At 68.5% G+C, this 56,790-nt stretch carries 52 protein-coding genes and 1 tRNA gene (2 of these 53 running past the window's edge); 31 read left to right on the plus strand and 22 right to left on the minus strand.

Annotation, left to right across the window (positions count from 1 at the left end; genetic code table 11):
* Together A5688_RS02530 and A5688_RS02535 are read left to right on the plus strand one after the other, a co-directional pair.
* Nucleotides 1-1,620 carry the 3' portion of a vWA domain-containing protein gene (locus tag A5688_RS02530; protein ID WP_067912286.1) on the plus strand. The gene continues 363 nt to the left of window position 1, outside the view, so only the last 1,620 of its 1,983 coding nucleotides appear in the window; its start codon lies off the left edge, out of view; its stop codon occupies nucleotides 1,618-1,620.
* 68 nt (nucleotides 1,621-1,688) lie between these two features.
* Nucleotides 1,689-2,537 carry an aldo/keto reductase gene (locus A5688_RS02535; RefSeq protein ID WP_067912289.1) on the plus strand — a complete coding sequence of 283 codons (849 nt, stop codon included), beginning with the start codon at nucleotides 1,689-1,691 and terminating at the stop codon, nucleotides 2,535-2,537.
* Nucleotides 2,538-2,547: 10 nt separating this feature from the next.
* On the opposite strand, the gene A5688_RS02540 is transcribed toward A5688_RS02535, so the two are convergent.
* From A5688_RS02540 to A5688_RS02570, 7 genes are all read right to left on the minus strand, one after another.
* A complete protein-coding gene (locus A5688_RS02540; protein ID WP_067838248.1) occupies nucleotides 2,548-3,150 on the minus strand; it encodes a DUF1707 SHOCT-like domain-containing protein in 603 nt (200 codons plus the stop codon).
* Nucleotides 3,151-3,282: 132 nt separating this feature from the next.
* A complete protein-coding gene (locus A5688_RS02545) occupies nucleotides 3,283-4,062 on the minus strand; it encodes an enoyl-CoA hydratase family protein (RefSeq protein WP_067838071.1) in 780 nt (259 codons plus the stop codon).
* Nucleotides 4,062-5,228 (minus strand): acyl-CoA dehydrogenase family protein, encoded by a 1,167-nt coding sequence (locus tag A5688_RS02550; protein WP_067838069.1) that lies wholly within the window; start codon nucleotides 5,226-5,228, stop codon nucleotides 4,062-4,064. Before A5688_RS02550 ends, A5688_RS02545 begins: the two co-directional genes overlap by 1 nt.
* Nucleotides 5,225-7,204, minus strand: coding sequence for an acetyl/propionyl/methylcrotonyl-CoA carboxylase subunit alpha (locus A5688_RS02555; RefSeq protein WP_067912292.1), 1,980 nt, complete (start codon nucleotides 7,202-7,204; stop codon nucleotides 5,225-5,227). The genes A5688_RS02550 and A5688_RS02555 overlap by 4 nt, the downstream gene beginning before the upstream one ends.
* A gap of 5 nt (nucleotides 7,205-7,209) precedes the next feature.
* Nucleotides 7,210-8,805: an acyl-CoA carboxylase subunit beta gene (locus tag A5688_RS02560; RefSeq protein WP_067838244.1), complete on the minus strand. Its 1,596-nt coding sequence runs from the start codon at nucleotides 8,803-8,805 to the stop codon at nucleotides 7,210-7,212.
* A 49-nt stretch (nucleotides 8,806-8,854) separates the two neighbouring features.
* On the minus strand, nucleotides 8,855-10,003 hold the full coding sequence (locus A5688_RS02565; protein WP_067912295.1) for an acyl-CoA dehydrogenase family protein: 1,149 nt from the start codon (nucleotides 10,001-10,003) through the stop codon (nucleotides 8,855-8,857).
* On the minus strand, nucleotides 10,000-11,721 hold the full coding sequence (locus tag A5688_RS02570; protein WP_067912297.1) for an acyclic terpene utilization AtuA family protein: 1,722 nt from the start codon (nucleotides 11,719-11,721) through the stop codon (nucleotides 10,000-10,002). The genes A5688_RS02565 and A5688_RS02570 overlap by 4 nt, the downstream gene beginning before the upstream one ends.
* 264 nt (nucleotides 11,722-11,985) lie before the next feature.
* Between A5688_RS02570 and rpmF the strand changes: the two genes are divergently transcribed.
* The 5 genes from rpmF to A5688_RS02595 all read left to right on the plus strand — a co-directional run bounded on the left by rpmF (nucleotide 11,986) and on the right by A5688_RS02595 (nucleotide 16,671).
* Nucleotides 11,986-12,159 (plus strand): 50S ribosomal protein L32, encoded by a 174-nt coding sequence (rpmF, locus tag A5688_RS02575; protein ID WP_003872812.1) that lies wholly within the window; start codon nucleotides 11,986-11,988, stop codon nucleotides 12,157-12,159.
* Nucleotides 12,160-12,263: 104 nt separating this feature from the next.
* A complete protein-coding gene (gene mprA / locus A5688_RS02580; protein ID WP_067912300.1) occupies nucleotides 12,264-12,950 on the plus strand; it encodes a two-component system response regulator MprA in 687 nt (228 codons plus the stop codon).
* A gap of 49 nt (nucleotides 12,951-12,999) precedes the next feature.
* Complete coding sequence (locus tag A5688_RS02585; protein ID WP_120312447.1) at nucleotides 13,000-14,535, plus strand: HAMP domain-containing sensor histidine kinase; 1,536 nt, start codon at nucleotides 13,000-13,002, stop codon at nucleotides 14,533-14,535.
* 73 nt (nucleotides 14,536-14,608) lie between these two features.
* The gene (locus A5688_RS02590; RefSeq protein WP_067912308.1) at nucleotides 14,609-16,114 is read left to right on the plus strand and encodes a S1C family serine protease; all 1,506 of its coding nucleotides are present in this window, start codon (nucleotides 14,609-14,611) and stop codon (nucleotides 16,112-16,114) included.
* Nucleotides 16,115-16,173: 59 nt separating this feature from the next.
* On the plus strand, nucleotides 16,174-16,671 hold the full coding sequence (locus A5688_RS02595) for a MogA/MoaB family molybdenum cofactor biosynthesis protein (protein ID WP_044487196.1): 498 nt from the start codon (nucleotides 16,174-16,176) through the stop codon (nucleotides 16,669-16,671).
* A gap of 58 nt (nucleotides 16,672-16,729) precedes the next feature.
* Here the strand turns inward: A5688_RS02595 and mscL are convergent, their stop codons facing one another.
* The 4 genes from mscL to A5688_RS02615 form a co-directional block, all read right to left on the minus strand.
* The gene (gene mscL / locus A5688_RS02600; protein WP_067834266.1) at nucleotides 16,730-17,188 is read right to left on the minus strand and encodes a large-conductance mechanosensitive channel protein MscL; all 459 of its coding nucleotides are present in this window, start codon (nucleotides 17,186-17,188) and stop codon (nucleotides 16,730-16,732) included.
* A gap of 68 nt (nucleotides 17,189-17,256) precedes the next feature.
* Nucleotides 17,257-17,925 carry an SAF domain-containing protein gene (locus A5688_RS02605; RefSeq protein WP_067834264.1) on the minus strand — a complete coding sequence of 223 codons (669 nt, stop codon included), beginning with the start codon at nucleotides 17,923-17,925 and terminating at the stop codon, nucleotides 17,257-17,259.
* Between the two features lie 64 nt (nucleotides 17,926-17,989).
* Nucleotides 17,990-18,334 (minus strand): FmdB family zinc ribbon protein, encoded by a 345-nt coding sequence (locus tag A5688_RS02610; RefSeq protein ID WP_067834262.1) that lies wholly within the window; start codon nucleotides 18,332-18,334, stop codon nucleotides 17,990-17,992.
* 87 nt (nucleotides 18,335-18,421) lie between these two features.
* Nucleotides 18,422-19,021, minus strand: coding sequence for a 5-formyltetrahydrofolate cyclo-ligase (locus A5688_RS02615; RefSeq protein WP_067912311.1), 600 nt, complete (start codon nucleotides 19,019-19,021; stop codon nucleotides 18,422-18,424).
* Nucleotides 19,022-19,096: 75 nt separating this feature from the next.
* Between A5688_RS02615 and A5688_RS02620 the strand changes: the two genes are divergently transcribed.
* From A5688_RS02620 to A5688_RS02640, 5 genes are all read left to right on the plus strand, one after another.
* Nucleotides 19,097-20,008, plus strand: coding sequence for a UTP--glucose-1-phosphate uridylyltransferase (locus tag A5688_RS02620; RefSeq protein ID WP_067834257.1), 912 nt, complete (start codon nucleotides 19,097-19,099; stop codon nucleotides 20,006-20,008).
* A gap of 134 nt (nucleotides 20,009-20,142) precedes the next feature.
* Entirely contained in the window at nucleotides 20,143-21,432 is a 1,290-nt protein-coding gene (glp, locus tag A5688_RS02625; RefSeq protein WP_067834255.1) for a molybdotransferase-like divisome protein Glp, read from the plus strand.
* 18 nt (nucleotides 21,433-21,450) lie between these two features.
* The gene (locus A5688_RS02630) at nucleotides 21,451-22,104 is read left to right on the plus strand and encodes a GNAT family N-acetyltransferase (protein WP_207546583.1); all 654 of its coding nucleotides are present in this window, start codon (nucleotides 21,451-21,453) and stop codon (nucleotides 22,102-22,104) included.
* A gap of 209 nt (nucleotides 22,105-22,313) precedes the next feature.
* Nucleotides 22,314-23,387: a divisome protein SepX/GlpR gene (sepX, locus tag A5688_RS02635; RefSeq protein ID WP_067912314.1), complete on the plus strand. Its 1,074-nt coding sequence runs from the start codon at nucleotides 22,314-22,316 to the stop codon at nucleotides 23,385-23,387.
* Nucleotides 23,388-23,437: 50 nt separating this feature from the next.
* Nucleotides 23,438-23,510, plus strand: a tRNA-Ala gene (locus tag A5688_RS02640).
* A gap of 23 nt (nucleotides 23,511-23,533) precedes the next feature.
* On the opposite strand, the gene A5688_RS02645 is transcribed toward A5688_RS02640, so the two are convergent.
* Nucleotides 23,534-24,337, minus strand: coding sequence for an alpha/beta hydrolase (locus A5688_RS02645; RefSeq protein ID WP_067912317.1), 804 nt, complete (start codon nucleotides 24,335-24,337; stop codon nucleotides 23,534-23,536).
* 146 nt (nucleotides 24,338-24,483) lie between these two features.
* On the opposite strand from A5688_RS02645, the gene A5688_RS02650 reads away from it, so the two are divergent.
* On the plus strand, nucleotides 24,484-25,095 hold the full coding sequence (locus A5688_RS02650) for a cation transporter (RefSeq protein WP_067912406.1): 612 nt from the start codon (nucleotides 24,484-24,486) through the stop codon (nucleotides 25,093-25,095).
* A gap of 16 nt (nucleotides 25,096-25,111) precedes the next feature.
* Here the strand turns inward: A5688_RS02650 and A5688_RS02655 are convergent, their stop codons facing one another.
* The 3 genes from A5688_RS02655 to A5688_RS02665 are packed head-to-tail and all read right to left on the minus strand — an operon-like array spanning nucleotide 25,112 to nucleotide 28,452.
* Nucleotides 25,112-26,149, minus strand: a complete 1,038-nt coding sequence (locus A5688_RS02655) for a cation diffusion facilitator family transporter (RefSeq protein WP_067834246.1) — start codon at nucleotides 26,147-26,149, stop codon at nucleotides 25,112-25,114.
* On the minus strand, nucleotides 26,146-26,541 hold the full coding sequence (locus tag A5688_RS02660) for an ArsR/SmtB family transcription factor (RefSeq protein WP_067912320.1): 396 nt from the start codon (nucleotides 26,539-26,541) through the stop codon (nucleotides 26,146-26,148). The genes A5688_RS02655 and A5688_RS02660 overlap by 4 nt, the downstream gene beginning before the upstream one ends.
* Nucleotides 26,542-26,583: 42 nt before the next feature.
* Entirely contained in the window at nucleotides 26,584-28,452 is a 1,869-nt protein-coding gene (locus A5688_RS02665) for a heavy metal translocating P-type ATPase (protein WP_242660332.1), read from the minus strand.
* Between the two features lie 171 nt (nucleotides 28,453-28,623).
* On the opposite strand from A5688_RS02665, the gene A5688_RS02670 reads away from it, so the two are divergent.
* The gene (locus A5688_RS02670; protein ID WP_067834241.1) at nucleotides 28,624-28,977 is read left to right on the plus strand and encodes an ArsR/SmtB family transcription factor; all 354 of its coding nucleotides are present in this window, start codon (nucleotides 28,624-28,626) and stop codon (nucleotides 28,975-28,977) included.
* Nucleotides 28,978-28,988: 11 nt separating this feature from the next.
* On the opposite strand, the gene A5688_RS02675 is transcribed toward A5688_RS02670, so the two are convergent.
* A complete protein-coding gene (locus A5688_RS02675) occupies nucleotides 28,989-29,597 on the minus strand; it encodes a TetR/AcrR family transcriptional regulator (protein ID WP_067912412.1) in 609 nt (202 codons plus the stop codon).
* A 92-nt stretch (nucleotides 29,598-29,689) separates the two neighbouring features.
* Between A5688_RS02675 and A5688_RS02680 the strand changes: the two genes are divergently transcribed.
* From A5688_RS02680 to A5688_RS02700, 5 genes are all read left to right on the plus strand, one after another.
* A complete protein-coding gene (locus A5688_RS02680) occupies nucleotides 29,690-30,859 on the plus strand; it encodes an aromatic ring-hydroxylating oxygenase subunit alpha (protein ID WP_067834239.1) in 1,170 nt (389 codons plus the stop codon).
* An 80-nt stretch (nucleotides 30,860-30,939) separates the two neighbouring features.
* Nucleotides 30,940-32,073 (plus strand): M20/M25/M40 family metallo-hydrolase, encoded by a 1,134-nt coding sequence (locus A5688_RS02685; RefSeq protein WP_067912324.1) that lies wholly within the window; start codon nucleotides 30,940-30,942, stop codon nucleotides 32,071-32,073.
* A gap of 198 nt (nucleotides 32,074-32,271) precedes the next feature.
* Entirely contained in the window at nucleotides 32,272-33,288 is a 1,017-nt protein-coding gene (locus A5688_RS02690; protein ID WP_067912327.1) for a GHMP kinase, read from the plus strand.
* Nucleotides 33,276-33,893 carry a D-sedoheptulose-7-phosphate isomerase gene (locus A5688_RS02695; protein WP_067834233.1) on the plus strand — a complete coding sequence of 206 codons (618 nt, stop codon included), beginning with the start codon at nucleotides 33,276-33,278 and terminating at the stop codon, nucleotides 33,891-33,893. Before A5688_RS02690 ends, A5688_RS02695 begins: the two co-directional genes overlap by 13 nt.
* Nucleotides 33,894-33,901: 8 nt before the next feature.
* Nucleotides 33,902-34,453, plus strand: a complete 552-nt coding sequence (locus A5688_RS02700) for a D-glycero-alpha-D-manno-heptose-1,7-bisphosphate 7-phosphatase (protein ID WP_067912329.1) — start codon at nucleotides 33,902-33,904, stop codon at nucleotides 34,451-34,453.
* Here A5688_RS02700 and A5688_RS02705 read toward each other — a convergent pair.
* On the minus strand, nucleotides 34,450-35,196 hold the full coding sequence (locus tag A5688_RS02705; protein ID WP_242660329.1) for a WecB/TagA/CpsF family glycosyltransferase: 747 nt from the start codon (nucleotides 35,194-35,196) through the stop codon (nucleotides 34,450-34,452). The genes A5688_RS02700 and A5688_RS02705 overlap by 4 nt on opposite strands.
* A gap of 339 nt (nucleotides 35,197-35,535) precedes the next feature.
* Between A5688_RS02705 and A5688_RS02710 the strand changes: the two genes are divergently transcribed.
* From A5688_RS02710 to A5688_RS02720, 3 genes are all read left to right on the plus strand, one after another.
* Nucleotides 35,536-36,480, plus strand: a complete 945-nt coding sequence (locus A5688_RS02710) for a GNAT family N-acetyltransferase (RefSeq protein ID WP_431602674.1) — start codon at nucleotides 35,536-35,538, stop codon at nucleotides 36,478-36,480.
* 214 nt (nucleotides 36,481-36,694) lie between these two features.
* Nucleotides 36,695-37,384: a DUF5642 family protein gene (locus A5688_RS02715; protein WP_067912416.1), complete on the plus strand. Its 690-nt coding sequence runs from the start codon at nucleotides 36,695-36,697 to the stop codon at nucleotides 37,382-37,384.
* A 27-nt stretch (nucleotides 37,385-37,411) separates the two neighbouring features.
* Nucleotides 37,412-38,062 (plus strand): DUF5642 family protein, encoded by a 651-nt coding sequence (locus tag A5688_RS02720; protein ID WP_067912335.1) that lies wholly within the window; start codon nucleotides 37,412-37,414, stop codon nucleotides 38,060-38,062.
* Between the two features lie 59 nt (nucleotides 38,063-38,121).
* On the opposite strand, the gene A5688_RS02725 is transcribed toward A5688_RS02720, so the two are convergent.
* Nucleotides 38,122-38,718 (minus strand): alpha-ketoglutarate-dependent dioxygenase AlkB family protein, encoded by a 597-nt coding sequence (locus A5688_RS02725; protein ID WP_207546584.1) that lies wholly within the window; start codon nucleotides 38,716-38,718, stop codon nucleotides 38,122-38,124.
* 94 nt (nucleotides 38,719-38,812) lie between these two features.
* Between A5688_RS02725 and arcA the strand changes: the two genes are divergently transcribed.
* A complete protein-coding gene (gene arcA / locus A5688_RS02730) occupies nucleotides 38,813-40,027 on the plus strand; it encodes an arginine deiminase (protein ID WP_067912337.1) in 1,215 nt (404 codons plus the stop codon).
* Between the two features lie 74 nt (nucleotides 40,028-40,101).
* On the opposite strand, the gene A5688_RS02735 is transcribed toward arcA, so the two are convergent.
* Nucleotides 40,102-41,697, minus strand: a complete 1,596-nt coding sequence (locus A5688_RS02735; protein WP_067834221.1) for a dolichyl-phosphate-mannose--protein mannosyltransferase — start codon at nucleotides 41,695-41,697, stop codon at nucleotides 40,102-40,104.
* 24 nt (nucleotides 41,698-41,721) lie between these two features.
* Between A5688_RS02735 and rsmI the strand changes: the two genes are divergently transcribed.
* Complete coding sequence (rsmI, locus tag A5688_RS02740) at nucleotides 41,722-42,558, plus strand: 16S rRNA (cytidine(1402)-2'-O)-methyltransferase (protein WP_067834218.1); 837 nt, start codon at nucleotides 41,722-41,724, stop codon at nucleotides 42,556-42,558.
* A 14-nt stretch (nucleotides 42,559-42,572) separates the two neighbouring features.
* On the opposite strand, the gene A5688_RS02745 is transcribed toward rsmI, so the two are convergent.
* From A5688_RS02745 to A5688_RS02755, 3 genes are read right to left on the minus strand one after another with little or no spacing between them, the layout of a single operon-like run.
* Nucleotides 42,573-43,823: an aminodeoxychorismate synthase component I gene (locus A5688_RS02745; RefSeq protein ID WP_068268041.1), complete on the minus strand. Its 1,251-nt coding sequence runs from the start codon at nucleotides 43,821-43,823 to the stop codon at nucleotides 42,573-42,575.
* 52 nt (nucleotides 43,824-43,875) lie between these two features.
* A complete protein-coding gene (locus tag A5688_RS02750) occupies nucleotides 43,876-44,787 on the minus strand; it encodes an RNA polymerase sigma-70 factor (RefSeq protein WP_067834214.1) in 912 nt (303 codons plus the stop codon).
* On the minus strand, nucleotides 44,784-45,980 hold the full coding sequence (locus tag A5688_RS02755) for an NAD(P)/FAD-dependent oxidoreductase (protein ID WP_067912343.1): 1,197 nt from the start codon (nucleotides 45,978-45,980) through the stop codon (nucleotides 44,784-44,786). The genes A5688_RS02750 and A5688_RS02755 overlap by 4 nt, the downstream gene beginning before the upstream one ends.
* Before the next feature lie 391 nt (nucleotides 45,981-46,371).
* On the opposite strand from A5688_RS02755, the gene A5688_RS02760 reads away from it, so the two are divergent.
* From A5688_RS02760 to A5688_RS02790, 7 genes are all read left to right on the plus strand, one after another.
* Nucleotides 46,372-48,045, plus strand: coding sequence for a hypothetical protein (locus tag A5688_RS02760; protein ID WP_067912419.1), 1,674 nt, complete (start codon nucleotides 46,372-46,374; stop codon nucleotides 48,043-48,045).
* A 161-nt stretch (nucleotides 48,046-48,206) separates the two neighbouring features.
* The gene (locus A5688_RS02765) at nucleotides 48,207-50,072 is read left to right on the plus strand and encodes a putative bifunctional diguanylate cyclase/phosphodiesterase (protein ID WP_067912346.1); all 1,866 of its coding nucleotides are present in this window, start codon (nucleotides 48,207-48,209) and stop codon (nucleotides 50,070-50,072) included.
* A gap of 10 nt (nucleotides 50,073-50,082) precedes the next feature.
* The gene (locus A5688_RS02770) at nucleotides 50,083-51,780 is read left to right on the plus strand and encodes a hypothetical protein (protein WP_067912348.1); all 1,698 of its coding nucleotides are present in this window, start codon (nucleotides 50,083-50,085) and stop codon (nucleotides 51,778-51,780) included.
* 171 nt (nucleotides 51,781-51,951) lie between these two features.
* The gene (locus A5688_RS02775) at nucleotides 51,952-53,424 is read left to right on the plus strand and encodes a polysaccharide biosynthesis tyrosine autokinase (RefSeq protein WP_067912351.1); all 1,473 of its coding nucleotides are present in this window, start codon (nucleotides 51,952-51,954) and stop codon (nucleotides 53,422-53,424) included.
* Nucleotides 53,421-54,896, plus strand: coding sequence for an O-antigen ligase family protein (locus A5688_RS02780; RefSeq protein WP_067834207.1), 1,476 nt, complete (start codon nucleotides 53,421-53,423; stop codon nucleotides 54,894-54,896). The genes A5688_RS02775 and A5688_RS02780 overlap by 4 nt, the downstream gene beginning before the upstream one ends.
* Entirely contained in the window at nucleotides 54,893-55,906 is a 1,014-nt protein-coding gene (locus tag A5688_RS02785) for a glycosyltransferase family 4 protein (RefSeq protein ID WP_067912354.1), read from the plus strand. The genes A5688_RS02780 and A5688_RS02785 overlap by 4 nt, the downstream gene beginning before the upstream one ends.
* Nucleotides 55,907-55,922: 16 nt before the next feature.
* A protein-coding gene (locus A5688_RS02790) for an aldo/keto reductase (protein WP_067912422.1) crosses the window boundary here: on the plus strand, nucleotides 55,923-56,790 show its 5' portion. Its footprint extends 59 nt past the window's final position; the window shows 868 of its 927 coding nt (coding positions 1-868); the start codon lies at nucleotides 55,923-55,925; its stop codon lies beyond the right edge, outside the window.

The following is a 56,790-nucleotide window of genomic DNA, read 5'->3' on the forward strand; positions in this document are numbered from 1 at the left end:
TCGTCGCCGGCCAAGGCCGTCCAAGAGCTCTCCGACTACAACTGGCGCAGCGGCGAGGCCCGCGAAAAGTACGACCAGATCAAGGATCTGCTCGGCCGCGAAATGCTCGATCAACGCTTCGCGGGCATGAAGCAGGCACTGGAAGGTGCCACCGACGAGGATCGTCAGCGGGTCAACGACATGGTCAACGACCTCAACGATCTGCTGGACAAGCACGCCCGCGGCGAGGACACCCAGCAAGACTTCGAAAACTTCATGGACAAACACGGCGAGTTCTTTCCGGAGAACCCGCGCAATGTCGAAGAGTTGCTGGACTCGCTGGCCAAACGCGCCGCGGCCGCGCAGCGTTTCCGCAACAGCCTGAGCCCCGATCAGCGCGCCGAGCTGGATGCCTTGGCGCAGCAGGCATTTGGCTCCCCGTCGCTGATGCAGGCGCTGAACCGGCTCGACGCACACCTGCAAGCGGCGCGGCCCGGGGAGGACTGGAGCGGGTCCGAACGGTTCTCCGGTGACAACCCCTTCGGCATGGGGGAGGGCACCCAGGCGCTGTCCGACATCGCCGAGCTGGAGCAACTGGCCGAGCAACTCTCGCAGAGCTACCCGGGCGCCACCATGGACGACGTCGACCTCGACGCGCTGGCGCGCCAGCTCGGCGATCAGGCGGCCGTCGACGCCCGCACGCTTGCCGAATTGGAACGTGCACTGGTCAATCAGGGCTTCCTGGACCGCGGCTCGGACGGCCAGTGGCGGCTGTCGCCGAAGGCCATGCGCCGGCTCGGCGAGACGGCGCTGCGCGATGTCGTACAACAACTTTCCGGGCGCCGCGGCGAGCGCGACCATCGGCGCGCGGGAGCGGCCGGCGAGCTCACCGGGGCCACTCGGCCCTGGCAATTCGGCGACACCGAGCCGTGGAACATCTCCCGCACGCTGACCAATGCCGTTCTGCGGCAATCGGGGACCGCCACCCTGGACGGCCCGAACCGGCGGTTGAAGATCACCGTCGACGACGTCGAGGTCTCCGAGACAGAGACACGCACACAGGCCGCGGTGGCACTGCTGGTCGACACCTCGTTCTCCATGGTGATGGAGAATCGCTGGCTGCCCATGAAGCAGACGGCGCTGGCGCTCAACCACCTGGTGTGCACGCGTTTTCGTTCGGATGCCTTGCAGATCATCGCTTTTGGCCGCTACGCCCGGACGGTGACCGCCGCCGAGCTCACCGGCCTGGAAGGGGTCTACGAGCAGGGCACCAACCTGCATCACGCGTTGGCGTTGGCCGGTCGTCACCTGCGCCGCCATCCCAACGCCCAGCCCGTGGTGCTGGTGGTGACCGACGGCGAGCCGACCGCGCACCTGGAGGACTTCGACGGCGACGGCACGACCGTGTTCTTCGACTACCCGCCGCACCCGCGGACCATCGCCCACACCGTGCGCGGTTTCGACGAGATGGCCCGCCTGGGCGCCCAGGTCACCATCTTCCGGCTGGGCAGCGACCCGGGTCTGGCCCGGTTCATCGACCAGGTCGCCCGGCGCGTCGAGGGACGGGTCGTGGTGCCCGATCTCGACGGCTTGGGAGCGGCCGTGGTCGGCGACTACCTCCGGTCCCGACGCCGCCGTTAACCCCGCTTTCGCCGAAGCGGGGTAGGTGCTCACTCGACCGGGTACACGGACCGAGAAGGAGGAGAGGCATGAGCAAGGTTCCAACGATCGAACTCAAGGACGGTGTCGGCATTCCACAGCTGGGTTTCGGTGTGTTCCAGATCAAGCCGGACGAGACGGCGGCCGCGGTGAAGACCGCGCTCGAGATCGGCTACCGGCACATCGACACCGCCGAGATGTATGGCAACGAAAAGCAAGTCGGACAAGGCATTCGCGATGCGGGTCTGGACCGCGGCGACGTCTTCGTCACCAGCAAGCTCAACAACGGATTTCATAAGCCCGACGATGCGCGCCGCGCCTTCGACCAGACGCTGAAGGCGCTGGACTCCGACTACGTCGACCTGTTTCTCATCCACTGGCCGCTGCCCACGCTCTATGACGGCGACTTCGTCTCCACGTGGAAGGTGTTCGAGGAATTCGCCCGCGACGGACGCGCCCGCAGCATCGGCGTCTCGAATTTCCAAGTCGCACATCTGAATCGGCTCGCCGACGAAACCGAAACCGTGCCGTCGGTCAACCAGGTCGAACTACATCCCTACTTCGGTAACACCGAGGTCCGGGCGTACGGACGCGACCATGGCATCGCCATCGAGGCGTGGGCACCCATCGCGCAGGGCAAGGTGCTCGACGATCCGGTGATCAACCGCGTCGCCGACGCCCGCGGCAAATCGGCCGCGCAGGTGGTGCTGCGCTGGCACATTCAGCGCGGCGACATCGTCTTCCCCAAATCGGTGACACCCGAACGGGTCAAAGAAAACTTCGAGCTGTTCGACTTCGAATTGGACGACGCCGACATGGAGGCGATCACCGCGCTGGACAAGGGTGAGTCCGGACGCAACGGCCCCAACCCCGACACGTTCGATTACGTGCCCGACTAGAGGGCTGCTGCTACCCGCGCGGCCGGCGGGCTTTGCGGATGATCCCGACGCCGCCCCACAGCGAGAAGCCGCGGATGTGTACCGTCGGCGCCCCGGGGGTGCCCTGGCCGAGTACGGCGCGGTCGAAGTTTCCCATCACGCCGCGGCCGTGCACCTCGACGTTGACCTCGGGCGGCAGCAAAATGTTCTGCACACCCATGATCGACATCGCATGGATGTCGACCTCGGTCGAGGTGAAGTCGGCGTAGCGCAGATCGACCACCCCGCTGCCCCACAGGGTGAAGGTGGTGAGCTTCTTCGGGACGTTCCATCGGCCGCGGCGCTCGAACCCGCTCATCAACGCCAGCAGTAGCGTCGACGGCGCCGGATTGGGCTTGTCGCCGCGGCGCGGACTGATCGGCGTTCCCGGCAGGTCGGCCCGCAGCCGATCCAGTTCCTCGTACGTCGTCGCCGCATAAGCCTTGGTCAGGCGGTCTTCGTAGTCGTTCAGCTGCAGGCGGCCTTGCTCGGCCGCGTAGGCGAGCAGCTGCGCAATCTGGATACGGTCAGTGTCCGCCGCGCGCGACGGTTCGCCGCGCGTGTCCTCCGCATCCCGTTGCGTTGAGTTGCTCATCATCACGAGCCTACGACGTCCAGGTTTTGCTGCAAGAGTATTGGCGAAACTGCAACCTTGCGACGGCCCGGTTCGCGCCGGCGGCCGTGCGGCCGGACCCACTGTTTGACATCTGGCTAACTTCTTGGCTGGCTAACTCGTCCAGTTGGGCGCGCGCTTCTCCAGGAACGCCAGCATGCCTTCGCGGGCTTCGTCGGACACGAAGAGGCGGGCCGATTCCTCGGCGAGCCGTTCGGCGTCGCGGTCGAATCCCGCCAGCACGGCGGCCGTCGTCAGTGCCTTGGACGCCGCGAGGCCCTGAGGCGAACCCCGGCCGATGTCGGCGATAAGTTTGTCGACCGCGGCGTCGACGTCCTCGGCGGCCTCGGTGATCAATCCGATCTCGGCCGCCTGGGCGGCGTCGAACTTCTCACCGGTCAGGTAGTAGCGCGCCGCGGCCCGCGCCGAGAGTTTGGGCAGCAGCGTCAGCGAGATGATCGCCGGGGCGACGCCGATGCGGGCCTCGGTCAGCGCGAAGGTGCTGCGCGGGCCGGCGACCGCGATATCGCAGGCACCCACCAAACCGAACCCGCCCGCGCGGACGTGCCCGTCGATGGCGGCGATCACCGGCAGCGGCGAGGAGACGATGGCCCGCATCAGGGCGGCCATCTCCCGGGCCCGCGCGACGGCCATATCGAAGGCATCACCCCCGCCGGACTCGCTGAGATCCGCACCGGCACAGAAGGTGCCGCCGGTGTGGCCCAGCACCACGGCCCGCACCGCCGGATCCGCCGCGGCGTCGCGAAGCCCCTGGTGCAACTGGTTGACCAGGGTGGTGGACAGCGCGTTGCGGTTGTGCGGCGAATTCAGCGTCAGCCGCGCATACGGGCCGCCCGTGTCTGCGGGTCCGGCATATTCGACGAGCGCGTCCATCAGTAGCTTCGGGGCAGGCCCAGTGAGGTCTGCGCGACGAAGTTCAGCACCATCTCGCGGCTGACCGGAGCGATGCGGCCCAGCCGCGCGGAGGTCAGCATGGCGGCCACGCCGTACTCCTTGGTCAGCCCGTTACCGCCCATGGACTGCACGGCCTGGTCCACCGACCGCGTGGCCGCCTCGGCCGCAGCGTATTTCGCCATGTTCGCGGCCTCGGCCGCGCCCATGTCGTTGCCGGAGTCATACAGGGTGGCGGCCTTCTGCAGCATCAGCTTGGCCAGCTCGACCTCGATGTGGCACTGCGCCAACGGATGTGACAGACCCTGGTGCGCGCCGATCGGCGTGCCCCACACCTGGCGGGTCTTGACGTACTCGGCGGCCCGGTTGAGGGCGAACCGCCCCATCCCGACCGAGCTCGCCGCTCCCATGATGCGTTCGGGGTTGAGCCCGGCGAAAAGCTGTGCGATGGCAGCGTCCTCGGCGCCGACGAGCGCGTCGGCGGGCAGCCGGACGTCGTCGAGGAAGACCTGGAACTGGCGTTCGGGGCTGATCAGTTCCATTTCGATCGGCGTGTACGTGAAGCCCGGCGCGTCGGTGGGCACTACGAACAGCGCCGGGCGCAGCTTGCCGGTCTTGGCCTCCTCGGTGCGGGCCACCACCAGCACCGCCTGCGCCTGGTCGATGCCGGAGATGTAGACCTTCTGGCCCTTGAGAATCCAGTCGCTGCCGTCGCGGCGGGCGGTCGTGGTGATCTTGTGCGAGTTGGAGCCGGCGTCCGGCTCGGTGATGGCGAACGCCATCGTCAGGGTTCCGTCGGCGATGCCGGGGATCCAGCGCTTCTTCTGTTCCTCGGTGCCGAACTTGCTGATGATGGTGCCGTTGATGGCGGGTGAGACAACCATCAGCAGCAGCGCGCTGCCCGCGGCCGCCATTTCCTCCATCACCAGCGACAGCTCGTACATTCCGGCGCCGCCGCCGCCGTACTCCTCGGGCAGGTTCACCCCAAGGAAGCCGAGTTTGCCCGCCTCCGACCATAATTCGTCGGTGTGCTCGTGCGCGCGGGCCTTGCGCAGGTAGTACTCGCTGCCGTAGTTGGCGGCCCACGCCGCCACCGACTTCCGTAGGGCCTGACGTTCTTCGCTCTCGATGAAGCTGGTGTCGGTCATGCTGGATCTCCTTCTGATTGCGGCGCTTCCACTCTTGCCAGCACAGCGCCAACTTCGACTTGCTGACCGGTCTTGACGTTGAGCTCGGCGAGTACCCCGTCGACCGGCGCGGCGATGGTGTGTTCCATCTTCATGGCTTCCAGCCAGATCAGGGGCTGTCCGGCGGTGACGGTGTCGCCGATGGCGGCGCCGAGCCGGATGACGCTGCCGGGCATCGGCGCCACCAGTGAACCCTTTTCGACGGTCGAACCGGGTTCGGGGAAGCGCGGCAGCGCGATCAGGTGTACGGGTCCGCGTGCGGAATCCACGTAGACGTCGGAATCGTAGCGCCGGACCGAGAAGCCGTGGTCGACGCCGTCCGCGCGCAGCACGACGTCAGTCGCCGTGGCCGATACCAGTTGCACGGACTGGTCGTCGGGCAAGGCCAAACCGGTTCGGGTGAAACGGTATTGAACCCGCTGCTCGTCACCCTCGTCGTCGCGATAGGCCTTGGCCTGGTGGCCAGACGCCAGGTTCCGCCAGCCGCTGGGAACGGCGCCCAGCACCGGGGCGACGGCGCGGTTGTGCGCGGCGTCGGCGAGTGCGGCCGCGATGGCGGACAGGCGTACCACCGCGGTGTCGCCCAGTGGCGCCGCCAGCCTCGCCAGGTCGTGGGTGTCGAAAAACGCTGTATCGGTGGCACCGTCCAGAAACGCCGGATGGCGCAGCACGTTCACGAGCAGATCGCGGTTGGTGCGCACGCCGTGCACGCGGGCGCGCGCCAGCGCGTCAGCGAGAACCATCGCCGCCTGCCGGCGCGTCGGGGCGTAGCTGATGACCTTGGCCAGCATCGGGTCGTAGTGGATGGAGACGGTGAACCCGTCGACGATGCCCGAATCCAGCCGGATCCCGGTCCGCTGCCCCAGCGAGCCGAACTGGGTCCGCACCGACGGAACGTCGAACGCGTGCACCAGGCCCGCCTGCGGCTGCCAGTTCTTGGCGGGGTCTTCGGCATAGAGCCGGGCCTCGATCGAATGCCCTTGAGCAGCAAGAGGTTCGGCATCGAGGCGCTCGCCGTCGGCGACGGCGAGCTGTAGCTCGACGAGGTCGAGCCCCGTGGTCTCCTCGGTCACCGGGTGCTCGACCTGCAGCCGGGTGTTCATCTCCAGGAAGTAGAACTCGCCGTCGTCGTCGGCCAGGAACTCCACCGTCCCGGCTCCGGTGTAACCGATGGCTTCGGCGGCCAGCCGGGCCGCGTCGAACAGCTTGGCGCGCATGCCCGGCGTGCGCTCGACCAACGGCGACGGCGCCTCCTCGATGATCTTCTGGTGGCGGCGCTGAATCGAGCATTCGCGTTCCCCGACCGCCCATACGGTGCCATGGGTGTCGGCCATGACCTGCACCTCGATGTGGTGTCCGGTGGGCAGGTAACGCTCGCAGAACACGGTCGGGTCGCCGAAGGCCGACTGCGCCTCCCGGCTGGCCGCGGCGACTTCGTCGGCGAGAGCGGACAATTCGCGCACCACCCGCATCCCGCGGCCACCGCCGCCCGCGGAGGCCTTGACCAGCACCGGCAGCTGCGCCTCGGTGACGGTGTCGGGGTCGAGTTCGTCGAGCACCGGGACACCGGCGGCGGCCATCAGCTTCTTGGACTCGATCTTGGAGCCCATCGCGCGCACCGCGTCCACCGGCGGCCCGACCCATGTCAGGCCGGCGTCTCCGACGGCGGCCGCGAAGTCAGCATTCTCCGAGAGGAACCCGTACCCGGGGTGTATCGCGTCGGCGCCGGCGGCGCGGGCGGCGGCGATGATGGCTCCGGCGTTGAGGTAGTCGTTGGTCTTGTCCAGCCGCACCCGGGCGTCGGCCTCGTCGACGTGCGGCGCGCCGGCGTCCGGCTCGGTGTAGACGGCGACCGTGCTCAGGCCGAGCCGACGGCAGGTGGCGAACACCCGCCGGGCGATCTCGCCCCGATTGGCGACCAGAACTCGAGTAAGCATGGGGCTCACATCCGGAAGACGCCGAAGTTCGACGTCCCCTTGATCGGGCCATTGGCGATGGCGGACAGACACATTCCCAACACGGTGCGGGTATCTCGCGGGTCGATCACCCCGTCGTCGTAGAGCATCCCGGACAACACCAGCGGCAGCGACTCGGCTTCGATCTGGCCCTCGACCGCGGCCCGCATCGCCGCGTCGGCCTCCTCGTCGACCTGCTGCCCGCGGGCCTCGGCGGCCGCGCGGGCCACGATCGACAGCACGCCCGAAAGCTGGGCGCCGCCCATCACCGCGGACTTGGAGGTGGGCCACGCGAAGAGGAACCGCGGATCGTAGGCGCGACCGCACATGCCGTAGTGGCCGGCGCCGTAGGAGGCGCCGATCAGCAGCGAGATGTGCGGGACCGTCGAATTGGACACGGCGTTGATCATCATCGAGCCGTGCTTGATCATCCCGCCCTCTTCGTAGTCCTTGCCCACCATGTAGCCGGTGGTGTTGTGCAGGAACAACAGTGGCGTGTTGGAGCGGTTGGCCAGCTGGATGAACTGGGTGGCTTTCTGAGACTCCTCGCTGAACAGCACTCCGCGCGCGTTGGCCAGGATGCCGATCGGATAGCCATGCAATTGGGCCCAGCCCGTCACCAGCGAGGACCCGTACAGCGGCTTGAATTCGTCGAATTCGGAACCGTCGACGATGCGGGCGATCACTTCGCGCGGATCGAACGGGATGCGCAGGTCCGCAGGCACGATGCCGATGAGCTCCTCGGTGTCGAAGAGCGGCTCGGTGACCGGTCTGGGTTTCGGCCCTTGCTTGATCCAGTTCAACCGGGCGACGACACGGCGACCGATCCGGATCGCGTCGAGTTCGTCGACGGCGAAGTAGTCGGCCAAACCCGATACCCGGGCGTGCATTTCGGCGCCACCGAGTGATTCGTCGTCGGATTCCTCGCCGGTGGCCATCTTCACCAGCGGGGGACCGGCGAGGAAGACCTTGGACCGTTCCTTGATCATCACCACGTGGTCCGACATGCCAGGGACGTAGGCGCCACCCGCGGTGGAGTTGCCGAATACCAAAGCGATGGTGGGGATCCCGGCCGCCGAGAGCCGGGTCAGGTCGCGGAACATCCGCCCGCCGGGGATGAAGATCTCCTTCTGGGTGGGCAGGTCGGCGCCGCCGGATTCCACCAGCGAGATCACCGGGAGCCGGTTCTCGAAGGCGATCTGATTGGCCCGCAGGATCTTCTTCAGGGTCCACGGGTTGCTGGTGCCGCCTTTGACCGTCGGGTCGTTGGCGACGATCATGCATTCGACGCCTTCGACCACGCCGATGCCGGTGACCGTGCTGGCGCCGACCTTGAAGGCGCTGCCCCAGGCCGCCAACGGGCTGAGCTCCAGGAACGGCGAATCCTGGTCGACGAGCAATTCGATGCGTTCGCGCGCCGTCAGCTTGCCGCGGTCATGATGGCGCTCAACGTATTTGGGGCCGCCGCCGGCCAGCGCATTGGCCAGCTCGGTGTCGATCTCCTCAAGTTTCGCGATGGCCGCCGACGCCGCGTCGGTGAAGACCGCGGCCTCACTGTCGAGTGTGGACTGCAAAGCGGTCATGACCACCGCCGACGACGCAGAGCGAAGCGATGAAAAGGAGGCGGTGAAATCATGATTGAAATCCCAGCAGTTTGGCGGACAGTGCGGTGAGGATTTCGGTGGTTCCTCCGCCGATGCCCAGGATCCTCATGTCCCGGTATTGGCGCTCGACCTCGGACTCGGCCATGTAACCCATGCCGCCGAACAGCTGTACGGCCTGGTTGGCCACCCACTCGCCGGCCTCGACGGCGGTGTTCTTGGCGAAACACACCTGCGGAATCAGGTTCGTCTCGCCGGCGAGCTGCCGCTCCACCACGCTGCGCGAGTAGACCCGGGCGACGTCGATGCGGCGCGCCATCTCGGCCAGGGTGTTCTGCACCGACTGCCGCGATATCAGCGGGCGGCCGAACGTCTCACGGTCGCGGCACCACCGCACTGTCAGGTCCAGGCAGCGTTGCGCACTCGAATACGCCTGTGCGGCAAGGCCGATCCGCTCGGAGACGAAGGCCTGGGCGATCTGGGCGAACCCGCTGTTCTCGGCGCCGACCAGGTTGGCCACCGGCACGCGGACGTCGGTATAGGACAGCTCGGCGGTGTCCGAGGACCGCCAGCCCATCTTGTCCAGCTTGCGGGTGACCTCGAAGCCGGTCGTGCCCTTCTCGACCACCAGCAGCGAAACCCCGCCCGCGCCAGCGCCTCCGGTGCGCACCGCGGTCACCACGTAGTCGGCGCGAACCCCCGAGGTGATGTAGGTCTTGGCGCCGTTGACGACGTAATGGTCACCGTCGCGGACCGCGGACGTCCGCAGATGCCCGACGTCGGAGCCGCCCCCCGGTTCGGTGATGGCCAGCGAACCGATCATCTCGCCGGCCAGGGTCGGCCGGACGAACTCCTCGATCAGCCGCTGATCACCCGAGGCGATCATGTGCGGCACCGCGATGCCGCAGGTGAACAACGAGGCGAACACGCCGCCCGGCGCCCCGGCCTGATGCATCTCCTCACAGATGATCACCGCGTCGGCGCCGTCGCCGCCGCCACCGCCGACCGCCTCGGGGAACCCCGCGCCCAGCAGCCCCGCGGCCCCGGCACTGCGGTGCAATTCGCGCGGCAGGTCGCCGGTGCGCTCCCACTCGTCGATGTGGGGCAGGATCTCGCGTTCTGCGAACGAGTGCACCGTCTTTCGCAGCTGTTCGCGCTCGGGCGTGGTCCAAAGGTTCACAACAGACTCTCCGGGATGTCGAGGTAGCGGCCGCGCAGCCATTCGCCCAGGCCCTTGGCCTGGGGATCGAATCGAGCCTGGTATGCGACGCCCTGGCCGAGGATGCCGTCGATGACGAAGTTGACCGCTCGCAGGTTCGGCAACACGTGCCGGAGGACGTCGAAGTCCGCCGCCTCGGGCAGCAGTTCGGTGAGCAGCTCGACGGTCAATGTGTTGGCCAGCCAGCGCCATTGCTCGTCGGTACGCACCCAGACCCCGATGTTGGCCGAGCCGCCCTTGTCGCCGCTGCGGGCCCCGGCGATGCAGCCCAGTGGTGCGCGACGGCTCGGCCCGTCCGGCAGCGGTCCCGGCAGGGGCGGCGCAGCGGCGGGGAACAGCTCCAAAGTATCGGTGGCACAGGGGATTCCGACACGGGCACCGTCGGCGCGCACCGCGACGTGCGGTACCTTGTCGGCGACGACGTAGCCCGGGGTGAACACGCCGTAGACCTGGCCGTCGCCGGGCGGGGCGGTGACGTGAAATCCCGGATAGCTGGCCAGCGCCAATTCGACTGCGGCCGAGGAGAATTGCCGTCCGACGTTGGCCGGGTCGGGGTCGCGCGCCACGCAGTGCAGCAGCGCGCTGGCGGCTTCCTCGGTGTCGGCGTCGAAGTGATCGGTGCGGGCCAGCGACCACTGCAGCTCGGCGGGCTTGACGGTGAGTGCGGCGTCGAGTTGGCGGCGCACCAGCTCGGCCTTGGCCTCGATGTCCAGCCCGGTCAGCACGAAGGTCATCGAGTTGCGGAACCCGCCGATGCTGTTCATCGACACCTTGTAGGTGGGTGGTGGGGGTTCGCCGCGCACACCGCTGATGCGCACCCGGTCGGGCCCGTCGGAGGACAGCTCGATGCTGTCCATCCGTGCGGTGACGTCGGGGTTGGCGTAGCGCGCCCCGGTGACCTCATAGAGGAGCTGCGCGGTGACGGTGTCGACGCTGACCAGGCCGCCGGTGCCGGGGTGCTTGGTGATCACCGACGACCCGTCTGCGTGCACCTCGGCCAGGGGGAAACCGGCGTGGGTCAGGTCGGGGATTTCCGTGAAGAACGAGAAGTTGCCGCCGGTGGCCTGGACCCCGCATTCAATGACGTGGCCGGCGACCACCGCGCCGGCGAGCCGGTCGTAGTCGGTGCGCTCCCATCCGAAGTGCGCCGCGGCCGCCCCGACGATCACCGAGGCGTCGGTGACGCGACCGGTGACGACGACGTCGGCGCCGCCGTCGAGGCACTCGACGATCCCCCAGGCGCCCAGGTACGCGTTCGCGGTGAGCGGGCTGCCCAGCCCGAGTTCGGCGGCACGCGGCAACAGGTCGTCACCCTCGACATGGGCGATCCGGGCGTCGATGCCCAGGCGCTCGGCCAGCGCGCGTATCGCGTCGGCCAGGCCGGCCGGGTTGAGGCCGCCGGCGTTGGCGACGATGCGGACCCCGCGGTCGTGGGCCTCGCCCAGGCAGTCCTCGAGCTGGGTCAGAAAGGTCTTGGCGTAGCCACGCTCGGGATGCTTCATCCGGTCCCGGCCCAGGATCAGCATGGTGAGTTCGGCCAGGTAGTCGCCGGTGAGGTAGTCGACGTCGCCGCCGGTGAGCATCTCGCGCATGGCCGACAGCCGGTCACCGTAGAAGCCCGAGCAGTTCGCGATCCGGACGGCGCCCGAGGCGCCGGCAGCACCGGAAGCAGAGGCCATGTCTGTCCTCCATTCGGGGATTTCGACCGGATCGGGCAACCAACCAACCGGTAGGTTAGCGGGTGCCGTCGGTGTCACGTCAAGGATCCCACCTCGGAGGGGGCCAGCTGCGGCCGATTGGCACGCGATCGGCGCGGGGCCGTCCATTTTGGCGACAAGCGGACCAGCGACTATCCTGAGGTGCGATCGTCGCCCGTTCGGCTCCCAGCCACGCCGCGCGACATGTTGACCAGCAAGTCCCACATCGAGGAGTTAGGCCCGACCATGGCCGTACCCAAGCGCAGAATGTCGCGCGCGAACACCCGTAGCCGGCGCGCGCAGTGGAAGGCCGAGAAGACCGAACTCGTAGGTGTGACGGTCGCAGGTCAGCGGCACAAAGTGCCCCGGCGGCTGCTCAAGGCCGCCCGCCTCGGTTTGATCGACCTCGACCGCCGCTGATCCTTCGGGCGGCGGCCCGCTGCGCCCGGCTTCGCCGCGCTTGCGACCGCCGCTGACGGCGCGCCTCTCAGGCCAGTCTCAGGCGGTGGGACGAAACTAGGGCCGTGCGAATACTGGTCGTTGACGACGATCGCGCGGTGCGCGAATCGCTGCGTAGGTCGTTGTCCTTCAACGGCTACTCGGTTGAGTTGGCCCATGACGGGGTCGAGGCCCTCGAATTGATCGCCAGCGATCGCCCCGACGCGCTCGTCCTGGATGTGATGATGCCGCGCCTGGACGGCCTCGAGGTATGTCGTCAGCTGCGCAGCACCGGCGACGACCTGCCGATCCTGGTGCTCACCGCGCGCGATTCGGTGTCCGAGCGGGTCGCCGGGCTCGACGCCGGCGCCGACGACTACCTGCCGAAGCCGTTCGCCCTGGAAGAGCTGCTGGCGCGGATGCGCGCGCTGCTGCGCCGCACCAAGCCCGACGACGACGCCGAATCGGTGGCGCTGACGTTCTCTGACCTGACGCTGGACCCGGTGACCCGCGAAGTCACCCGCGGGCAGCGCCGGATCAGCCTGACCCGCACCGAATTCGCGTTGCTGGAAATGCTGATCGCCAATCCGCGCCGGGTGCTCACCCGCAGCCGCATCCTCGAGGAGGTCTGGGGATTCGACTTCCCCACCTCGGGCAACGCGCTGGAGGTATACGTGGGCTACCTGCGACGCAAAACCGAAGCCGATGGTGAGCCACGGCTGATCCACACCGTGCGCGGCGTGGGCTACGTCCTTCGGGAGACGCCACCGTGACGATTCGGGTCCCCCGGTGATCCGGTTCTTCCGGCCCCCACGCCCACCGATGCGCCCACCGTTGCGCGCGACGCCCTCGTTGTCGCTGCGGTGGCGGGTGATGCTGCTGGCGATGTCGATGGTGGCCATGGTCGTCGTATTGATGGCCTTCGCCGTTTACGCCGTGATTTCGGCCGCGCTGTACAGCGACATCGACAACCAGCTGCAAAGCCGGGCGCAACTGCTGATCGCGAGCGGATCACTGGCCGCCGACCCGGGCAAGGCCATCGAAGGCACCGCCTATTCCGACGTCAACGCGATGCTGGTGAACCCCGGCCACGCGATCTACACCGCCCAGCAGCCGGGGCAGACCCTGCCGGTCGGCGGGCCGGAAAAAGCGGTCATCCACGGTGATTTGTTCATGTCGCGGCGCACCGCCGGCGATCAACGAATCCTTGCCGTGCACCTGCAGAACGGCACCTCGCTGCTGATCTCCAAGAGCCTCAAGCCCACCGAGGCGGTGATGAACCGGCTGCGCTGGGTGCTGCTGATCGTCGGCGGCGTGGGCGTGGCGGTCGCCGCGGTGGCGGGTGGCATGGTCACCAGGGCGGGCCTGCGCCCGGTGGCACGCCTGACCGAAGCGGCCGAGCGGGTGGCGCGCACCGATGACCTGAGACCCATCCCCGTGTTCGGCAGCGACGAATTGGCCAGGCTCACCGAATCGTTCAACCTGATGCTGCGCGCGCTCGCGGAGTCCCGGGAGCGCCAGGCACGGCTGGTCACCGACGCCGGGCATGAACTGCGCACCCCGCTGACGTCGCTGCGGACCAACGTCGAGCTGCTGATGGCGGCGATGGAACCGGGAGCGCCGCGCCTGCCCGAGCAGGAAATGGTTGACCTGCGCGCGGATGTCGTCGCGCAGATCGAGGAATTGTCAACGCTGGTAGGCGATTTGGTGGACCTCACGCGTGACGACGCCGGCCAGGTGGTGCACGAGCCCGTCGACATGTCCGATGTCGTCGAACGCAGCCTGGAGCGAGTCAGGCGGCGGCGCAACGACATTCACTTCGACGTCGACATGACGCCATGGCAGATGTACGGCGACGCCGCCGGGCTGTCGCGCGCGGTCCTGAACCTGTTGGACAACGCCGCCAAGTGGAGCCCACCCGGCGGCCGCGTCGGCGTCACGATGCGCCAGCTCGACCCGTCGCACGCGGAGCTGGTGATCGCCGACCACGGCCCCGGCATTCCGCCCCAGGAGCGCCGCCTGGTGTTCGAGCGGTTCTACCGCTCGACGACGGCACGGGCCATGCCCGGCTCCGGGCTCGGGCTGGCGATCGTCAAAAAGGTCGTGCTCAACCACGGGGGACTGCTGCGCGTCGAGGACACCGTTCCGGGAGGCCAGCCGCCGGGCACTGCCTTCTACGTGCTGCTGCCCGGCCGGCCCCTGCCCGCCTCGACATACGCCGGGGCCGCCGCCGAGCCGCAAACCGACCAGCTGGACGCCGCGACCGACCCCGTCCGGGCGGTGCCCGGCGATGAGGCGAACTCTCGGGAATCGGCGAACGTTATCTCAGTGGACTCTCAGTCCGCGCGGGCAAGGTAGGTCTGCGGCTACTGTTGAACCCAGCCGTCGACTTGCCCAAACACTGGAGATAGAGGAAGAGCGACTTAGCGACATGACGAATGACCCGAGGTATTCGCCACCGCCGCAGCAGCCGGGATACCCCCCCGTGCCGAATCAGCCTGCGCACGTCCCGAGCCATGCGGGGTCCTCCGGCTATGCCCCGGGCCAACAGCAGCCGTACAACCAGCAATATGACTGGCGCTATCGATCGCAGCCGTCCCAGTCGCCGACGACGCAGTTCCGTCCGCCCTACGAGCCCTTCAGCAACACCGGGCCGGGCCGGATCCCCGGCGGAACCGGCGCAGGCCCGATTCCCGGCGGCACGGGCCCGATGCCCGGCATGCTGCCCGGAATGCCCGTCCCGCAGGAACCCCAGAAGCGTTCTCGCACAGGGCTATTGGTCCTCGGTGCGTTGGCCATCGCGGTGGTCTCGGCCGGCATCGGCGGTGCCGCGGCGACCGCCGTCGAGCTCGGCACACACACGACCGGAAACGGCGGCGGGCGGGTCATCGGCGCGGCGCCCAGCGTCCCGGCCGCGAACATGCCTCCGGGCAGCGTCGAAGGCGTCGCCTCCAAGGTGGTGCCCAGCGTCGTGATGCTCGAGACCGACATCGGTCGGCAGTCCGAAGAGGGCTCCGGCATCATCCTGTCCACCGACGGGCTCATCCTGACCAACAACCACGTCATCGCCGCCGCGGCGGGACCGGCCAAGGGTCCCGGAGGCCCTCCCGGTGCTCCGCCCGCGGCTCCCGCGCCCCCCGGCGGCCCGGGCGGTGGACCGGGCGGCGCGACCCCGAAGACGACGGTGACCTTCTCTGACGGTCGCACCGCACCGTTCACGGTGGTCGGCGCGGATCCCACCAGCGATATCGCCGTGATCCGGGTGCAGGGCATGTCCGGGCTCACGCCCATCTCGCTGGGCTCCTCGTCGGACCTTCGGGTCGGCCAGCCGGTCGTCGCGATCGGGTCGCCGTTGGGTCTGTCGGGCACGGTGACCACCGGCATCGTCAGCGCGATGAACCGGCCGGTGTCCACCACCGGTGAGTCGGGCAACCAGAACACCGTGCTGGACGCGATCCAGACCGACGCCGCGATCAACCCCGGTAACTCCGGTGGGGCGCTGGTCAACATGAACGGTCAGCTGGTGGGCGTCAATTCGGCCATCGCCACCCTGGGCGCCGACTCGCCGGACGCCCAGAGCGGCTCGATCGGCCTGGGCTTCGCGATTCCGGTCGATCAGGCCAAGCGCATCGCCGACGAGCTGATCGCCACCGGCAAGGCCTCCCACGCCTCGCTCGGCGTGCAGGTGACCAACGACAAGGGCACCCCCGGCGCGAAGGTTGTCGACGTCGTCGCGGGCGGCGCGGCGGCATCCGCCGGCGTTCCCAAGAACGTGGTCGTGACCAAGGTCGACGACCGGCCGATCAACAGTGCCGACGCATTGGTCGCGGCCGTGCGCTCGAGGGCCCCCGGCGACAAGATAACGCTGACGTTCCAGGATGCCGCCGGTGGCGGCAGCCGTACCGTGCCGGTCACCCTCGGGAAGGCGGATCAGTAGTGAGAGTGGACGAACCCTCGGCGACGGGATTGTCTGAGCTCGGATATACGGTTGCACCCATGGAAACGGGTGCGGAATTGGTAGTTGGCCGGGCTCTGGTTGTGGTGGTCGACGATCGCACCGCTCATGGGGACGAGGACCACAGCGGCCCGCTGGTGACCGAGTTGCTGACCGAGGCGGGATTCGTCGTCGACGGTGTGGTCGCGGTCGCCGCCGACGAGATCGAGATCCGCAACGCGCTGAACACCGCGGTGATCGGCGGGGTGGATCTGGTCGTCTCGGTCGGCGGGACGGGCGTCACCCCACGCGACGTCACCCCGGAGGCCACCCGCGAGATCCTGGATCGCGAAATCCTCGGTATCGCAGAGGCCATCCGCGGCTCGGGGCTGTCGGCGGGGATCATCGACGCCGGACTGTCGCGCGGTCTGGCCGGGGTGTCCGGCAGCACGTTGGTGGTCAACCTGGCCGGCTCCCGCTACGCGGTGCGCGACGGGATGGCGACGCTGAATCCGTTGGCGGCCCAGATCATCGGACAGTTGTCGAGCCTGGAGATTTAAACCCCGGGCCCGGCGATCGGACCCGGCTAGTGCGCCCGCCCCGCAACTGAGGCGCGGGTTATTTCGATTCGGCTTCCGCGCGGGGGCCGTGCTCCGGCGGGGGTGTGGTGGTCACACCGCCGTGTCTGCCCGAAGAATCGCCGTTGGTTTGGGCGAGCAGGTCGCGGATCTCCTTGAGCAGGACGACCTGCGCGTCGTCGGCCGGCTCCACCTCACCGCGTTTGCGCAGCGTGGTGTACGGCAGCACGACCAGGAAGTAGACCACCGCGGCGATGATTATGAAGTTGATCGCGGCCGAAACAACGTTGTTCAGGTCGATGGCTTGACCGCCACCGATACCGATCCGCAGGATGCCGAAATTGGACTGCTGGTTGACGCCGATGCGGTTGATCAGCGGTTTGATGATGTTGTCGGTGAACTGGGTGACCAGGGCGGTGAAAGCGGTACCGATGACCACCGCGGTGGACAGGTCGATGATGTTGCCCCGCGAGAGAAACTCCTTGAACCCTTTAAGCATTCGCCGATGGCCTTTCTGGGACTGGACAGAGTTTGCTGTCGGCTGGCAGACCAACAACGGCCAGGCACTCAGTGCAGGGTGAGCGTCACGGTCTGGCCCAGTGCCGACCCTGCCACCGTGTTCGCCACACGAGCCGGCAGCGCAACTAACACTACGCGGTCACCGTCGGTGGCCTGAATTTTTTCTTTGGCCGAGACCAGCACCACCACGGCGTCGGTGGCCACCACCTTGGGGACGGCGTGGGAGCCGTCCGGTGCACTGCCGGCCGGGGCCGCCAGCACGTCGACCACGTCACCGGCCCGGACCAGGTCGAGCAGGGCGCCGTCCGCCAGATGCAGCGGCACGATCCGGGCGCCTGGCCCGGCCGTCGACTCCGCCAGCCGGCTGCCCAGTAACCGGACGTCGGTGAGCACCTCGCCGCGCCTGGTCGGACCAGCCAGCGTCAGACCCACCACGGCATTCAATTCGGCTCGCGCTCCATCGGGAATCGTTGCGGCCAAACGCTTTTCGAGCCGGACATCGGCGAAAGTCAGCGCGGTGCCGGGTCGCAGGTCATGTTCGGCCACCACCACCTGCGCGTAGTCACCGGCGGGGTTGGAGCGCAGCGTTGCGATTCCGGCCAGCACCACGAGCCCACCCGCGGCGATGCGACGTGCCAGCACGGTACGGGTCCAGTCCGGGCGCAACCACAGCGACAGGCGACTCAACAGGCTTGGGTTCAGCGACGATTCGCCCACGCCGCAACGGTAGGCGCAACCCGGGGTTCGGGCTGACGACCGGCGGAGCCGGTGTGGATAACCGCTAGCTGGTCGCGGCGGCGGTGGAGGTGGTGGAGCTGCTGGGAGACTTGTCACCCGAGCTCGAGCTCGACTTGTCGCTCGAGCTGGACTTTTCGCTGGAGCTCGAGCCGTTCGATCCCGAGTCGCTCGACGAGGAGCCGTTGCTCGAACTCGACGACTTCTTGCCGGACTCGCGGCTGTCGGTGCGGTAGAAGCCGCTGCCCTTGAACACCACGCCGACGGAGTTGAAGCGCTTGCGCAGCCGCCCGGAGCAGCGTTTGCACGTGGTCAGCGCGTCGTCGGTGAAGGCCTGCACGATGTCGAAGCGATCGTCGCACTCGGTGCACTGATAGCTGTAAGTCGGCACAAAAACCTCCGGATGATTGCAAACTGGTTAGCACTCTAGCGTCTCAAGTGCTAGAACCGCCACGTGACATGTCTCATTCCCGATATGTCAGTGCGAAACGAGATCGATCAGCCCCTGCCGCGGCGTGAGCGCGTGGGTCATGGCGATGTCGTGCGGATCGACCGGCAGTTCGTCGAGCACTTCTGCGTCGCGGACGACCGCGATCAACCGCGCGTGCGGGTCGCGTCCGACCAGCGAGCAGTCGTAGAAACCCCGGCCCCGGCCCAGCCGGACCCCGCGGCGGTCCACGGCCAGCGCCGGCACCAGCACCACGCCGGCCTCCGCCAGGGCCGATGCCGGTAGCCACGGCTGCGGCGGTTCGAGCAACCCCCACCGCGCGGTGGTCAGCGTGCCGGGCCGGTATTCGCCCCAGGACAGCGGCAGCGGCGCGTTGTCGGCGGCGGTCCGGGCGACCGGCAGCAGCACTCGCCCGGCGCGCCCCAGCAGCGTGTTCAGCATCTCGATCGACCCCGGCTCGGTGCCCACCGGCACATAGGCGCAGACCGTGGCGTCGCTGGTCACGATGCCGTCCAGGGCTTCCAGGTGCTCGCACACCTGCCGTGCCTCCGCGGCGCGGACGTCGTCGGCGACGCGGCGCCGGGCGGCGAGCAGCTGGTCGCGCAACGCGGCTTTGCTGGTGGTCGCCATGCGTCAACGATGACAGCCAGGTCTTTCGCCGCGCCACACGACTCGGCGAAGGGGATGCGGGTTATCGTGTGAACGATGTCTTGCCCAAACGTGGTGGTGCCACGCACTGCAGTCGTGCCCGCCGCGGGTCTCGGTACCCGCTTCTTGCCGGCGACCAAAACGGTCCCCAAGGAGCTGCTGCCGGTCGTCGATACGCCCGGCATCGAGCTGGTCGCCGCCGAGGCGGCCGAGGCCGGTGCCGAGCGCCTGGTGATCATCACCTCGGAGGGCAAGGACGGCGTCGTCGCGCACTTCGTCGAAGACCTGGTGCTGGAAAGCACCCTCGAGGAGCGCGGCAAGACGGCGATGCTCGACAAGGTCCGGCGCGCGCCGCGGCTGATCAAGGTCGAGTCCGTCGTACAGAGCGAGCCGTTGGGCCTGGGGCACGCGATCGGCTGCGTGGAGTCGCGGCTGGCCGATGACGAGGACGCCATCGCGGTGCTGCTGCCCGACGACCTGGTGCTGCCGACGGGGGTGCTGGGGACGATGTCGAAGGTGCGGGCGCACTACGGCGGCACGGTGTTGTGCGCCATCGAGGTGACGCCCGAAGAGGTCAGCGCCTACGGCGTTTTCGACGTCGAGCCGATTCCCGACGACGACAACCCCGACGTGCTCAAGGTCAAGGGCATGGTGGAGAAGCCGAGGGCCGAGGACGCCCCGTCGCTGTTCGCGGCGGCCGGTCGTTACGTGCTCGACCGCGCGATTTTCGATGCGTTGCGTCGCATCGAGCGCGGCGCCGGCGGCGAAGTACAGCTGACCGACGGGATCGCGTTGCTGATCGCGGAGGGCCACCCGGTGCACGTGGTCGTGCATCGCGGATCTCGACACGACTTGGGAAATCCTGGCGGCTACCTCAAGGCTGCGGTTGACTTTGCATTGGATCGTGACGACTACGGCCCGGATTTGCGGCAATGGTTGGTGGCGCGATTGGGCCTGGCCGAGCAGTAGCCGGGCGAGAACCCGGCTGGCGGACGACGGCGAGCCGGCGCAACGCGTAGCGGTCCCGGGCGGGGATGCCCCGCCTGCGCATTGCGGGTCGCCTACGGCGGCGCCCGCCGGGTTCGAGGGCAGAGAGGCGCGCTGTGCGTTCGGTGGAAGAGCAGCAGGCCCGGATCACGGCGGCCGCGGTGGCCCCGCGGCCGATACGTGTGGCGATCGCCGAGGCGCAGGGATTGCTGTGCGCCGAGGAAGTGGTGACCGAACGCCCGATGCCCGGGTTCGATCAGGCCGCGATAGATGGCTACGCGGTGCGCAGCGTCGACGTCCTCGGCGTCGGCGAGGTGGGCAGCGACAGTCTGCCCGCGCCGTTCGACGAGTCGGGCGAGGGCGACGGGCGTGAAGGCCTGGTGCTGCCGGTGATGGGGATGGTCGAGGCCGGGTCGCGCACCCCCAGCCGGTTGCAGCCGCGCCAGGCCGTGCGCGTGCAAACCGGAGCCCCGCTGCCCACGCTGGCCGATGCGGTCCTGCCGCTGCGGTGGACGGACGGCGGGACGCAGCGCGTGCGGATCCTGCGGGGTGCGCCGTCGGGCGCCTACGTGCGCCGCGCCGGCGATGACGTGCAGCCCGGTGACGTGGCGGTGCGCTCCGGAACGGTGATCGGAGCGGCTCAGGTCGGCCTGCTGGCCGCGGTCGGGCGCGAACGCGTGCTGGTCCATCCGCGCCCGCGGGTGACGATCATGGCGCTGGGCGGCGAGCTGGTCGATATCTCGCGCACCCCGGGCAACGGCCAGGTCTACGACGTCAACTCCTATGCATTGGCGGCCGCGGCCCGGGATGCCGGTGCGGAGGTCAACCGCGTCGGGATCGTCGGCGGCGGGCCCCGGGAGCTCCGCGAGATCGTGGAAGGCCAGATCAATCGCGCCGAGGTGATCGTCATCGCCGGGGCGGTCGGGGGTGCGGCGGCCGAGGCGGTGCGGCAGGTGCTTGCCGAGCTCGGGGAGATAGAGGTGGTCCGGGTCGCGATGCATCCGGGATCCATCCAGGGTTTCGGGCAGCTGGGCCGCGAGGGCGTCCCGACGTTCCTGTTGCCGGCCAACCCGGTGAGCGCGCTGGTGGTTTTCGAGGTGATGGTCCGCCCGCTGATCCGGTTGTCGCTGGGCAAGCGTCAGCCGATGCGCCGCATCGTGCAGGCGCGCACGCTGTCGCCCATCACATCGGTGGCCGGACGCAAGGGCTTCCTGCGCGGCCAGCTGATGCGCGACCAGGAAAGCGGGGAGTATCTGGTGCAGGCGCTCGGTGGCGCCCCCGGCGCGTCGTCGCACCTGCTGGCCACCCTCGCCGAAGCCAACTGTCTGGTCGTGGTGCCCAGCGGCGCGGAGCAGATCCGCACCGGCGAAATCGTCGACGTCGCCTTCCTGGCCCAGCGCGGCTGAGCGAAACGACCGCACGCTGTGAACCTGTTGCGTTCCACTTCCCGTCATCCAGGCTGGCCCATGAGCGTCGGGCCGCTGCGGGTGCCGGCCGGTGTGGTCCGGTTGCGGGCGGTGCGGCTGCGCGACGGCGCGCAGTGGAGCCGGATCCGTCTTGCCGATCGTGCGCATCTGGAACCGTGGGAGCCCAGCTCCGAGGGCGACTGGACGGCCCGCCACGCGGTGGCCGCCTGGCCGGCGTTGTGTTCCGGTCTGCGCGCCGAGGCGCGGCAGGGGCGGATGCTGCCCTACGTCATCGAACTCGACGGGCGGTTCTGCGGCCAGTTGACCATCGGCAATGTCACCCACGGGGCATTGCGGTCGGCGTGGATCGGCTATTGGGTGCCGCGGTCGGCCACCGGTGGGGGTGTGGCCACCGCGGCGCTGGCGCTGGGCTTGGATCACTGCTTCGGCCCGGTCATGCTGCATCGGGTGGAGGCCACCGTGCGCCCGGAAAACGCCGCGAGCCGCGCCGTCCTGGCGAAGGTGGGGTTCCGGCAGGAGGGCCTGTTGCAGCGCTACCTCGAGGTCGACAAGGCGTGGCGGGATCACCTGCTGATGGCCATCACCGTCGAAGAGGTCAGCGGATCGGTGGCATCGACGCTGGTCCGCGCCGGTAACGCCAGCTGGGTGTGACCGCCCCTTCGTCGTCGGGTCCCGGCGTTTCTTCGGAGGCTCACGGGGAAGTCCATATTGTTGCCCATTTGGGACTACCGCGACACGAGTGACTCATGGTGCTTGTGAGAGCCAAATTACAGGTGTGTAATTGTCCTGGTCAGTACGACCCGGCCGCGTGGGCCACCGATGGGCTTCGCGGGGGATGGACACGAAGAGAGCAGGTCATCATGCCAAGCATCCCGCAGTCATTGTTGTGGATATCGCTCGTGGTGCTATGGCTGTTCGTCTTGGTGCCGATGCTCGTCAGCAAGCGCGACGCGGTGCGGCGCACCAGCGACGTCGCCTTGGCGACCCGGGTGCTCAACGGCGGGGGCAATTCCCGGCTGATCAAGCGCAACGGTCCGGCCGCCGGACACCGCAGCGACCCGAACTGGACACCGCCGGAGGAAGATTCGGCCGACACCGACCTCGACGAGGAGCGCGACCTTTCCGAGGATGAAGACCGCGACCACGAGGTGGACGACGACGCCGACACCGACGAGCTGAGCCGCCGCCGCCCCGTCGTGATGAAGATGGCAGTCGCCGAAGCAGGCGAGCCCGACTACCTCGACGTCGATGTGGTCGAGGATTCCCACGTACTTCCGGTGGGCGCCAGCGATGCTGAAATCGAGCCGGAGACCACCGACATCGAGCCCGGCGATGACGACGAGGCCGACACCGAGGCCGTCGCCAAGCGCGGCGACGAGGACGAGGACAGCTACGAGTACGTCGAGGACTCGTCGGGGCTGGAGCCCGCGGCCGAGGGCGACGAGGGCGACGAGGGCGACGAGGAGGCACCGGCGCCGATGCCGCGCAACGCCTCGCGGCGGCGCCGGTTCGACAACAAGACCGCCGCCGCGGTCAGCGCCCGCAAGTACGCCTTCCGGAAGAAGGTGCTGATGGTGATGGCGCTCGTCCTGGTCGGCTCGGCCACCGCGGCGTTCAAGATCTCGCCGACCGCCTGGTGGGTGTGTGGCACCGCCACCGCGATCACCCTGCTGTACCTGGGCTACCTGCGGCGCCAGACGCGCATCGAGGAGAAGGTGCGCCACCGCCGGATGAAGCGGATGGCGCGGGCGCGGCTGGGCGTCGAGAACGCCTACGACCGCGACTACGACGTGGTCCCGGCACGGCTGCGGCGCCCCGGCGCGGTGGTCCTGGAGATCGACGACGAGGACCCCGTCTTCGAGCACCTGGACTACGCGATGGCGATGCGGACCTTCGGTTGGCCCAGGGACCTGCCGCGCGCCGTCGGCGAATAGGGCTCGCGGTTCGGCGGTTGGGGCCGCGGCTGGTAGCCTGCTAGCGACCAGGGGCTATGGCGCAGTTGGTAGCGCGACTCGTTCGCATCGAGTAGGTCAGGGGTTCGATTCCCCTTAGCTCCACAACGTTTGAGCACGTCACTTCGCTAGTCGGGCGAGGTAGTGCTGCGTCTCGGATGAAGCTGATTCCTCGCAAGCCACTCGTCGATGTAGCTCATGGTGATGGGCAGGCAAGTCCCAGAGAAGACCATGTGGTCAGAGTTCGGTATCTGGATGACGTCGGCGCGCCGATATTGAGCCGCTGTCTGGTGCAAAACCCCTGCGGGCACGATCAAGTCGCGCTCGCCGCCTATGACCAGTACGGGCGTGTCCACCGCGGCAGCGTCTACATGAGTGGTCTTGGAAATCTTGAGTGTCGACAGGAGCATCTCGCATTGCGCGCGGCCCGAGTCGCAGACCAGGCCGTCGTAGATCTCGCGCGCGGTGTCCTCGGATTGGGTGTTGGCCACCCATTGGCGGAATCGCTCGTATGTGGGCGGAGGCACCGGCTTGGCCCAGGCGCGAGGCCGTAAGAACCACGGCATCGACATGCGCCTATTCGCAGGTGTCGAACCCGCGATGCCGGCGGCCGGGGCCGGGCATGCCGCTATCAACCCGATGTGACGTGTGCGCGCGGCGACCAGTTGCGCAAGCAGGCCGCCCATCGAGTGGCCAACCAACAGTGGTGGCGTTTCGAGCGCACCGACGAATGCCGACAGGTCGCCGACGTAGTCCCGCAGGCTGAGGGACGCGATCTTGCTGGCACCCTCATGGATCGGCAGCTGGTGATGGCGCAGTGTCGGAGTGTGCGCGGTGAAGCCCCGCTCGTTGAAGGCGGCGCGGAGACCGGCCAGCTGTTCTCCGCGGGACCAGTTGCCATGGATCAGAACAACATGCTGGGCCTCGGACATGCCCAAAGGATGGCACCTGCCGACAACGGATTGTCGCGATTGCTGCATTTGGCGGGAGGGTCGACCCGCGTGCTCTTACATTTCAAGCGCTTCTTGCGGCAGTGCCCACCGTCTCCGAGGCACCATCGCGTGTGACACTGGTTCCGATGAGCCAGCTCGACGATGCTGCCCGCCGGTCCCTCTTGCGGCGCGGATTCGCCCTCGAATACGCGACGCTGGCCTGGAACGTGGTGGGCGTCGGCATCCTCGCGGTGGCGGCCATCCGGGCTAACTCGGTGGCACTGGCCGGTTTTGGCCTTGACTCGCTGATCGAGATCGCCGCCTCACTCGTCGTGGTGTGGGAACTATCCGGGACCGGTGCGGCCCGCCAACGCTTTGCGTTGCGTCTCATCGGCGCCGGTTTCGCGGCGCTGGCGCTCTACCTACTGGTGCAGTCCACGGTCGTACTGGTCGCTCAATATCGGCCCGAGCACTCGTCATTGGGCATCGCCTGGACGGCGATCACCGCCGCGGTCATGTTCGCGCTCGCGGCCGGCAAGGCCCGCACCGGCGCCGCGCTCGGCAATCCGGTGCTCGCCACCGAAGGCCGGGTGACCCTCATCGACGGCCTGTTGGCCGCCGCCGTGCTGGGCGGTCTGTTGCTGAACAGCCTCATCGGCTGGTGGTGGGCCGACCCCCTGGCCGGCTACGTGCTGCTTTTCTACGCGGTGCGCGAGGCCAAGGAGATCTTCTTCGACTCCGCGCCCGAGGATCGCTGACGGGCCCGCGATCGGCCTAAGCGCTGTGGCGATGCTGCTCTGCGGCGTTCTGTTCGTGGGCGGGATAGGCGTGGATCATCGCGGTGGTGAGCTTCGGTACGGCGTGCATCAGTTCGTGTTCGGAGTCGTGGGCGATGCGGTGTGCGTCGGCCAGGCTCAGCGACGGGTCGATGTCGAGTTCGGCGTCGGCGTGCAGCCGGTGGCCGATCCAGCGCATCCGCACACTGTGCACCGACAGCACCCCGGGCCTGGCCGCCAAGACGGCCTCGGCGGTATCAACCAGTCGGGGGTCGACGCCATCGATCAGGCGGCGGAACACATCACGCAGGGCCGTGCGCAAGACGGCCAGGATGGCCAACGTGATGACCAGGCCGATGATCGGGTCGGCCAGCGGAAACCCCAGTGCCACACCGGCCGCCCCGACGAGCACGGCCAGCGAGGTGAACCCGTCGGTGCGAGCGTGCAAGCCGTCGGCGGTCAGCGCCGCCGAACCGATGCGTCTGCCCACTCTGATCCGGTAGAGCGCCACCCACTCGTTCCCGATGAACCCGGCCAGGCCGGCGAGAGCAACCCAGCCGACATGATCGATGGTTCGCGGGTGGATGAGCCGTGTGACGGCTTCGTAGCCGGCGATGATGGCCGACGACGTGATCATCGCGACGACGAACAGGCCCGCGAGGTCTTCGACGCGGCCGAACCCGTAGGTATAGCGACGGGTGGCGGCCTTGGTGCTGAGCGCGAATGCGATCCAAAGCGGCACGGCGGTCAGGGCGTCGGAAAAGTTGTGAATTGTGTCCGCGGCCAACGCGATTGACCGGGAGAAGATCACGATGACGATCTGAGCTGTCGCGGTGACGCCCAGCACCAGCAGGCTGATCTTGACCGCTCGAATGCCCGCCGCGCTGGATTCCAGCTCGCCGTCGAGGCTGTCGGCGGCGTCATGCGAGTGCGGCGCGAAAATGTCGCTGACCGCCCCGCGCAGCCCCTTGTGATGGTCGTGGTCGTGAGAATGCCCTTGGCCGCCGTGGCCGTGCCCGGCGTCGTGATCGGTCATCGCGCGTTGGCCTTCCGCGGCCCCCGGCCAGTCCCGATGCCGCGTACGCCGGGGTCGCCCCGGTGGTGCGAGGGCACACCGGGCCCGGCGTGTTCGGCGTTGAACACCGCGTCGATCACCAACTGGCGGACGTGTTCGTTTTCCAGGCTGTAGAAGATTGTGGTGCCGGCTCGCCGGGTGCGCACCAGCCGGGCCATTCGCAGCTTGGCCAGGTGCTGGGAGACCGACGGTGCGGGCTTGTCCACCTTTTCGGCGAGCTCGTTGACCGACGACTCACCTTCGGTCAGCGCATACAAGACCCGGATCCGGGTGGCGTCGGCCAACATTCGGAAGATTTCGACGATCAAGCCGACCTGGTCGTCCGCGAGCGCCGAATCATTACCTACGTTCATGCGTAGATAGTAGCTTACGCAGTAAAACGCTGAGCCAGTCGCTCAGCCGGCGGCGCCGCGCCAGGCGCGCCGGCTCAGGAGTCGCAACCCGTTGAGCGCGACGACGACCGTGGAACCTTCGTGGCCCGCGACGCCGAGGGGTAGCGGCAGGTGGCCGATCAGGTCCCAGGCGACGAGCCCGGTGATGAACGTCGCCGCGATGACGAGGTTGGCGATCACGACGCGGCGGGCGCGACGGGCGATCGCGACGACCGCGGGGATGGTGGCGAGTTCGTCTCGGACGGTCACGGCGTCCGCGGTCTCCAGCGTGAGATCGGATCCGCTGCGGCCCATGGCGATTGACGAGTGCGCGGCGGCCATGGCGGGTGCGTCGTTGATGCCGTCGCCGACGAACAGCACGCGATGACCGTCGTCCTGGAGTTGGCGGACGGCGGCGACCTTGTCGTCGGGCAGCAGGTCGGCGCGGACATCGGTGATCCCGACCTGTGCGGCCAGATGTTCCGCCGCCGGCCGGGTGTCTCCGGTCAGCAGGGCCGGCGGGTTGGACGTGATCGTTGTTATCGCGCGGATCGCCTCGTCCGAGCCGGGGCGGACGGTGTCGTCGAGTCCGAGAACCCCGATCGCCGTTCCGTCGACGATCACCAGAACGGCGGTCGTACCCCGCAGTTCCAGCCTGTCCGCGGCCGACGGGTTGTGGTGAAACGCTCGCGGGCTGAGTACCTCGATCGTCTGATGTGCGAGGCGGGCGCGCACGCCGCGACCCGGAAGCGCCTGAAAATCGGTGACTTCGGTGCGGGCGAGTCCGTGCCGGCGCGCGGCGGCGACGACCGCGCGTCCCAGGGGATGTTCGCTGAATTGCTCTGCGCTGGCTGCGATTCGGAGGACGTCGTCGTCGGAGTATCGGTCGTCGATCGCGGCAATGCTGGTGAGTTGCGGCGTTCCCGTCGTCAGGGTGCCGGTCTTGTCGATGATCACCTGCGTAGTGTCCGCAAGGTGTTCCATGGCGACCGCCGACTTGACCAGGACACCGTGGCGTCCCGCGTTGGCGATCGCCGAGAGCAGTGGCGGCATGGTGGCCAGCACCACCGCGCACGGGGAGGCCACGATCATGAACGTCATCGCCCGGAGCAAGGTGGATCGGAGTTCGGCCCCGAGGAGCAGGGGAACCGCGAACAGGGTGAGCGTGGCCACGACGACGCCCACGGAATAGCGTTGCTCGACCTTCTCGATGAACAGTTGCGTCTTCGCCTTGGTCGCCGACGCCTCGGCGACGAGGGCAACGATGCGGGCAACCACGGTGTCGGAGGGGTCCTTGGTCACGCGAACGCGAAGTGCCCCAGCACCATTGAGCGTGCCCGCAAACACCTCGTCGTCGCTTGCCTTGCCGACCGGCATGGGCTCCCCGGTCACCGACGATTGATCGACGTCCGAGGCGCCGTCGACGACGACACCGTCGGCCGAAACGCGCTCACCGGGGCGCACGCTGACCACGTCACCGACGCGGAGGTCTTGGGCGTTGACCGATTCTTCGACCCCGTCAACGCCGACGCGCACGGCGCGACCGGGTGCCAGGTCGAGCAACCCCTTGACCGAGTCCTCGGTGCGCTTGGTGGCCGCGTCCTCCAATGCACCGGACGTGGCGAAAATGACGATCAGCAAAGCGCCGTCGACGATCTGGCCGATGCTCGCCGCGCCGATGGCGGCCACCACCATGAGCAGGTCCACGTCGAGCGTTCGAGATCGCAACGCCCGCAAGCCTTCCCACGCGGGCATCCAACCGCCGGTGACGTAGCACGCCAGATACAGCGTCCAGCGCAACCACTGCGGGCCGCCAAACAGGTCGGCGGTCAGTCCGGTGAGGAACAAGGCCAGCGCGACCGCCGCCCACCGAACGGAGGCGACTGACCACATGCCCAGGATGGTTGACCGTCTGGTGGCGGCGACGAGCGCGCGTGTCCCCTGTGCGGTGGCGATTGTCATCTAGGCTGCTCCGGACCCGTGGTTCACGTCGTCTGCACATGTATACATGTAAAAGTCTACATATATCCTACCCGTGGATGCGCCCGTGCTTCAATGGGTGGTATGGGACACGGAGTCGACGGCAGGGTGACGCCACCGGCGATGCTCGACCCGGCGTCGGCGGGCAAGATCGCCGAGACTCTGCAGGCCCTGGCTTCGCCGAACCGCCTGATGATCCTCACCCGGCTGCGGCAGTCGCCGTGCTCGGTCGGTGACCTATCCAGCGCCGTCGGGATGGAACAGCCCGCGGTATCGCACCAGCTGCGGCTCTTGCGCGCCCTCGGCCTGGTGGCCGGCGACCGCAACGGCCGCAACATCGTCTACCGCCTCTACGACAACCACGTCGCCCAGTTGCTCGACGAAGCCGTCTACCACATCGAGCACCTGCGTCTCGGGGCCACCGATACGACGGCCTAGCCGCAGACCTCTCAGTGCCGCACGGCGGCGTGGGCGCGCACCGACGGCGCGATCCAGTCCTCGAGGAACCTGCGCAGCTCCGCGCCGGTGCGCGGTGGACGGCCCGGATCGACGATCAATGACTGCAGGGTGCGCAGCATGATCTCGACCAGTTCGTCGAGCCTGCCCTTGGCGAATCCCGCTGCGGCCCAGTCGACGTCGAATCGTTGCAAGATCGACCGGCCGAACGAAATGGCCACGTCCGACGTGACCCCCGCGGTGAACGCGCTCGCCTTGCCGGGCTGGAACACCAGGCTCAGGTACTTGTCATGCGCGAGTTGTTCGAAGGTGTAGGCGATGCCCTCGACCACCGCCTCGGTGGGGTCGGTGATCGAACCCAGGTGCGCCGCAAGGCGATCCATGAAGCCGTCGACGGAGGACAGGGCCGTCGCACCCAACAGCGCCTCGTGGGTGGGGAAATACCGGTAAATCGTCTGCCGTGTCACGCCGAGCGTCGACGCGACCTCGGACACGCTCACGGTCCCACGCGCGTCGATCGCGCCGCGCGCCGCGTTCAGGATGCGCGCGATCGCCTCATCGTCGTCGGCCGGGATGTCACCCGACCAGCCGTGCCGGCGCATGGCGTGATCGTCGCACACGCCGGACGCCAACCTTGACAATACAAACAATAGTGATTGTATGGTCTGCGAGCATCGAGGCGAGGGAGACGAGGGTGACGACGATCAACAGCCCGGTGAGCGGTACCGACGAGGCGCTGACGCGCCGCGGCCTGCGCCATGCGCTGGACAAGACGACGGATTTGGCCGAGCGGGAACTGCGGGTGCCGCTGCACTATTACCGCGACCCCAAGATCACCGAGATCGAGGAATCGCAGATTCTGCGCCGGGTGCCGCTGGCCATCCTCCCCTCGGCGCAGGTGCCGAACCAGAACGACTACGTGGTGCGCTCGGTGCTGGGCGATTCGCTGCTGGTCACCCGCGACCGATCCGGGGCCAGCCACGTCCTGCTCAACTACTGCCGGCACCGCGGCGCCATGCCGGCGTGCGGCTCGGGCAACGCCTCGCGCTTCGTGTGCCCGTATCACGCCTGGACCTATCGCAACACCGGCGAGCTGTTCACCGTGCCGGGCAGGGCCGGCTTCGACTCGATGGACACCAAGGACTACGGCCTGGTGGAGCTGCCGTCGGTGGAGCGGCACGGCTTCATCTGGGCGGTGCTGACCGCCGGCGCGACGATCGACCTCGACGCGCATCTCGGTGACTTCGGCGCCGAACTGGCGCTGTGGAACTACGGGTCCTACGGCTATCACACGCAGCGCGAGTTCACGTCCGCCGTTTCATGGAAGGGCGCCCTGGAAGCGTTCGCCGAGGGATACCACTTCCCGTACGTGCACGGCGACAGCCTCATCGGGCAGAACACGCTGGCCAACACGATGGTCTACGACGAATTCGGCAAGCATCACCGGATCGGATTCCCGTTCACCTGGATTACCAACGCAGGCACCGACGCCACGGCCTCGCTGGACCCGGTGGCCAACATGGGGGTGATCTATTGGGTCTATCCGAACCTCATCCTGGCCAACAGCCCGGTGGGCGTGGAGATCATCGACATGCTGCCCGCCGGTGAGCCGACCCGCTGCACGGTCCGGCACAGCTGGATGGGCCGCGTCCCCGCCACCACCGACGAGATGCGAGCGGCCTACGACGCGGTCTTCGAGGGCGTGCATGCGGCCGTGCGCGACGAGGACTTCGCCATGCTGCCCCAATGCGGCGAGGGCGTCCGGCATGGCCAGCACGACCACATGATCATCGGGCGCAACGAAATCGCGGTCCAGCACATGATCAAGGTGTTCGCCCAGGAACTGGGCGTCGCGCTGGCCTGAAACAGCGGTGTTGCTCCGAGGTGGGTAGCCGTAAGCCGGCGCGGGTATTGATCCTCTGAACCCAAGATGGAGAGGATCCGATGGCGCACCGCGACAGCGACGCAGGCGACGAGTTGCTGCAAGAACTTCTGTTGACCTACGGGCCGTGCGGGCAGGAGGGTGCGGTACGCGCGGTCATCGCCCGCGAACTGCAATCCCTCGTCGACGACATGTGGACCGACGACGCCGGCAACCTGATCGGCTATGTCGCGGCCAACCCTTCGGCCGGTGATGCCGGGGCGCCCAACCACCGCCACCGCACCGAGTCCATCCCCGGTACCGCGACACGGGTGATGGCGCACATGGACGAACTGTCCATGATCGTCAAGCGCGTGGAACCCGATGGCACACTGCATCTGACGCAGCTGGGCACGATGTACCCGGGAAACTTCGGATTGGGTCCGGTCGCCGTGCTCGGCGACAACGAAACCCTCACCGCCGTACTGACTCTCGGCTCCGAGCACACCACCCGGGAAAGCCCGCGGATCTGGGAGACCAAACCCGATCAGGGCGACCGCTCGCTGGACTGGCATCACGTCTACGTCTTCACCGGCCGCAGCGCCGACGAGCTGGCCGCTGCGGGAGTGCACGCCGGCACCAGGGTGTGTGTCGACGGCAGCAAGAGAACGGTCGTTGAGATCGGCGACTACGTCGGCGCCTACTTCATGGACGACCGTGCCGCGGTGGCCGCCCTGCTGAACGCCGCACGCCTGCTGCGGGAGCGCCAACAGCGGCCCGCCGACGACGTGTATCTCGTGTTCACCACCAACGAGGAGATCGGCGGGGTGGGGGGCACCTACGCCAGCGCCACGCTGCCCGGCGACCTCACCCTCGCCCTGGAAGTCGGCCCCACCGAACGCGAGTACGACACCAGCGTCACCGGCGGGCCGATCATCGGTTACAGCGACGCGTTGTGCGTGTACGACAAGGAGGTTGCCGACCGCCTGCGCAAGATCGCCACCGACCGGGGGTTGTCGCCGCAGCCGGCCGCGCTGGGCGCGTTCGAGTCCGACGCGTCGCACTCCAAGGCCGGCGGGCTGACCGCGCGCGCCGGCCTGCTGTGCCTGCCCACCCTGAGCACCCACGGCTATGAGGTGATCGCTCGCCGCGCCATCGACGACATGGCCACGATCGTGGTCGATTTCGTGCTGGAGCCGAGTCAAAAAATCGCGTGAATCCCGGCCCATAACCAAGCGCGGTGAAGTCGGCGAAAACCCGACAACCGCGCTGGTCAGCCTGTTAGTCTGACGACGCTTTTGGGACCGAACGATGGGATGAACGCGTGGCGGGCGTGGTCTGGCAGCAGTCGACGATGATTGTGCGCGTGGGACGCGGACTCCTCAGTTGAGCGAACCGTTCGAAAGCCAATCCCCATGACAAGGCCACGAATCCGCGCGCGAGCGCCGCTGCGGATCTCGTTCGCCGGGGGCGGCACCGACGTGCCGCCGTTTCCGGCGACCGAAGGCGGCTGCGTCCTGTCGGCGACCATCGATCGCTACGCCCAGGGATCGTTGGCGCCGCGCACCGACCGCCGGGTCAGCATCGAGTCGGTGGATTTCAAGACCACGCACGAGATGACGCTCGACAGCGAGATCCTTTACGACGGCAGCCTCGATTTGATCAAGGCCGCGGTGCGCCGGTTCGGCCGCGACGGCACGGACGGCTACGACCTGGTGCTGCGTTCCAGCGCTCCGCCCGGCTCCGGGCTGGGCTCGTCGTCGACGATGATGGTCGCCCTCACCGGCCTGCTCGCCGAGCACTATCGGGTGCCGATGGGCGAGTACGAGACCGCCCAGCTGGCGTGCGCCATCGAACGCGACGACCTGGGCATCGCCGGCGGCATGCAGGACATGTACGCCGCGACGTTCGGCGGTTTCAACTTCATCGAATTCACCGACCGCGTGATCGTCAATCCCCTGCGGGTCCGCGACGAGACCGCCTTCGAACTCGAACTGAGCCTGCTGCTGTGCTACACCGGCATCACCCGGGACTCCGCGCGCGTCATCGAGGACCAAACCCGCCGCGCCACAACGGGATCAGACGACACCCTGGCGGGACTGCGGGCCCAGAAGGATCTGGCGGTCGCGATGAAGGCGGCGTTGCTGACCGGCAAGCTGAACGATTTCGGTGCGCTGCTGGGCGAAGCGTGGATCCAGAAGAAACGCATGTCGCCCTACATCACCAATGAGCGCATCGACGATCTCTACGACCTCGCCCTGAAGAACGGGGCGCTGGGCGGCAAGCTCACCGGCGCGGGTGGTGGCGGATACATCCTGCTGTTCTGCGACTTCGCCAAGAAGCACCGCCTCATCGAAGCCCTCGAGGGCGCCGGGGCGGCCATCACCGAATTCGCGTTCGAGAGCAAGGGATTGACCACATGGCAGGCATAACCGGGCCGGATGTCGTCGCGCCGAGCGTGGAGTTGGTCCGGCAGCGATTGGCCGAAACGATCGCGGTCAAGCAACAAATGCAGCAGGGCGACGTCGCCGCACACACCGTCGAGGTCGCGCGCGTGATGATCAGCGCGCTGCGCGCGGGCGGGAAGGTGATCTTCTTCGGCAACGGTGGATCCGCGCAGGACGCCGGCCATCTGGCCGCCGAACTCATGGGCCGCTTCGCTTTTGACCGTCCCGGCCTGGCGGCCATCAGCCTGCCCGATGCCACGGCCGCGATCACGGCGATCGGCAACGACTATTCCTACGACGAGGTATTCGCCCGCCAGGTCCTGGCCGCCGGGCGGGCCGGCGACGTGGTGATCGGGCTGACCACATCCGGCAACTCTCCCAACGTGGTCCGCGCGCTCGAGGCGGCCGGCCAGGCGGGGATGACGACCGTGGCGCTCACCGGCGCGCGCGGCGGCAAGGTGGCCGACGTCGCCGAAATCTGCATCCGGGTGCCCAGCCACGACACCGGGCGCATCCAGGAGGCGTGCCTGCACCTGGGCCACTCCATCTGCGAAATGGTCGAAGCCGCACTGTTTCCCAGGCCGTCCTGACGTCGACGATGGCCGCGTCCGAGCTGCGCAACGTGCGCACCGTCTTCCTGGACCGCGACGGCACGATCAACGTGAAGGCCGCCGAGGGTGAGTACATCCGGTCACCCGCCGAGCTGGTGCTGCTGCCGGGCGCGGCCGCGGCGGTGGCCGCGCTGAACGCCGCGGGCCTGCGCACCGTGTTGGTGACCAATCAGCGTTGGCTCTCCGAAAAGTCTTCCAAGCCAGCGCACTTCGCCGCCGTGCAGCGCCGCCTGGAAGAATTGCTGGCCGGCCACGGCGCCCGGCTCGATGCCGCCTATCACTGTCCGCACGCGGCCGGCAGCTGTGACTGTCGCAAGCCGCTGGCCGGGATGCTGGTGCGGGCGGCGCAGGAGCACGACTTCGATTTGACCGAGTCGGTGATCATCGGGGACAGCGACAGCGACATGCTGGCCGGCAGGGCGGCCGGAGCGGTGACCATCCTGCTGCGCTCCGGTGGCGCGTCCGGGGCAGCGGACATCGTGGTCGACGACCTGGCTTCCGCCGTCGAGCTCATCGTGAATGCTCAAGCGGCGCACTAGCTTCGGATAAATCGGTGGGACGCCGAGCGGGCCACCAGCGCGAGCGCAAACGGCAGATCGTCGCGCAGATACCGGCGGGCAAGCCGCCGCGGCTCGAGCGCCAGCCGGTGCAGCCACTCGAACCCGAGCCGCTGCATCAGCGGCGATGCCCTCCGGACCACACCGGCGGTCATCGCGATGCCGCCACCACACGCCAAGAACCACGCGCCCGGCAATTCCCGGCGCAGCTGTTCGATGAGGCGTTCCTGGCGAGGGAAGCCCAAGCCGACGAACACCAGATCGGGTGCCGCGCTGACGACGTCGGCCATCGCCCGTCGCGCCCCTTCCTCGGTGTCGTCGAAGCCGAACTCCGGTGACTGCGTGCCGGCGACACGTAGGTCGGGGCACCGCGCCGCCAGCGCCTCGGCCGCCCGCTGCGGCACTCCGTCGGCGCCGCCGAACAGATACACCGACTTGCCGTCCGCGGCCGCCGCCGCGCTCAGCGGAAAAATCAGCGACGAGCCGGCGACACGCTCGGGCAGCTTCTCGCCCTTGGCGCGCGCGGCCCACACCAGCGGCATCCCGTCGGCGACGACGAGGGACCCCCGGGCTATCAGCTCGGCCAGCGCCGCATCGCGGCTGGCCGCCAGGGCCACGTCGATGTTCACCGGGATGATCGAGCCCCCCTGGCCGGTGGCCCAGGCCGCGCGCGCAGTGTCGACCACGTCCTGTTGCGTCAGCGCGTCGAACCAGAGATCGCCCACCTGAATCTTGGCTGGCCCCGCACCGGCCGACTTCGGGAAAATGACCTCGGACCTCCATCCGGCGCGAGCGCACGCAACGTCTGACCCGATCATCATGCCCGACGTCGCGCCGACCGATCCGGCGTTTGAACCGCGCATCCTTGCCCGAGCCACAGCCCTGCTCATAACCTGGGCAAGATCCGACCGCGACCGGGAAGCTTCGGCCTGGTGCGGTAAACGACGGCAAGCAGGCGGGCAGGTCATGGCATCACCGCGACGCGCAGAGCGGTGTCGCGATGCTGCGGGCGGCGGTCTATAGCGGTGTCCGGACTCACCGCCCGGGTGGACGAGCTCGCGACGATGGACATCTTCAACGGATGTCCCGCCCACGACCTTGCCCCGTTGGCGGGCCGCCTGCAGCCCCTGCGCGCCGCGTCCGGCCAGGTGCTGATGCGGCAGGGGGAGCACGCCGTGTCGTTTCTGCTGATCTCCTCGGGTACCGCCGAGATCAAGCACGTCGGTGACGACGGTGTCGTGATCATCGAGCATGCCTCCCCGGGCATGATCGTCGGCGAGATCGCTTTGCTGCGCGACATTCCCCGGACCGCGACGGTGACCGCCGCCGAACCGCTGACCGGTTGGATCGGCGACACCAAGGCCTTCGCCAGCATGGCCCACGTCCCCGACATCATGCCGCGGCTGCTGCGCACCGTGCGCCAGCGTCTCGCCGCGTTCATCACGCCGATCCCGATCCGCGTTCGTGACGGCACTCTGCTCTTGCTGCGCCCGGTGCTCCCCGGCGACAGTGAACGCACCGTGCACGGCCACATCTACTTTTCCGGCGACACGCTGTATCGGCGATTCATGACCCCGCGGCTGCCGACCCCGGCGTTGATGCACTACCTGTCGGAGGTCGACTACGTCGATCACTTCGTGTGGGTGGTCACCGACGGCGACGACCCGGTGGCCGACGCGCGCTTCGTGCGGGACGAGAACGACCCGAAGACCGCCGAGATCGCCTTCACCGTCGCCGACGCCTACCAGGGCCGCGGCATCGGCACGTACCTGATCGGCGCGCTGGCCATCGCCGCCCACGTCGGCGGCATCGAAAGATTCTCCGCGCGAATGCTTTCCGGCAACGCGCCGATGCGCGCGATCATGGACCGCTACGGGGCCGTATGGCAGCGCGAGGAGATCGGCGTCATCACCACCGTCATCGACGTGCCGCGACCGCGCCACCTGCGGCGTGAGGAGGTCGAGCAGATCAAGCGCATGGCCCGGCAGGTGATGGAGGCGGTCGGCTGAGTCCCGGCGCTAGGCCCCCGCCGGGTGCCGGTGCGCCAACGCCGGCCAGTCCCAGCACCATTAGGTGACTTCCGAATCCGCTGGCGCATGCGCTAGCACGTTTGGGAATTACGTAGTCTTTTCCCCAGCCACTCGTACTACGGATGTGGTTCCGGCCACCGCGGCGCTGGTGTGGGAAGCCGGGCACGGTCGCGTCTTGTGCTATCAACTCCTCATGCGGCCGTTCCCGATTGGCCCGGCGTCGATTCTGGTGCTCACGACGGTGATCGCCGCCTGCGGTCACTCACCGGCACGCGCACCGTCGGCCACTACCACGAAATCCGCTCCGGCGAGCGCCGTTGCCGTCAACCCCGCCAACATCAAACGGGTCGTTCGCGACCTGCCGCCCGGTTACGAGGTGACCACCGGCATCCCCAGCTCGGCCTCACCGAGGGTGATCTGGAGCCTGGGGGATGACCTTCAGGCCAAGCCGGCCAAATGCGGGGCGCTGGCCGACCCCGGCAATGGGCGCGACGAGTCGGCGCAGGGCGTGTCGGGTTCGGGGAGCGGCGGCATCGTGGACGCGGTGGTGGTGGCTTTGCCGGGGCCGGTCGATTTCCCGGCGGACCTGGTCAGCGCGTGCGCCCAATGGTCGGAGACCGCCGGGCGCACCGTGGTTCACGTCCACCTCACCGACCCGCCGCACATCGACGGTGCCGAAACCGTCGGCATGGTGGCCGACGTCAGGTCGTCCGTCGAGTCGGGCACCGAAATAGATTCGCGCACCTACACATTCACCGCCTATCTAGGCAACTACTACGCGTTCACCACGCTGACCACCGACCCGGGTTCGGCGCTTCCGGTGCTGCCACCGCAATTCGCCGCGGATCTGCTCGCCAAAACGGTGTCCACGTTGCGCAGTTGAGCTACCCGCTTGGGTAGATTGGCCACGATGTCCAAGATGTTGCTCGCGGTCGCGGCTGCCTGCGTCCTGGCCGGCTGCTCATCGGCCACCCACCCGGCGAAGGTCGACATCAACAAGGTCGTCGACGTGAAGTCCAGCTTTGGTCCCGAGTACAAGGTCAACGACATCAGCGAACGCGGCATCGATCCCAAGCTGCTGGCCGGCCGGAAACTGCCCGACGGGTTGAAATTCGACCCCGCGAACTGCGCGAAAGTGGCGGCCGGACCGGACATGCCGGCGGACCTGCAGGGCAACATGTCCGCGGTCACCGCCGAGGGCCGCGGTAACCGGTTCGTGGTGATCGCGCTGGAGACTTCAAAAGCGTTGCCGTTCAACGATCCCGGGAAGGACTGCAACAAGGTGACCTTCGCCGGCCCGCAGATGCGGGGAGGTGTCCAGGTGGTCGACGTGCCGCGGATCGACAGCGCCCGCACGCTGGGCGTGCATCGCGTCATGCAGGCGCTGACGCCCGGGGGTCCACGCACCGGCGAGCTGTACGACTACTCCGCCTCATTCGGCGACTACCAGGTGATCGTCATCGCCAACCCGCTGGTGGTTCCCGACCAACCCGTCGCCCCGGTCGACACCCAACGCGCGCGCGATTTGCTCGTCAAAGCGGTGACGGCGGTGCGCAACTGACGCTCGGCCTGACGGCGGCGGCCCGCTGCGCCCGGCTGCCGCCGCGCTTGCGACCGCCGCTAGCGCACGCCGCGCGGCCGGAACTGAATGCTCACCCGCGGCCCGACGGATGCCGTCGTCTTGGGCACGGCGTGCTCCCAGGTGCGCTGGCAGGACCCGCCCATCACCAGCAGATCGCCGTGCGCCTGCGGCAGCCGCAGCGAGGGGCCGCCGCCGCGGCGGCGCAGCGCGAAGGAGCGGGTGGCGCCCAGGCTGACGATCGCCACCATGGTGTCCTCGGAACTGCTGCGGCCGATGGTGTCGCCATGCCAGGCCACGCTGTCCGAGCCGTCGCGGTAGCAACATAGCCCGACCGTGGTGAACGGTTCACCGAGCTCGCCGGCGTAGATGTCGTTGAGCCGCCGACGCAGCCGGGCCAGCTCCGGATGCGGCGGGTCGGCGACCGTGAGGTCGTGAAAGCTCACCAGCCGCGGCACGTCGACGACGCGGTCGTACATCTGCCGGCGCTCCTCGCGCCACGGCACCGTCGACAGCAGGGCGTCGAGCAGTTCATCGGCATCGGTGAGCCAGCCGGCGCGGATCTCGATGAACGCGCCGTCGCCGAGTTGTCTGCGCTCGGTGTGCTGGAACAGGGAGCCTTGGACCGCGATCTCCACGGAGGAGAGTTTATCGCACATCCGTTCGATGGCGCGGGCGCGCGCGACGGGCGTGTACCGCGACCGGGCGCCCCGGCGCCGCTACGGTTGAGCTGTGGGTGTTGTTGAGCTGGGCACCAATTCCGAGGTCGGCGCGCTGCGCGTGGTCATCCTGCACCGCCCCGGCCCCGAGCTGCTCCGGCTCAATCCGCGCAACGTCGACCAGCTGCTGTTCGACGGCCTGCCGTGGGTCGCCCGCGCGCAAGACGAGCACGACCGGTTCTCCGCGCTGTTGCGGTCGCGCGGGGTTGAGGTGCTGCTGCTGTCGGACCTGCTCACCGAGGCGCTTACGCACAGCGGGGCCGCCCGCATGCAGGGCGTCGCGGCCGCAGTCGACGCGCGGCGACTCGGAGCGCCGTTGGCGCAAGAACTTTCGGCGTACCTGCGGGGGCTCGAGCCGGCCCGGCTGGCCCAGGTGCTGATGGCCGGCATGACGTTCAACGAGCTGCCCGCGGACACCCGGACCGACGTCTCGCTGGTGCTGCGCATGCACCACGGCGGCGATTTCGTCATCGACCCCCTGCCGAACCTGGTGTTCACCCGCGACTCGTCGATCTGGATCGGCCGCCGGGTGGTGATTCCCACGCTGGCGCTGCGCGCCCGCGTCCGCGAGGCGTCGCTGACCGATCTGATCTACGCCCATCACCCGCGGTTCACCGGCGTGCGGCGTGCCTACGAGTCGCGCACCGCGCCGGTCGAGGGCGGTGACGTGCTGCTGCTCGCACCGGGCGTGGTCGCCGTCGGGGTGGGGGAGCGAACCACTCCCGCCGGTGCGGAAGCGTTGGCCCGCAGCCTGTTTGACGACGACCTGGCCAACACGGTGCTCGCGGTGCCGATCGCGCAGCGGCGCGCCCAGATGCACCTGGACACCGTGTGCACGATGGTCGACACCGACACGGTGGTGATGTACGCCAACATCGTCGACTCGTTGTCGGCGTTCACCATTGCGCGCACGCCCGACGGCGTCGCCATCAGCGACGAGGCCCCGTTCCTGGAGGCCGCGGCCAAGGCGATGGAGATCGACCAGCTGCGCGTCATCGACACCGGGCTGGATCCCGTCGTCGCCGAACGCGAGCAGTGGGACGACGGCAACAACACGCTGGCGCTGGCGCCCGGCGTGGTGGTCGCCTATGAGCGCAACGTGCAGACCAACATTCGCCTGCAGGACGCCGGCATCGAGGTGCTGACCATCGCCGGATCGGAGTTGGGCACCGGTCGCGGCGGTCCGCGGTGCATGTCCTGCCCCGTCGCCCGCGACCTGTTGCCCTAGACGCCGCGAGACTGCAATCAGCAACGCGTTTCCCGAGTGGGGCCGTCGCCAGTTACAGTTTCGCGTCCAGAAGGCTATCGCCAGCTGGGCAGCCAGATCTCCATGTTCCAGGTCTGCTGCGAAATCGGCAGACCGGTGAGAATCGGGAACAGCCAGGCGAAGTTGGTCACCACCAGCGCCACGTAGGCGCAGACCGCGATCAGCCCCAGGGTGCGGCGCTCCGAGTGCGCCTGCAGCCGCAGCCGTCGGGGCGGGGCGCCAGGGGTATAGAGGATGTCGCCGCAAATCAGCGCGATGGCCATCACCAGGAACGGCGCCATGGTCGCCGCGTAGAAGAAGTACATCTGCCGGTCGATGTCGGCGAACCAGGGCAGCCAGCCGGCGCAGTAGCCCACCAGCACGGCGGCGTAGCGCCAGTCGCGGCGAACCAGCATGCGCCACAACGCGAAAACCAGGACCGGCACCGCCAGCCACCACATCGCCGGGGTGCCCACCAGCATCTCGGCCTTGACGCACGATTGGGCGCCGCACCCGGAAACGTTCTGCTCGTCAATGGCGTAGAGCACCGGCCGCAACGACATCGGCCAGCTCCACGGTTTGGATTCCCAGGGGTGGTAGTTGCCGGCGGAATTCGTCAGGCCGGCATGGAATTGGAACGCCTTGGCCGAGTAATGCCACAGCGATCGGATGGCGTCGGGCATTGGAACAATCGAATGTGCGCCGATCGTCTGGCCCACCTCGTGGCGGTCGATGGCGGTCTCGGAGGCGAACCACGGGGTGTAGCTGGCCAGGTACACCAACACCGGGATGACGCCCAGCGCGTACGCGGTGGGGATCAGGTCGCGCCGCAGCGTCCCCAGCCAGGGCCGGGTGACCTGATACTGACGTCGCGCGGCCACGTCGAACGCCAGCGACATGAGGCCGAAGAAGAGCACGAAGTACAGGCCGGACCACTTTGTGCCGCAAGCTAATCCGAGCAGGATTCCGGCGCCGAAGCGCCACCAGCGCACACCCAGCCGCGGACCCCACACGGTGTCGGCGTTGCGGCCCTGCTGCAGCGCGATGTGCATCCGTTCCCGAACCTGGTCGCGGTCGACGATCAGCGCGCCGAACGCCGCGACCACGAAGAAGGTGAGGATGCCGTCGAGCAGCGCGGTCCGGGCGGCGACAAAGCTGACGCCGTCGCAGATCACCAGCACGCCGGCGATCGCGCCGATCAACGTCGAGCGGCTGATCCGCCGGACGATCCGCATCACCAGCGCCACCATGACCACGCCCAGCAACGCGCCGGTGAACCGCCAGCCGATGCCGCTGTAGCCGAAGATCGCCTCGCCGAGGGCGATCAGTTGCTTGCCGACAGGCGGGTGGACGACCAGGCCGAACCCGGGATTGTCCTCCACCCCGTGGTTGTGCAGCACCTGCCAGGCCTGCGGCGCGTAGTGCTTCTCGTCGAAGACCGGGGTGCCGCCGTCGGTCGGTGAGCCCAGGTTCAGGAAGCGCGTCACGGCGGCCACCAAGGTGATCACGCCGGTCACCACCCAGCCGCGAATCTGATCGGTCGGGCCGAAATCGGCCACCGGCACCAGCGGCCCGGGGCTGACGATGGGCACCGCGCGTTCCTGTTCGGCACCCTCCATGCTCAAGAGGGATTCGCGGGGCGGGGCGGTCATCACGTCGATCGTAGGCTGTCGGTCATGACCACCGGCCGCCTGTTGCTGGGCGCGACCCCCCTGGGGCAGCCGTCGGATGCCTCCCCCCGCCTGCTGGACGCCCTGGCCCGGGCCGACGTGGTGGCGGCCGAGGACACCCGGCGGGTGCGCACGCTGGCCAAGGCCCTCGAGGTGCGGATCACCGGTCGGGTGATCAGCATGTTCGACCGGGTCGAGAACGCCCGGGTGGACTCCGTGCTGGAGGCGATCCGCGCGGGCGCGACGGTGCTGGTGGTCAGCGACGCCGGGATGCCACTGATCAGTGACCCCGGCTATCGGCTGGTGACGGCGTGTGTGGAGGCCGGGCTGCCGGTGGGATGCCTGCCGGGGCCGTCCGCGGTGACGACCGCGCTGGCCGTGTCCGGCCTGCCGACCGAGAAGTTCTGCTTCGAGGGATTCGCGCCACGCAAGGCGGCCGCGCGGCGGACCTGGCTGGACTCGCTGGCCGACGAGCGGCGCACCTGCGTGTTCTTCGAGTCTCCGCGCCGGCTGTCGGCCTGTCTGCGGGACGCGGTGGATCGGCTCGGCGGCGCCCGCCGGGCCGCGATCTGCCGGGAGCTGACCAAGGTGCACGAGGAAGTGGTGCGCGGATCGCTCGACGAGTTGTCGGCGTGGGCGGCCGACGGTGTGCTCGGTGAGATCACCGTGGTGCTGGCCGGCGCCACCCCGAGCGCCGACCTGCCGTCGCTGGTGGCCGAGGTCGAGGAGCTGGTCGCGGCAGGCACCCGCATCAAGGACGCCTGCGGTGAGGTGGCCGCGGCCCATCCGGGGGTGCGTTCGCGCCAGCTCTACGACGCGGTGCTGCAGTCCCGCCGCGACTGACGGCGGCCCGTCGGTCAGCCGGCCGGGCTCGCGGCTGCGATGGACGCCAGCCCGACGACGGGGGACGCCTTGTGCAGGCATTCGGCCCACTCGGCGTCCGGGTCGGAGTCGGCGGTGATCCCGCCGCCGACGCCGAACTCCGCGCCGCCCGCGGCATCGAATTCGACGGTGCGGATCGCGACATTCATCTCGCACCCGGCCAGGGGTGACGCCAATCCGATTGTGCCGCAATATATTCCACGACTATTCGGCTCCCATTGCGAGAGCAGTTGGCGGGCACGGTGTTTGGGTGTCCCGGTGACCGAGGCCGGGGGGAAGGTGGCGCTCAGCAGCGCCGACGTCGGCAGCTCGGCGGGAACCTGCGCGGACACCGTCGACACCAGATGCCACACGCCCGGGGCCCGCCGCACCACCAACAACTCGGGCACCCTCACCGTGCCGACGATCGCCACCCGGCCGAGGTCGTTGCGCACCAGGTCGACGATCATGATGTTTTCGGCGACCTCTTTCGCCGACGCGCGCAGCGCCGACGGCCAGGCGTCCAGCGGCAGGGTGCCCTTGATCGGGCTGGACGTCACGACCGTCCCGCGCCGCCGCAGGAAAAGCTCGGGGGACAGCGACGCCACCGCGCCCCACGGGCCGGCGACGTAGGCCGCTCGCGCCGGAGAGGTCCGGGCGACGCCGTCGATGAAGAAGTCCAGCGGGGCGCCGGTGACCGTCCCGCTGAACTGCGTGCAGACGCAAGCCTGGTAGACCTCGCCGGCGCGGATGGCTTCCAGGCAGGCCAGCACCCCGTCGCGATGCGCCGCCCGGTCGGCGATGCCCCAATCGATCCGGCAAGCGCCCGGCTCGGCCGCCGGTGTGGCCAGCGCGGTGGCGAGCCAGTCCGGCATCGGCGCGCCGGACAGGCTCTCATACCACCAACGGCCGTCGCGGTCGCGGCGCAGCACACAGTCGGTCCAGCCGCCCGCGGCCTCCGGGATCCGGTTGGGCAGGGCGTCGGCACCCGGGTCGGGATACGACAGGTAACCGATCCAGCCGCCGCCGACCGCGTGCGGTTCGGGCGTCGGCGACGCCTGCACCGCGAACACCTCGTCGGCGCGCACCGGGCGCACCGTCAGGCTCGGCGCGATCACCGCCAGGGCGCCGAACCATTCGCCGGTCAGCGCGGCCGGTGGCGGCAGACCGAGCCTGCCTGTGGCGTGACCCACGGCGCGCAGCACCTGGGGTGCGGCGCCAAGGTCGCCGAGCCGGTCGATTCGCACAGCCCTAGCTTGACAGAGCGGCGGCGTTTCGCACCCCCGCACGCCGGTGGGCTCAGCCGCGGCTGATGTCGCGGGCGGTGGCCAGGGCGGCGAGTTTCTGCGGGTTGCGCATCACGTAGAAATTGGTGATCTTGTCCTCGGCGATCTCCAGCGTGATAACGCCTTCGAGCTGTTCGCCGAGGTAGAGCAGCACCGCCGGGGCGCTGTTGCAGGTCACCATGTCCACCCGCATCGTGCCGAGCGCCGCGGCCCGACGCATCAGCCCGGCGATCGCGCGGGCCACCTTTTCGGCGCCGACCACCGGCCGGCGGGCGGCGCTCACCACGCCGCCGCTGTCGGCGGTCCAGGTGGCGTCCGGGGCGAGCATGGTCATCAGTGCCTCCACGTCGCCGCCGGCCGCGGTGGCCAGAAACTGCGCGGTGATCTCGGCGTTGCGCTCCGGGTCGACTGCGTCGAACCGCTTCCGCCGGGCCCGCACGTGTTCGCGGGCCCGGTGCGCGACCTGCCGCACGGTGGGCGCCGGCCTGCCCACCGCCTCGGCGATCTCGCCGTAGTCGAACCCGAACACCTCGCGCAGCACGAACACAGCCCGCTCGTCGGGGCTCAACGTCTCCAGCAACACCAGCATCGCCATCGAAATCGACTCCGCCAGAACGACATCCGCCGAGGGGTCCTGCTCGTCGAGCAGCAACGGCTCCGGCAGCCACGGCCCCACGTAATCCTCGCGCCGGCGAGCACCGGCCCGCAGCGAGTTCAGCGCCTGGCGGGTCACCAGCTGGGCCAGATACGACTTGGTGTCGCGCACCGTCGCCAAGTCGACCGCCGCCCACCGCAGATAGCTGTCCTGCAAGACGTCGTCGGCCTCGGTCGCCGAGCCCAGCATCTCGTAGGCGATGGTGAACAGCAGTGGCCGCAGCACGGTGAACCGTTCGGCGTGCTCGCTGCCGGTCGGTGCTTGCGTCATCGCGCGGCGACCTCCTCGCCGGCGGGTGCCGGCGCGGGCCGCTTGCCGCCCTTGATCCAGCGGTACGAACCGGGCTTGGCGGCCTCGCGGCGGATCGACCACAGCGTGCCCTTGCAGATCGCTTCCTTGACCGACGCCGCCGCCCGGCCGCCGAGGAACATATTCACCGGGGTGTCATCGGTGCGGGAGAACTGCACGGTGGCGTGCGTGCGGCCAAGGCTGATGCACTGCCCGACGAACGCCTGGCTCAGCGCCGCGGGCACGTCGCCGGCGATCCGGCTGAGCACGGTGTTGGCGGCCTGGGCGCCCATCGGGCCGGCGGCCTGGCAGCTCATCCGCAGCGGCTGGCCGGACGGCGCGGCAGCGTCACCCGCGGCGACGATGCGCCCGTCGTCGATGCTGGTGAGCGTCTCGTCGGTGAGCAGCCGGCCCATCGCGTCGGTGTGCAGGCCGCTGCGGGCGGCCAGGTCCGGCACGGCGAATCCGGCCGTCCATATGGTCGCCGCGCTGGGCAGCGCCACGCCGTCGGTGAGCACCACCTCATCCCAGCGCACCTCGGCCACGGCAACGGACTCCAGCACGTTGACGCCCAGCCGGCGCAGCCGCTTGGCCACCGAGCGCCGGCCCCGCCTGCTCAGCGACGGACCGAGGACGGGGCCGCAGACCAGGGTTACCGGGCGACCGCCCTCCGCCAGCTCGGAGGCGGTCTCGATGCCGGTCAACCCGCCACCGACCACGGTGACGGGTGCGGGCAGCGGCAGATCGGTGAGCGCGTAGTGCAGCCGCTGCGCGCTTTCCAGGTCGGCGACCGAGTGCGCGAATTCGGCGAAGCCGGGCACCGCGGAAGCCCCAGCGGGGGCCGCACCCGTGCTTCCCACGGCGTAGATCAGGTAGTCGTAGTCCAGCTCCGCGCCGGAGGTCAGCAGGACCCGCCGGTCCTCGGTCTCGATGTGATCGACGGTGTCGACGACCAACCTGATCCCCTCGCCGAGCAGCGTCGCGTAATCGGCGGTCGCCGTGCCCGTGTCGGCGACCAACTGGTGCAAGCGGATTCGCTCGACGAAGACGGGTCGCGGGTTCACCACGGTGATGTCGACGTCCGGACGCTGGCGCAGATGGTTGGCCGCCAGGGTTCCGGCGTATCCGGCGCCGACGACGACGACATGCGTTCTTTGGGGGGCCACCTCGGTCATGGCTGTCTCCTTTTCGTGAGGACCTGTGCCCTTGAGACACCGCGGACCCGCCGAGCGTGACAGGCTCGCCCGCAATTGTGACGCGCCTCACTGCGCGGCCGGCGAAGGCGCGGGCCGATTTTCGGGCGCACCCCCGCTGAGCTGCAGCGAAGCCATGCCGAAACGCGCATGATACGCTGCGCTACGCCAAATCGTGGCCCGCCCCGGGCCGGATGCACGCACCATTGGAACGCGCGAAATATGGGGTCACTTCAGGCGCATCGGTGTGTATTGGAGAAGCAACCTTGACGACGACTATCGCTGTGATTGGGCGGGACGCTGCGCCGGCGTCGGCGCAGTCACCGAGCGCCCGCGGGCGGTTGTCGTCGGGCGCGATCTGACGCCGGTGACCATGATGTGTTCCTCGAGGAAGCGCGCGCTGGCCGCTGTCGTGTGCGCGGTGCTGGCGCTCAGCAGCTGTGGCGGTAAGAGCGACCCCGGGCCGCTGTCGGCGATGGTCAGCCCGGCCATACCGCCCACCGCGCAGGAGATACCCAACCCGCTGCGCGGCCAATACGAGGAAATGCTGAATCCGCTTTTCCCGCAAGGTAATTCGTCGCAGCAGCGATACTCGCCCTGGCCCGCGTCCTACGACGCCAGCCTGCGTGTCTCGTGGCGGCAGCTGCAACCCGTCGATCCGCGCACGTTGCCCCCGGACGCACCCGACGACCGCAAGTTCGACTTCAGCGCGATCGATGACGCGCTGAACAAGCTCGGGAGCCGGAACATGCGCCTGACCCTGGGCGTGTACGTCTACAAGTCCTGTTGCAACGACTCCTATCCGGGCAACACCAACATCGCGATTCCGGACTGGCTGCGCCCGTCGGCCGCCACCTATCCCGTGCCGCCCAACGGTTCCGCGCCGGGCGTCACCCAGGTGGTGCCCAACTTCAACGACCCCGACTACCTGAACGGCGTCAGCCAGCTACTGGCCGCGCTCGGCCGCCGCTATGACGGCGACGAGCGCCTGTCCGTGTTCGAGTTCTCCGGGTACGGGGACTTCGGCCAGAACCAACTCGCGTATCTGCGTGATTCGCTGGGCGCGGCGGGCCCCACCCCCGACGACAGCGCGGCAAAGCTGGGCTACTACAGCCAGTTCCGCGACCAGAGCATCACCAAGGCCTCCATCGCGCAGCTGGTCGCGGCGAACGTCAACGCCTTCCCACACACCCAACTGGTGGTGGCGCCGCAAAATCCGGAAATCGTCCGCCAGCTGTTCGACGACGACGTCACCAAGAAATCGGCGGCCCCGGTCGGCGTCCGCGCGGACTGCCTCGGGGTGCAGAGCCCACTGCCGGAATGGGCCGAGGCCAGCGACTCGCACTACGTCCGGTCCAACGATGCCGTCGTCAACGCGATCAAGCAGCGGCTGATGACCGCGCTGGTGATCAGCCAGTGGTGTCGACCGCCGAGCGGGGCCGACCCCCGGTCGTACTACGAGAAGGGCCTGCACGACGTCATCCGGTACCACGTCTCGATGACGTCGAGCGCCGATTTCCCCGACAGCGATGCGGCGACCGCGATGGATCCCAGGCTGTTTCAACTGTGGGGCCAGGCCACTACCTCCGCCGGCTACCGGTATTCGGTCGAGGCCAAGCCGGGATCGCAATCGATCCAGGGCAAGGTGGCGACCATCTCGGTGATCTGGACCAACTACGGCTCAGCGGCGGCTACCGAGCGCTGGGCGCCCGGATACAAGCTGGTGGACTTCTCCGGGGCGACGGTGCGCAGCCTGCCCGCGACCATCAATCTCAAGACGCTGGTTCACGACGAATCCAGTCAGTCCCGTGAGGAGCCGGTTCCCGAGTCGGCGAGCGAGTCGGTGCACGTGGACGTCACGGGCCTGGCGCCCGGTCACTACACGCTGCGTGCCTCCGTCGAATGGCAACAGCACATACCGGGCGCCTCGCACGTCGTGAACTACGCACCCATGGCCCTGGCACGGGACGGTCGCGACGGCTCGGGGTTGTACCCGATTGCCACACTGGACATCCCGAGCGATTCGGCCTCAGCAAACGGCGGGTGAGGCGTCGCCGCCGAACCGGCGCACCGCCCGTCGGCGCCTCGTCGTAAGCCCCGATACACGGCACTGTGCGTGATACCGTTTCCAGACGGATTTCGGCCGCGTCGCCGCGCGGTCAGAGGTTCGACCAGCAAACAACTGAGCGAACTAAAGGACCCCTTCGCGTGCCGCGCAGCCTTGACCTGGTGGTCACCTCTGTCGCCACCCAGTTGATGGAGGCCACCGCGTCCACGGCGACCCAGGTCAGTGAGAAGGTCCTCGCGCAGCTCGTCGCTCAGTTCGATGTCGACGCCAGTTTCCTGCGTCACCACGACCACGACGCCCCGGCCTCGGTGTTGGTCGCCGAGTGGCCACGGCGCGCCGACGCCGCCGATCCGGATCCGATGGCCGATCTCGAGTTCGACGGCGCCGAGGCGGTGCTCGCCCAGTGCGAGCGCGACCGCAAGCCGGTGGTGACCCGGCCGGACCAGCCGAGCGGCTGGTTTCGCCGCTCGATGAACCAGGGCAGGGCGCCGGTGTCGCCCTCGCTGGCCGTTGCGCCGCTGGTGTCCGGCGATGCCGTCACCGGCGTGCTCGGCTTCGCCAAGTTCGGCGCCCGTAAGTGGAAACAAGAGGAGATCAACACGCTCGAGGCGGTCGCGGCGCTGTTCGCGCAGCTGCAGGCCCGCATCGCCGCCGAGGAACGACTCCGCTATCTCGCCGAGCACGACGACCTGACCGGCGTGTACAACCGCCGGGCGCTGGTCGCGCACCTCACCGCACGGCTCACGGCGCACAGCGCCGGGCCCGTCGCCGTCTTCTACCTCGACCTCGACCGGCTCAAGCCGATCAACGATTACCTCGGTCACTCCGCGGGCGACTGGTTCATCAGGATGTTCGCGCAACGCATCGAGGAGTGCGCGGGCAGCGAGAGCATGATCGCCCGGCTGGGCGGCGACGAGTTCGTGGTCATCCCGCACCAGCCGATGACGTCGGAGGATGCCGAGGCGTTCGCGCGCCGCCTGTCGACGATGCTGTGCGACCGCCTGACCATCGGCGGGCACGTGATAAGCCGGACCGTCAGCATCGGGCTGGCGGTGGGCACGCCCGGGATCGACAACTGCACCGATCTGCTGCGGCGGGCCGACGAGGCCGTGCTGACGGCCAAGCGCGCCGGCGGCAACCAGACGGCGGTGTCCACCGACGACATGTCGCTGAAACGGGCCTTCCGCAACGACATCGAGCTGCACCTGCAAGGAGATATCGAAAGCGAAGGCCTGATCCTGCACTACCTGCCCGAGGTGGACCTGTGGACCGGCGCCATCGTGGGCGCCGAGGCGCTGGTGCGCTGGCGGCACCCGGTCTGGGGGCTGCTGTTGCCCGACGCGTTCATCGGCGTCGCCGAAACGACCAACCTGGCCGCCGAGTTGGGCCGCTGGGTGATGCGCACCGCCTGTGCCGAATTCAGCCGGTGGCGCGCCAACGGCGTGGGGCAAGGCGCCATGTTGCGCATCAACGTGTCGCCCATTCAGCTGATCAGCCGTGGTTTCGTGGAAAGCGTCGCCGAGACGATCGGCGAGTTCGGCATCGACGCCGAATCGGTGTGCCTGGAGATCACCGAGCGCGCGGTGGTGCACGACATCGACACCACGCGAAAGACCTTGGCGGAGCTCAAAGAAGTGGGCGTGCAGATCGCCATCGACGACTTCGGCACCGGTTATGCCGTTCTGTCCCACCTGAAGTCTCTTCCGGTCGACATGCTCAAGATCGATGCCGGATTCGTGCGTGATGTGGGCACCAATGCCGGCGACCTGGCCATCGTCCGCGCGATCATCGGACTGGCCGAGGCGTTTGGCCTGGAAGTGGTCGCCGAAGGCGTCGAGACACCCGCTGCCGCACTGATTTTGATGCAACACGGGTGTCACCGGGCGCAAGGCTTCCTGCTGTCGCGGCCCATCCCCGGCGATGCGATGGAAGCGTTGCTGTCCGCGCGCTGGATGCCGATGCCGTTTCTCGCCGATCACGAGTCATCGTCGCTGGGTTCGCTCTAGCATCGCAACGGTGGTCCGAACTCTGAGACTGATTGCGGCCGTCGTTATCGCCTGCGCGACGCTGGTGCTGAGCGGGTGCGGTGGCGCCCACCGCGCCGACGCCGGTCCGTTGTCCGTCATCGTCAGCCCGCCCATACCGCTGACCGTGCAAGAGGTACCCAATCCGCTGCGCGGACAGTACGAAGACCTGTTGATGCCGCTTTTCCCGCAAGGCAATTCCGCGCAGCGACGCTACCCGGCGTGGCCGGCGTCGGATGACGCCAGTTTGCGTGTTTCGTGGCGGCAGCTGCAGCCCACCGATCCCGGCACGCTGCCCCCCGACGCTCCGGATGATCGCAAGTTCGACTTCGGTGTCATCGATGACGCGCTGACCAAGCTGGCCGGGAAGAACATGCGGCTGACGCTTCGCGTGGTCGCCTACAACTCCTGCTGCGACACCACCTACGCGAACAACACCAACATCGCCATGCCCGACTGGATGCGCGGCATTCCCGATGCCAGCGTCAGCCTCACCGGGCCGCAACGGTATTGGTGGACACCCGGCGTGGCGCAGGTGGTACCCAACTGGAACGACCCCGGTTATCTCAACGCCTTCGGTCAACTGCTGGCCGCCCTGGGCCGTCGTTACGACGGCGACGAGCGCCTGTCCGTGTTCGAGTTCTCCGGCTACGGGGATTTCAGCGAAAACCACATCGCGTATCTGCGTGACAAGCTGGGCGCGCCGGGTCCGTCACCGGAAGACAGCATCGCAAAGCTGGGGTATTACAGCCAGTTTCGTGATCAGAGCATCACCAGGGCCGCCATTGCGCAGCTTGTCTCGGCGAACGTAAACGCCTTCCCCCATACGCAATTGGTGACCACCGCGCTGAACCCGGAAATCGTTCGCCAATTGCTCGCCGACGATGTCACCAAGAAATTGTCGGCGCCGGTGGGGATCCGGTCGGATTGCCTCGGCGTGTACGCGCCGTTGCCCACCTGGGCCGAAGCGGACGGCTCCTACTATGTGCGGACCAAGGATCCGCTGGTCGGCCAACTCAAAGACCGGCTGGCGTCGGCGTTGGTGATCACCGAATGGTGCCAGCTGCCCGACGGCACCGATCCGCGGTCCTATTACGACACGGGGCTGCGCGACGTCGTCAAGTACCACGTGTCGATGACGTCGAGTTACAACTTCCCGGCGGTGGATTCGGGCAGTGTGATGGACCCGGCGCTCTACCTGCTGTGGGCACAGGCCAATGTCGCCGCCGGCTATCGCTACTCGGTCGAAGCTCAGGCGGACTCGCAGTCGGTACGCGACGGGGTGCCGACCCTGAAGGTGGTGTGGACCAACTATGGTTCGGCCGCCACCACCGAGAACTGGGTCCCCGGCTACCGGTTGGTGGATTTCTCCGGAGCGGTGGTGCGCACCCTGCCCGCGACGGTGACACTGAAGACGCTGGCCCAGGGGCAATCCGGTGACAAATCCGGTACCGAACCGGTCCCGGCGTCCTACACCGATTCGGTCGCCGTGGACGTGGCCGGCCTGGCGCCCGGTCACTACACGCTGAGCGCCGTCGTGGATTGGCAACAGCACAAACCCGGTGCGTCGCACGTCGTGAACTATCCGCCCATGCGGTTGGCGCGTGGCGGACGCGACGGCAACGGGTGGTATCCGATCGCGACGCTCGACGTTTCGCGCGACGTGGTGACTTCGGCTCCCCGACAGTGAATAGCTTTGCGAAGGACCGCTAAGTGCGCGAATTCCCGCGGCAGGGCACGCCTGCGATTCCGCCGATGCCGCATGACGATTGCTGCATAATGTGGACTGAGCTTTGCGCGGCGAATACGAAATAAATCGAATCGGCGCCATTCGTATGGCGTCGGCCAGAGAGGTTAGTGGATGGATTTCCGCACCTTTGTCAAGATTCTTCTTGCACATTGGAAACTCGCCGCGGCCGCGGTGCTTGCCTGCACCATCGGCGCCGCAGCCATCACCGCGTTGCAGACCAAGCATTACCAGTCGACGGCCACGATCCTCATCTCGTTTCCGAGCGCAACCGATCTGACGGAGTTGTACAACGGCACGCTGGCCGCTCAGGAACGGCTGTCGTCCTACGCCCAGATCGCCGGCGGACGTGTCGTCGCCGAGCGTGCGGTCAATCAGCTGCAGGTTCCGATCAGCCCCGATGCCCTGGTGAGCCAGACGCAGGTGAAATACACCGCGAAATCAATGCTTTTCACGATCACCGTCAAGGACACCGATGCCGCGCGCGCCGCGGCGCTGGCGGGGGCGATGGCCGACCAGTTCGCCCTCATGGTCCCGGCGCTCGGTGCGAACCTGACGCCGAACGGTCCGATCGCGTCGGCGCCCAACGGCCCGCGGCCCGATACAGGTGAAACCCCAACCAGCGCCCCCACTCCCGGCCCGTCGCCGGACATTTCGGGTCCCTCGCAACCGGCGGCCAAGATGTTGCCGCTGGCCCGGGCGAGGGTGGTGGAGCCGCCGCGGGTGCCGAAGCATCCGGTCACGCCGGTGCCGATGCGCAACATGGCGATGGGGTTTGTCGCCGGGCTTCTGCTGGGCATCGCGGTGGCGCTGACCCGGGAGGCCGGCGACCGCACGGTGCGCGATCGGGAGAAGCTGGAGAAACTTTCGGGTCTGCCGACGCTGGCCGAGTTGTCCGGCAAGCGTGGCGGCACGCCGCGGTTCGGCAGCGACGGCGCACTGGACGACGCGGTGCGGGGCCTGCGCGCCCGGCTGCTGCGGGCGATGGGACCCGACGGCCACCGGGTGCTCGTGACGGCGCCGTTCGGTGGTGAGGGAACCACGACGACGGCGCTGAACCTGTCACTGGCACTCGCCGAAATCGGCGAGGACGTCCTGCTGGTCGAGGGCGACACCCGCCGGCACGTGATCGCCGGTTTGCTGCGGGTCGAGTCGGGGGAGGGGTTCGCCAGCGCGCTGGCCAACCCGGACATCGCCGGCGAAGCCGTCAAGCAGTCGCCCGCGGCGAGGCTGTTCACCCTCGCGTCGCGGTCCGCGCGTCGCGAAACCCCGCCGGTCAGCGCGTTTCTGCCCGAAGTGATCGACCGGGTGCTGCTGGAGCTGTCGTCGCGCTTCGACCGGATCGTGGTCGACGGCCCGCCGGTGCTGGCGACGGCCGACACCGCCCTGCTGGCCGGCGCCGTGCACGCGACGGTGCTGGTGGTGCGGGCCCGCCGGACCACCGCCGACGAGCTCAAGGACGCGCTGACCGCGTTGCGCGCGGCCGGCGCGGACGTCATCGGAACCGTGCTGACCGATGCCCGTCCGGCCCTGCACATCAAGGCGGCGACGCGCGCCTACCGGACGAAGGTCAGCGGGCCGGCGTGATCCCCTACCTGCCGGGTCGCCATCGCCTGGCGGTGGATGGCGCGCTGCTGGCGGTGTTCCTGTTCGGCTGCTTCGTCTTCGGCGTGCTCTCGGTGCGCAGAACCACCGAGGGAGTGCTGCTGATCGCCGCGTTGTTCTGCCTGGTGGTCTATTGGGTGAAGCCCGAGGGGATGGTCGGGGTCACGCTGTTCTTGGCGTTCGCCGCGCTGCCCGAAGGGTTGCACGTCGGCAAGGTCATCGGCCCGGTGGCGATCTACGCCTACCATGTGGCCGCCGTGCTGGCGATCTGCTACCTGATCCCGATCGTGAGACCGCGGTTCGCCGATTTCCTGCTGCCGGCGATGTTCGTGTTCACGGTGCTGGTCTACACCGTCGTCGGATTTCAGCTCGAACACGAAGCCACGATGGTCATGCGGGAATCGGCGACCCTGCTCGAGATGGTCATCGGATTTCTGCTGGCGTTGTTCGTCGTCTACGGCGGCTACGTCAGGTGGGCGATCCGCGTGATGATCGTGACGCTGTGGTTCTCGGCGTTCATGGCGATCGTGAGTTCGTTGCACGCCATCCGGCTGGCCGGCCGGGCGGAAAGCCTGGAGGGGGCGACGGGCGCGGGCCAGGCTCTGCGCATCGTCCTGTCCATCCAGACACCGGCCACCGCGGTGCTCAGCGCGCTCGTCGCCGCCTCGATCATCGGCCGGGTCAGGCCCGCAATGCTTTTCGCGTTGGGCCCGCCGGCGCTGATCATTTCGCTGCTGTCTTTCGCCCGCAACACGCTGATCGCCGTGGCGGTGGCCGCCGCGGTCGCGTTCTTCACCAGCTTTGGCTGGCCGGCCATCCGCCGGACGGCCGTCGTCGCCACGATCAGCGCGGCGGTGCTCGCCGTCATGGTGCCGGGATCGCTGTTCTTGCTGCAGCAATCGCACGCCGGGTCGTGGCTCAGCGACCAGTTCACCGCGTTCAATCAGCGGGTGCTGGGCGGGATTTCGGCGAGTGCGCTCGCCACCGACGAATCGACACTGGACCGGTTGCGGGAAGTCGCCCGGCTCAACGACGCGATCGCGCAGGCACCGGTATTCGGTCACGGACTGGGCTACGCCTACCAGTTGCCGTCCGGGAGGGATCCCAACGCGTTCGCCTGGACGTTGGGCCCCACCTACTCTCATCTCTTCTATCAGTGGTGGCTGGCCAAAGCCGGGGCGGTCGGCATGGCGGCGTTCGTGTGGTTCGCGGGGACGCCGATAGTCCGCGCGCTGCGCACCGCGACGGCGGCGTCGAAGATCAGTGCGGCCGCCTCCGCCGCCCTGCTCGCGATATCCGCCGTGTGGCCCCTGCCGGAAATGCCGATGGACGCCCTGGCGATGGGTCTGGCACTGGGCACGACAATGGGTTTCGCCAACGTGGGCCGCCGCGAGCGTGCGGCGCGCGAACTCGACGCCGAGCCCGCGCCGGCGCCCATCGCCGCGACGACATGAATGCGGTCACCCATGTGGGGCCCGACCCGTACAGCTTCGGTGGGACGCAGTCGGTGATCCGCGTCATCCGCGACAACAAGATCGGCGCCGACGAGATCCGGGTCCTGCCGACGTGGGACGGGCGGCACCACGCCAAGAATTCGTTGCTCACCGCGCGTGCCGGGATCGCGTTGGCCCGCTCGCCCCGCGGGACCGTCACGCACTTCCACATGTCCAACGGCGGCGCTTGGCTGCGTGAAGGGCCGCTGATCCGGCTGGCGAAAGCCCGGGGCTTCCGCGTCGTCGTCACCATCCACGGCTCGGACTTCCACGAGTTCGCCCATGCGCGTTCGCGTTTCGTTCGTGCCACGTTGAGCCACGCCGACCACGTGATCCTCTTGTCCGAGGAGGCGCGTACCGCCGCGCGATGGGTGGCGCCCGGGGTGCGGACTTCGGTGGTGGCCAACCCGATTCCGATCGATTGGGAAGCGCCGCCGGCCGGTTCGACCCCGCCCGTGGTGCTGTTCGCGGGAACCATCGGTCGCCGCAAAGGCGTCGACACGCTGGTGGCGGCGTGGCGGCTACTCCTCACCGAGGGCATCGAAGGTCGTTGTCGGATAGTCGGTCTCGTCGACGACTACGTGCCACCGCCGACCGAGCGCCTGACCGTCGAAGGGCCGGTTCACCCGGACATGGTCCGCGACTTGATCCGGTCGGTTCGAGTGGTCACCCTCCCGTCGTTCGCCGAGGGGATGCCGATGATCCTGACCGAAGCACTCGCCGGCGCGCGTCCGTTTGTGGCGACCCCGGTCGGCGGCACGGCGCAGATCGCCTGTGATCCGAGAATGATTGTGCCCGTTGATGATGCGCCCGCCCTTGCGAAGGCGATCGGGCGGTATCTGCGTGATCCGGAGCTGGCCGAGCGCGACGGCCTGTGCGGCCAGGCGCACGTCGCGGCCACCCGCAGCCCGGAAGTCATCGGCGCCCAGTTGCGCCGCATCTACGAGGGCTGCGCTCGTGAAACGGGTTGAGCTGCAGGGTCCGAAGCTGAACCTGAGTGCGGTCGGCTTCGGATGTGGCGGCCTGATGCAATCGCCCTCCCGCAAGGAACGGATGGCAGTGCTCGGCAGCGCGGTGGACAACGGGATCACCCACTTCGACACCGCGCGAATGTACGGCCTGGGCCAGGCGGAGGCCGAACTCGGGAGGTTCTTGCGCACCGTCGACCGCGACGCCGTGACGGTGGCCACCAAGTTCGGCATCGACGTCGGCGGCATGTCCCGGCGGCTCGGCCGGTTTCAGGCGCCCGCGCGCGCACTGCTGCGCAAAGCTCCGGCGCTGCGGCGCGCCGTCAAACGGAACCAGGCCTCCGGCGAGTCCGCGCGAATCTACGACGCGGCCTCAGCGGCCCGCAGCCTCGATGAGAGCCTCGCGGCGCTAAGCGTCGATTACGTCGACATCCTGTTCGTGCACGGCCCCCGGCCACAAGACGTCGTGGACAGCGCCGGACTTCGCGAGTTCTTCGCACGCGCCCATCGGCAGGGCAAGATTCGCGCATGGGGCGTCTCTCAAGACGAGGGGCTCGAGGTGGACTTCGCCCGGGAATTCGTTCCCGAGGGCGTCAGCCAGGTGCGCGGCGATCTGCTCAATCCGCCGCCCCATCCCGCCGACCTCGTGTTCGGCGTGCTCAACGGTTCGCACACCGCCTTGTCGGCGGCGTTGCGAACCGACGCCACGTTGACGCGACGCTGGCGAGAAGCGCTGCAACTCGATCCGCTCGCCCCCGGCGCGCTGGCGAAGCTGATCCTCGGATCATCAGCCGCCGCAACGGGTTGCCGCGCGATCTTGTACAGCACCACCGACCCGCACCGGGTCGCGCACGCGGCCGACGCCGTCTCGTCGCCCCCGGACGCCG

It is taken from the genome of Mycobacterium mantenii, from assembly GCF_001667865.1.
GTDB classification, from domain to species: domain Bacteria; phylum Actinomycetota; class Actinomycetes; order Mycobacteriales; family Mycobacteriaceae; genus Mycobacterium; species Mycobacterium mantenii_A.

Excerpts from the sequence above, each read along its gene's own strand:
- A5688_RS02685 (WP_067912324.1), top strand. The coding sequence starts at position 30,940 with ATGGCGCACCGCGACAGCGACGCAGGCGACGAGTTGCTGCAAGAACTT.
- A5688_RS02785 (WP_067912354.1), top strand. The coding sequence starts at position 54,893 with ATGAATGCGGTCACCCATGTGGGGCCCGACCCGTACAGCTTCGGTGGG.
- A5688_RS02540 (WP_067838248.1), bottom strand. The coding sequence starts at position 3,150 with ATGAGCAACTCAACGCAACGGGATGCGGAGGACACGCGCGGCGAACCG.
- A5688_RS02615 (WP_067912311.1), bottom strand. The coding sequence starts at position 19,021 with ATGGCGACCACCAGCAAAGCCGCGTTGCGCGACCAGCTGCTCGCCGCC.
- A5688_RS02690 (WP_067912327.1), top strand. The coding sequence starts at position 32,272 with ATGACAAGGCCACGAATCCGCGCGCGAGCGCCGCTGCGGATCTCGTTC.
- A5688_RS02775 (WP_067912351.1), top strand. The coding sequence starts at position 51,952 with ATGGATTTCCGCACCTTTGTCAAGATTCTTCTTGCACATTGGAAACTC.
- A5688_RS02650 (WP_067912406.1), top strand. The coding sequence starts at position 24,484 with ATGAGCCAGCTCGACGATGCTGCCCGCCGGTCCCTCTTGCGGCGCGGA.
- rsmI (WP_067834218.1), top strand. The coding sequence starts at position 41,722 with ATGACCACCGGCCGCCTGTTGCTGGGCGCGACCCCCCTGGGGCAGCCG.
- A5688_RS02755 (WP_067912343.1), bottom strand. The coding sequence starts at position 45,980 with ATGACCGAGGTGGCCCCCCAAAGAACGCATGTCGTCGTCGTCGGCGCC.
- A5688_RS02570 (WP_067912297.1), bottom strand. The coding sequence starts at position 11,721 with ATGGCCTCTGCTTCCGGTGCTGCCGGCGCCTCGGGCGCCGTCCGGATC.
- A5688_RS02595 (WP_044487196.1), top strand. The coding sequence starts at position 16,174 with ATGGAAACGGGTGCGGAATTGGTAGTTGGCCGGGCTCTGGTTGTGGTG.
- A5688_RS02620 (WP_067834257.1), top strand. The coding sequence starts at position 19,097 with ATGTCTTGCCCAAACGTGGTGGTGCCACGCACTGCAGTCGTGCCCGCC.
- A5688_RS02550 (WP_067838069.1), bottom strand. The coding sequence starts at position 5,228 with ATGACCGACACCAGCTTCATCGAGAGCGAAGAACGTCAGGCCCTACGG.
- A5688_RS02535 (WP_067912289.1), top strand. The coding sequence starts at position 1,689 with ATGAGCAAGGTTCCAACGATCGAACTCAAGGACGGTGTCGGCATTCCA.
- A5688_RS02700 (WP_067912329.1), top strand. The coding sequence starts at position 33,902 with ATGGCCGCGTCCGAGCTGCGCAACGTGCGCACCGTCTTCCTGGACCGC.
- A5688_RS02585 (WP_120312447.1), top strand. The coding sequence starts at position 13,000 with ATGCGCCCACCGTTGCGCGCGACGCCCTCGTTGTCGCTGCGGTGGCGG.
- A5688_RS02645 (WP_067912317.1), bottom strand. The coding sequence starts at position 24,337 with ATGTCCGAGGCCCAGCATGTTGTTCTGATCCATGGCAACTGGTCCCGC.
- A5688_RS02675 (WP_067912412.1), bottom strand. The coding sequence starts at position 29,597 with ATGCGCCGGCACGGCTGGTCGGGTGACATCCCGGCCGACGACGATGAG.
- A5688_RS02560 (WP_067838244.1), bottom strand. The coding sequence starts at position 8,805 with ATGACCGCTTTGCAGTCCACACTCGACAGTGAGGCCGCGGTCTTCACC.
- A5688_RS02750 (WP_067834214.1), bottom strand. The coding sequence starts at position 44,787 with ATGACGCAAGCACCGACCGGCAGCGAGCACGCCGAACGGTTCACCGTG.
- A5688_RS02735 (WP_067834221.1), bottom strand. The coding sequence starts at position 41,697 with ATGACCGCCCCGCCCCGCGAATCCCTCTTGAGCATGGAGGGTGCCGAA.
- A5688_RS02715 (WP_067912416.1), top strand. The coding sequence starts at position 36,695 with ATGCGGCCGTTCCCGATTGGCCCGGCGTCGATTCTGGTGCTCACGACG.
- A5688_RS02720 (WP_067912335.1), top strand. The coding sequence starts at position 37,412 with ATGTCCAAGATGTTGCTCGCGGTCGCGGCTGCCTGCGTCCTGGCCGGC.
- mscL (WP_067834266.1), bottom strand. The coding sequence starts at position 17,188 with ATGCTTAAAGGGTTCAAGGAGTTTCTCTCGCGGGGCAACATCATCGAC.
- rpmF (WP_003872812.1), top strand. The coding sequence starts at position 11,986 with ATGGCCGTACCCAAGCGCAGAATGTCGCGCGCGAACACCCGTAGCCGG.
- sepX (WP_067912314.1), top strand. The coding sequence starts at position 22,314 with ATGCCAAGCATCCCGCAGTCATTGTTGTGGATATCGCTCGTGGTGCTA.
- A5688_RS02655 (WP_067834246.1), bottom strand. The coding sequence starts at position 26,149 with ATGACCGATCACGACGCCGGGCACGGCCACGGCGGCCAAGGGCATTCT.
- A5688_RS02710 (WP_431602674.1), top strand. The coding sequence starts at position 35,536 with ATGGACATCTTCAACGGATGTCCCGCCCACGACCTTGCCCCGTTGGCG.
- A5688_RS02670 (WP_067834241.1), top strand. The coding sequence starts at position 28,624 with ATGGGACACGGAGTCGACGGCAGGGTGACGCCACCGGCGATGCTCGAC.
- A5688_RS02760 (WP_067912419.1), top strand. The coding sequence starts at position 46,372 with ATGATGTGTTCCTCGAGGAAGCGCGCGCTGGCCGCTGTCGTGTGCGCG.
- A5688_RS02590 (WP_067912308.1), top strand. The coding sequence starts at position 14,609 with ATGACGAATGACCCGAGGTATTCGCCACCGCCGCAGCAGCCGGGATAC.
- A5688_RS02695 (WP_067834233.1), top strand. The coding sequence starts at position 33,276 with ATGGCAGGCATAACCGGGCCGGATGTCGTCGCGCCGAGCGTGGAGTTG.
- A5688_RS02555 (WP_067912292.1), bottom strand. The coding sequence starts at position 7,204 with ATGCTTACTCGAGTTCTGGTCGCCAATCGGGGCGAGATCGCCCGGCGG.
- A5688_RS02660 (WP_067912320.1), bottom strand. The coding sequence starts at position 26,541 with ATGAACGTAGGTAATGATTCGGCGCTCGCGGACGACCAGGTCGGCTTG.
- A5688_RS02545 (WP_067838071.1), bottom strand. The coding sequence starts at position 4,062 with ATGGACGCGCTCGTCGAATATGCCGGACCCGCAGACACGGGCGGCCCG.
- A5688_RS02665 (WP_242660332.1), bottom strand. The coding sequence starts at position 28,452 with ATGTGGTCAGTCGCCTCCGTTCGGTGGGCGGCGGTCGCGCTGGCCTTG.